Below are 57,402 nucleotides of genomic sequence, written 5' to 3' on the forward strand. Positions count from 1 at the left end.
TTGGCTTCGTCCCCGACCTTGACCCAGAGCGCCGACTTGCCTCGCCGGTCGTACGTCTCGTCGTCGTTGATCGGTCCGGGAATGTCGAACGACACCTTGTAGCACCACCCGGCGTCGACTCGGAACGCGTCCCAGTCCTGGCTCCACGGGGTGTGTTCGCCCGGACTGAGCCACTCCGTCTTCTGCGGGACGTCGTCGCTCTTACAGGTCGGCTCGGTGGTCGTCGTGGCGCCGGTGAGATCCCAGCCCCTGCACCAGTTGAAGTAGGCCGTGGCTCCGACGCTGCTGTCATTCACGGTCGATGAACATCCGAGATTCCCGCACTTGGGGCCCGCGTACGCTGCGGGCGCGGGTCCTGCCACAGCGAAGGCGAGGGCGGTCGCACCCACCACGGCCACCGCCTTGGACCGCTTGCTGAACAACAGCTCGTGCAGCGGCATGTCTTCTCCTCTTGTCTGTCGTCCTGTGCGTGGTCGGCCCTCCACCGGGCGCCCGCTTTCGCCGCGGATGTCATCCGTAGGAGACGTAGCAGTTGACGCCGTCGGACTCGCGGTAGCAGTGCGCGTTCTCGTGGTCCTGGATCTTGGTGTAGACGTTCGCGTTGACGCGGCGCCAGGAACCGTGCATGTTCAGCCAGTACGCCTCGTACTGCAGCGTGAAGGCGTCGGTGTCGTTCCACACGGTCCAGCTGTATGTGCGGCCGTTCATGCTGGAGGTCCGGCAGTTGCCGCCGCCCTGGACCCAGTTCCAGGTGTTCCCGCCACCCCAGTTCCAGATCGAGCAGTTCGATCCGTAGCCCGCGTTGTAGTTCCGGATGTCCTTGGCGATGACGAGGTTCTGGATGCTGTCGTGACGGATGACGTCCCCTCCGGTCACGGCGTGGGCCGGGCCTGCGTCGGCCATGAGCATCGCCGCTCCTGCGGCGAGTACCGCGGTGATACCCCGGACTGCTGAATGCATGATCATTCCCCCTCTTCTGGTCGGTGCGATGCTGCCGATGCTTCGGGCCGCCGAAGCAGGCGGTCCTGCCACGGCCCGACCGGCGATCAGATCGTGGGCCACGGGCCGGCGCCCAGCAAGGCTCGAGCCCGAAGATGGAACGGCTGGAACGCCGCCCACGTCTCTAGCTGGAGGGTTCAGGCGTCCCGGAACGCCGAGATCCCGTCGAGCGGGCCGGCGCCGTGCCCCACAAAGGGAGGCGGCGGTTGGGCGGCCGGCCCCGGACACCGCCGTCCTTCGCCGGACAGCAACGTGAGGGGGGCCCATGGCCAAAGCACCGGATGACAACGAGCTGGCCGCTGCTCTGGAGGAGCTCAAGCAGCGCAGCGGGCGCAGTTACCAGTCGATCGGACAGCAGATCAACGCCAGCAAATCCACGGTCTACCGGTACTGCGCCGGGCACAGCCTCCCCAAGGACTTCGCCACCGTCGAGCGCTTTGCCAAGGCGTGTCAGGCAGACAGGGCCGAGACGACAACGCTGTACAGACTGTGGGTGCGCGCCCTGGAGACGTCCGAGGCGCCCGGCCGCCCCGCGCGGAAGCAGAAGCAGACGCACATCCTGCCTGACGCCGACTCCATCGACCGACCGGCGGACGTACCCGTCCTCCTGCCGCCGACCCTGCCGAAGAGAGGAAACGGCCGCAGACGCAGACGCGACTTCACCTATCTGCTCGCCGCCGTGATGTCCGTCCTGCTGCTGGGCACGACCGCGGCCAGCGCGGGTCCGCCGCGCCTGCGTCAGCCGCAGTCACGGCACGCGGCGCAGTGGATATCCGGACCGGGCTGGGTCAGCTTCCCCACACCGGTTCCACCGACCCACTTCGGCGTCACGATCAACAGCACCACGGGCACCATGCCGTCCTTCCGGACCGGCGCTGTGCGGCTGTGGGACAGCGGCACACTCTGGGCCGACCTCGAACCGGAGCGCGGAGAATTCGACTGGTCCGTCCTCGACAGGCTCGTCGGCGGAGCCCGACGGGCGGGTCTGCCCGCCCTCTTCGTCATGGGAGGCACACCGGCGTGGGCCAGTCCGAACGGCCCGGTCGGGCCCTACGACGACGACTCCCGAGCCGCACCACCGGACCGACTGGCCGACTGGGACGCCTTCGTGCACGCCCTGGTCCACAGGTACCGCGGGCGCATCGAGGCCTACGAACTGTGGGTGCTGGCCAACGACTCCCGCTTCTACAACGGCAGCGTCGAAACGCTCACGGAGTTGACGCGCAGGGCGGCCCGGATCATCCGTGCCGCGGACCCGGAAGCCACCGTCGTATGTCCCGGCATGGGCCGCCTGTGGAACACCGACGGGATCGACGTCCTGCGCCGTTTCGCCGAGCTCGGCGGGTACCGCCACTGCGACGTCGCCGGCATCAAGCTCTACCAACGCACCGCCTCCGACCCGCCCGAGACGATGCTCGACCTCACCTACAAGGTGGACGAGATCCTGCACGACGCCGGCGTTCACCCGCCCGTCTGGAACACCGGAACCATGTACGAGATCCCGCTGCAGGACTCACTGGACAGCCGTCGTGCCACCAACTACGCCGTGCGCTTCTATCTCGTGGGCCTGTACGCGCGCGATGTCAACCTCGAGCGTATGTACTTCTACAACTGGGGCGGGACCAGGATCCCCGTCGTCCTGCAGGCCGAGGGCGGTTCCCCCACCCGGGCGGCACTGGCCGTCGAGCAACTGCAGCGCTGGCTCGGCCATGCGCGGATCCATTCCTGCGGCCACGGTCTTCCCGCCGGCCTCCCGAGCAATGTCTGGGAGTGCGAGTTCACCGTCACCGGGTCCCAGCGCGATCACCAGGCCACCATCCGTTGGACCGACACCGGTACCGCCACCACCGACGCGGGGCCGGACGTCCGGGCGGTACACCGGCTGAACGGCGACAAGGACGCGGTCCGGCCCGGCGATCCCCTCACGATCACCGAGGAACCGGTCCTCATCGAACACTGATCGCCGCCCACCGGTCAGCTCCCCCGTCGCGGTTGAGCGTCGAAACAGATTCATAAGTACGCCAGAGGCCGGACCCGTTCGAGACTGTTCCCGCCGTGAGGGGCGGATCACTGATACAGGCCATTTCGTCGATCAAAGCGGCCGGAACGTGCGTTGAGGACCACACCCGAGGCCTCTAGCCTCCGTTGGAAATGGAACGGAGGCATTTCAATGGCGCGAGCACTGAATCTGTTGTCGGCGGTGGTTCTGGCGTCCAGCGCCCTGCTGGGTGTCGGCACGCCGGCCAACGCGGCCGACCCGGCACCCGAGATCATCCCCATCGACCTTCTGCTGGCCGGCTCCTACACGGACGCGGCCCGCGAGGCGATCGGGATATGGAACACCTCTGTCCCGTCGATCAAATTCGTTGAGCAGGACACTCCGGCGGCGCTGCGGGTCATGGAGTACAAGACGGCCAAGGGAGTTCAGTCCCATGTCAACATCAAGGGCGCGGGCCGGGGTTGGGTGTACCTGGAGGTCGGTGACGCCCAGCTGTACAAGCCTTCTCGTATCGTCGTCCACGAGTTGGGGCATATTCTGTCGCTTCCCGACCTGGGCCCGGGCAGTCCGTGCTCCAAGGTGATGTCGGGTGCCTGGGGAGGATCGGACTGCCTCAACGTTCAGCCTGACGCCGCCGAGAGGGCCGCTGTCAGGGACTTTTTTGCGGTCAATGACGTCGGCGACCGGGTCCCGTGGTGGGGGTCAGGGCTCGCCGCACGGTAGAGCCTGTCGCGAGTCGCCTCGCACGAACACGAACACGGACGCGGTGCGTTCGCTGAAGCAGAAGACGTCGGGGGCCAGGCGCCACACGCCTGGCCCCACTGTTGGTTCAGGGGACGCCAACGTGGCTGTCTCGGCCGGATGGCCGGTTGTGACGGCCGGGCCGCGGCCGTTCGGCCGAGGCCGCTGGGAACCCCGCTTCCGTATCCTGCCGCGTGTGTACTCCGAATCTTCGCTGTTCCGTCGGGCGCTGATCTCCGTCGGTTGTCTTTCCCTTGCCGGCGTGTGGTTGCTGGATCTGGCCTCGGGAGGGTCGAGTCGGAGGCAGAGGGAAGCAGCCCGCGAGAGCGGCGAGAGCGGCGAGAACGCGCACGCGCAGTACCGAGGATTCGCTCGGTTCGGGCGGACCGAACCATGGGACGGGGCCACCGAGCGGTGATGCGGACGCTGACTCCGTAAGACCGTTCCGCGCCACCTACGGCCAACCGGCCGCGGGCGTCCGACGGTGGTGATCAGCGGCATCGTCGCAAGGCGGTTCCACGAGCCGACCGGTAGTCGGGCGTTCGGCCGCGCGGTGGCTGCCTCGCCCGTGGCGGGTGAGGCGCCGACACTGCTTCTGAGCTGCGATGGAGATGGTGAAGCGGTCGTCGTCCGGGTGGCGGCAGTGGCGTTCCTGGCCTACTCGACGAGGTGGACGCGGTGAAGCACTGGCGAGCTCTGATAGTCCTCGGGACGGCCCAGTTCCTGATGGTTCTGGACACGTCCGTCATGAACGTCTCCATCAGTCAACTGGTCGAGGACTTCGACACCGAGGTCACCGCCATCCAGGCCGTCATCACGCTGTACGCGCTGGTCATGGCAGCGTTCATGATCATCGGTGGGCGGTTCGGGGACATCCTCGGCCGCCGACGGCTCTTCTTCCTCGGTCTCATGGTTTACGGCACCGGGTCCGCCCTCACCGCCGTGGCGCCCACCCTGTGGGTCCTCGCCGTGGGCTGGTCGGTCATCGAGGGCCTCGGGGCCGCGATGGTGCTCCCCGCCATGGCAGCCCTCGTCGCCGAGTCCTACCGGGGCCGGGACCGGGCCGTCGCCTACGGCGTCATCGGAGGACTCGCCGGTGCGGGCATCGCCGTCGGCCCGCTGCTGGGCGGCTGGGTGACGACGTACCTCACGTGGAGGCTGGTCTTCGCCGGTGAGGTCGTGGTGGTCGTCGCCGTGCTCTTCTTCCGCCGGGCGATCACCGAGGCGCCCCGGACCGGCCCGCGTCCCTCGATGGACGGCGTCGGCGCCGTGCTCTCGGCGGCGGGTCTCGGACTTGGCGTGCTCGGTGTGCTGCAGAGCAGCACCTGGGGCTGGGTGCAGCCCCGCAACCCGCCCTTCACCGTCATGGGCTTCGCGCCGACCCTGTTCGTCGTCGGCGCCGGAGCCCTCGTACTCGCCACCTTCGCCCACTGGGAGCGCCGCAGGGCCGCCCACCACGTCGACGCCCTGGTGCACCTGTCCCTGCTGCGGCGACCGGCACTGCGCTCCGGCCTGGCGGCGCTGCTCAGCCAGAATCTCATCCTGCTCGGTCTGTTCTTCACCATCCCGCTCTACCTGCAGGTGGTGCAGGGCTTCGACGCCTTCGAGACGGGACTGCGGCTGCTGCCCGTCTCCCTCACCATGCTCGCCTCCTCCCTGGTCGCCGCCCGCCTGGGCCGGCTCGCGGGACCGCGCCGGGTGGTGCGGCTGGCCCTGGCGACCCTGGCCGGGGCCATCGTGTGGCTGCTGGCCACGATCGACCCCGTCATCGACGACACCCAGTTCGCCCTGGCCATGGCCCTGCTCGGCGTGGGCATGGGGCTGCTCGCCTCGCAACTGGGCAACGTCGTCCAGTCCAGCGCGGGCGAGGAGGAACGCAGCGAGGTCGGCGGCCTGCAGTTCACGGCCCAGAACCTGGGTTCCGCCCTCGGTACCGCGCTCATCGGCTCGCTGCTCATCGGCTCCCTCGCCCATGCCTTCACCACCCAGGTGGACGACGACCCGCGGCTGTCGCAGGAGGCCCGGCAGCAGGTCGGCGTGGCCCTCCAGGCGGGGATCAGCTTCGTCCCGACCGAACAGGTGCGTACGGCGGCGGAGCGGGCCGGGCTGCCTCCCTCCGAGGTCGACGCCGTCACCGACTCCTACGCGTCGGCGCAGCTCGACGGTCTGAAGGCGGCGATCCTGGCCACGGGCGGCGTCACCCTCGCCGCCTTCCTGGTCACCCCACGGCTGCCCGGCGGGCGGACCCAGCGTACGGAGCCGCCGGCCACGGGAGCCCCGACCGCGGCCCGCGGCGTTACGCCGTGACGCCGAGGCGGCCCGCCACCGCGCTCGCCCCGGTCCGAGGCGGGCTCCATCCCATGGGGGACCGGCCTCTTGCAATCCGGCTCGGTCGGATCGGAACCGGGACCGGCTTCACACGATCAGGGGTCGGCCCGATCGGAACCGCGACCGGCCGCCCCTCCCGATCCGGCGTCGGGGCGACCAGAACTGGGCCGACCTCACCGGAACCGGGACCAGCTCACCGGACCGAGCCGACCCCAGGGCAGCGAAGTCCGACCCAGCGAAGTCCGACCCAGCGAAGTCCGACCCAGCGAAGTCCGACCCAGCGAAATCCGACCCACCGACCGGTCGGAGTGAGGAGGTCGAGCGGATGTCAGCGACCCGGTGCCCCCGGGGCCGTGCGGAGCCCGATGTCGAGCGTCGGGCCCGTGCCGACTACACCGGCGGCGTCTACGGTTCGATGCTCGCCGCTTCGGTGATCATCGGCCTCGGCAGCCTCGGCGCCCATCCCCGTCTGGAGGTCGTCCTTCTGCTGCTCCTGACCGGCCTGGTGTTCTGGATCGCGCATGTGCACGCCCAGTTGTTCGGTGCGCGCCTGGCACAGCGCGGTCCGGCCCGGCGGATCGTGCTGCAGGTCTGCCGCGACGAGTGGCCCATCGTCAAGGCCGCCGTGCCCCCCGCCGCCGCCGTGGCCGTCAGCCCTCTCGTCGGCCTCGATCTGACGGGCGCCCTCTGGCTGGCGCTTGCGATGGCCGTGGCGGGGCAGGTGGGCTGGTCGGTGGCCGCGGCACGGCAGGCCGACGCCTCATGGCGCCTCGTGGCCGTCACGGCCGCGGTCAACCTGCTGCTGGGACTCGTGATCATCGCGCTCAAGCTGTATCTGACCCACTGAAGGTCGTCTCACCTGCCCGGGGTGAGGCGGGGCGGTCCTTCGGGGACGGACGATCGCGGAGAAGGGACGCAGCCCGCCCGGCATTCAGCCCGCTCGATACCAGCCAGCCCGATGCCAGCCAGGGGGTGAAGACTGGCCATGCGCTACGAGATCCGCGTCGACGGACAACTGTCGGACACGCTGACCGGCGCCTTCCCGGAGCTGGACCACGTGGTGATGTCCGGCCACACCGTTCTGTTCGGGCAGATCGTCGACGAGGCCCAGTTGTACGGCCTGCTCGCCCGATGCCAGTCCCTGGGGCTGCGAGTGCTGGAGATGCGCCAGCTCCCCGAGTGAGCCCCTGAAAACCCCAAGGGAATCGACGGGATTCAGAGGCTCTCCGCGCGGACCCGGCCCGTACGGGCGGCGACTCCCAGCGCCTCGAAGTCACGTTCGTTCTGGTCGGCGTAGGACTGGGCGAACTCGGCGAGGGCACGGTCGAAGCGGTCGCTGCCGCCCAGGTACGCGGCGATGGCGACGGGATCGCCGGAGCGGGCGTGGGCGCGCGCCAGACTCGCACCGCAGAGGCGGGCGAACAGCCGCAGCAGGCCCGGATCCATGGTCTCGGGCCGCGCGATGCCCTTCCAGTCGCGCAACTGCCGTACGTAGAAGTCCCGGTGGCGCCCGTCCAGGCCGACGACATGGGTCCAGCCCAGGAAGATGTCACTCGTCGTCTGCATCAGCCGTTGCCCGGACACCACACGGCGGCCCTGGTTGTCGTAGCGATCGCCGCCGAGCTGGGCGGAGAGCACCGACTCCTGCGCCTCCTTGGCCTGCAGCAACAGGGGATCGGTGTCGTCGCGGCCGAGCAGGAGCACGATCCAGCAGCGCGTTCCGACGCTGCCTACGCCGACCACCTTCCTGGCCATGTCGACCACGTGGTAGCGGCGCAGCAGTTGCCGGCGCTCGGACGACAGGGTCCGTACGTACTGGTCCAGGACATGCCGCAGCTCCATCTCCTGCCCCTCGGCGGAGGCGTTCCCGAGCAGGTCACGGAGCGGGGTGATCAGCGGCGGATCCGGTGTGATCAGCCGGCCCCCGGCCGTGACCCGGGTGAGTTTCTCGAAGGCCTGGAGATGGGTGCGCGTACGGGCCTTCGCCGTAGCCTCCGCCGTACGGCGTCGGTGCTCCCTGTCCATCGACGAGGCCATCAGCTCCCGCAGCCGGTCGGCGTCGTCCTGTGCGTACCAGATGTCAAGGGTGCGCATACCGGCGAACTCCCGCATCCGCTGCCGATACGCCTTCAGGCAGGTCAGCACGGCGCCGTTCTGCTCCTCGGCCGAGAAACCGTTGGCCCGGCCCGCGATCACGAAGCTGGCCGCCAGCCGTTTCGCATCCCACTCGAACGGACCGGGCAGCGTCTCGTCGAAGTCGTTGATGTCGAACACCAGATGGCGCTCGGGCGAGGCCAGCAGCCGGAAGTTGAGCAGATGGGCGTCACCGCAGAGCTGCACCGTCAGACCGGTGTTGGGGAGACGCCCGAGGTCCGATGCCATGATCGCGGCAGCGCCCCGGTAGAAGCGGAACGGGGATTCGAGCATGCGGCCGTAGCGGATCGGCACCAACTCCGGGAGACGGGTGATCGACTGCCGCTCTATCACCTCGACCGGATCGACCCTCTCCCTGTCCGTGTCCGCCTCGAACCAGCCGTGGCAGGACCGCGAGGCACGCGTGCGCGCCTCCTTGCCGTACGCCGCTCTCTCGGCCACCGACAGGGACGCCGTGAACGCGCTCGCTGTGGTCATGCTCCCGCACCTCCTGAACTCCGCCCCCGGCGCCCGGAGGCGTCGCTTCGCCGGTTCCGCCCGTACGCCCGTAGGTCAGGGCTTCCGTCCGTAGGTCCACGCCGCCCGCCCGCCTCTCCGCCCGTCCGCGCGTGCCGGAGGTGTCCCAGCCCCTCCCACCTCACCGCCACGGCGCCGCACGGGGATCACCCGCCGAGGGTGATCCGGCGGGCCCCGGGCGGCGTGACGCTGGCCCGTGAGCTGACCGCACACCACCGCGCGAGCCGGGTGTGCGCGAGCCGGAGGCGGCCCGGTCGGCCGCGCGAGGAGGAGCCATGACCGTGCCAGGTGGGCAGGCACCACGTACCGGAGCGGACCACACGCCGCACCGAGGGGACGATCCGCCTGGAACGGCGGGCGCCGTGCCCCACGGAGCGGCTTCCCGGGCGACGGGCGACCCGGCACAGACGCTGGCGAGGATCGGCCGGTCCTGGAAATGGATGCTGGGCTCGGCGCTGGCCACCCTGGTGCCCGGCGTCATCGTGCTGGTCTGGCCGGACGAGACCCTGCATGTCCTCGCCATCCTGATCGGCCTGTACCTGCTCGCGATCGGTGCGTTCCGGTTCGTCGACGTCTTCGCCCGGGACGAGCCCGGTGAACGGCTGCCGGGGCTGCTCATGGCGCTGCTGTACGTTCTGGCCGGCGTCCTGTGCCTGCGGCACCCGTTGCAGACCATCGCCGCGCTCTCGCTGATCGTCGGCATTGTCTGGTTGGCGACCGGCATGCTCACCCTCTACACGGCTCTCGCCGCCAAGGACCTGCCCCACCGCGGCTTCGTCCTCGGCGCCGCGGTGCTCGGCGTCGTCGCGGGGGTCGTGGTACTGGCCGTGCCGACCGAGTCGGCCACGGCACTGACCCGCCTGCTCGGCCTGTGGCTCGTCCTGCTCGGGTTGGCCGAGGCGGCGGTCGCCCTCGCCTGGCGGGCCGCCCTCCACCGGGCGGGCCTCACCGGTTCGCACGGCCCGACCCCCGGGGACGTCTGACCACCCCGCTCGACCGAGGAGGAGTCATGGTCTCGGACAAGGACCCTATGACGTCCGGCTCCGGATCGGACGGCGGTACCGGATCGGACGGCGGCGCTCGACCGGACGGCGGCCTCGGCTCGGGCGCCGGCACCGGTCACGCCCTGACCGCCGAGGAACGTGCCGAGTACGACCGGCTGCGCCGGCACGCGAGCGTGCGTCACCGGCGGCTGCGCAAGGCGGGCGCCTCCGTTCTGCTGCTGGTGACCCTCCTGCTCGCCCCGCTCGCCGTCGCGGCGGCCTGGGTGCAGGACACCGTCACCGATACCGACCGGTACGTCGAGACGGTCGCGCCGCTGGCGTCAGATCCCGCAGTCCAGCAGGTCGTGATCGACCGGCTGACCGATGAGGTGGTGCGGAACGTGGACGTCGAGGCGGTCACGGACGCCCTCACCAAGGTGCTCGCGGACGCCGGCGCGCCGCCTGCCGTCGTGGCGGGGGCCGGGGCCCTCGACGGCCCGCTGCGCTCCGTGGTCAGGACAGTCGTGGACCGCAATGTCACGCGCGTCATCACCAGCGATGTCTTCCAGGAGGTCTGGGAGGGCTCGAACCGGCGGGCGCACTCCGCCGTGGTGCACATGCTCACCGGAGAACGGGAGGGCGCTCTCCGCGCCACCGGCGACACGATCCAGCTCGATGTCGGCTCCGTGGTCGACGAGGTACGGCAGCGCCTCGTCGACGCGGGCTTCGACAAGGCCGCCGCGATCCCCGACAGCGACCGGACGGTCACCCTGTTCCACACCGACGAACTGGGCAAGGCGCAGGACGCCCTGCGTCTGCTGGACATCCTCGGCACCTGGTTGCCCGTCATCACCGTCGCACTCGCCGCCCTGGCCGTGTGGACCGCGCCGGGCCACCGGGTGATGCTGCTGATCACGTCCCTCGGCATCAGCCTGATGATGGCGGTGCTGCTCGTCGCGCTGGCAGTCGTCCGCCGCGTCTACCTGGACGCCGTACCCCCCGGGACGCTGCCCCCCGACGCCGCCGCGGCCATCTTCGACACGTTCCTGCGCTTCCTGCGCGACAGCACCCGCACCCTCCTCGTCGTCTTCCTGGCGACGGCGCTCGCCGCCTACCTCTACGGCCCGGGTCGGGTCGCCCGCCGGGTGCGAGCCCTGGCCCGGCGCGGCACCACCGAGGCGGGGAGCGCGCTGCGGAGCGCTGGAATGGACACCGGACGGCCCGGACGCCGGCTGGCCGCCCACCCCCGGTGGACGTCCGGCGTCGTCCTCGGGGCGGGTGCCCTGGCCCTCGTCCTCTGGAACCGCCCCACGGTCGGCGCCGTCGTGCTCGTCGCCGTCCTGGTCATCGCGGCCCTGGCGATCGTGGCCGTCGTCGCCGCCGCGGGTGGTCCCGCCCCCGACGAGGGCGGGATCACCCGTCCCGGGTGAGGCCCCGTCGTCCTCGCCGCGGGCACGATGAGGACGACGCCGTGGGCTTGCCGAGGACGGCGGGGAGCACCTGTCGGGCGGAGGCCCGGAACGGAGGAGGAGATGGACGGTCAGACATACCTGGCGTACGACTATCCGCTGCTGAGCGTCTTCTGGTCGATGCTGTGGCTCTTCCTGTGGATCATGTGGTTCGTACTGCTCTTCCGGATCGTCGTCGACATCTTCCGCGACGACGACCTGAGCGGCTGGGCCAAGGCGGGATGGCTGGTCTTCACGATCCTGCTGCCGTTCCTGGGTGTGTTCGTGTACGTGATCGCCCGTGGCAGGAACATGGGCCGTCGCGAGGTCGCACAGGCACGTGCGCAGCAGGCCGCCTTCGACTCCTACATCCGGGAGACCGCCCACGGTGCCGGCGCACGCCCCAGCAGCGTCGACGAACTCGCCAGGCTCTCCGAGATCCGCTCGCGCGGCGACATCACGGACGAGGAGTTCCGCCGAGCGAAGGAACTGGTTCTGAGTGGCCAGGGCCCCTCGTCGGGTACGGGCGCCGGCTCGTCCGCCGGGCGCTGAGGGCACCGCACGACACCGAGCTGAGGGCACCGCACGACACCGAATCGAGGAGCAACCATGACCGCCACACACTCCGGGCACATGCGTCCGACCCATCGGTCACGGCCCTTCGCTGAAGGGCTGACCGTCTTCGCCGCCGTCATGCTCATGATCGCCGGCGCCCTCGACATCTGCCGGGGCATCATGGCCATCGCCGAGGACGACGTCTTCGTCACGACCCGCGACTACGTCTTCGAGTTCGACCTCACCGGGTGGGGCTGGATCCACCTCGCCCTGGGCGCTGTTGCCGTCCTCGTGAGCCTCGGCCTCTTCACGGCGTCCCTGTGGGCCCGTGTCGCCGGCGTCGCCATCGCGGGCCTCATCATCGTCGCCAACTTCCTCTCCCTGCCGTACTACCCTGTCTGGTCGATCGTGATGATCGCCTTCTCGGCCTTCATCATCTGGGCGCTGTGTGTGGTCAGGCAGGACGACACCTAAGGCTCGCTCTGATGCGCCGGCGCAGCCACGACCCCGGCGGGCCGTCCCCTCGGCGACTCGCCTTCTACGATCCTGGAGAGATCTGGTCGGGGCGGCGGACGGAGACAGGGCGTGACGGACCGGCGGCGTCCTCGGCGGCGGGGGAACGGGGAGCTGGAGGCACTCGTACTGTCCGCGCTGCGTGAAGGGGACGGCCCCGAGAGCGCCGGGTGGGTGCGGGAGCGGCTGGGCGGGGACCTGGCCTACACGACGGTGATCACGATCCTGACCCGGCTGCTGGCCAAGGGCGCGGTGACCCGGGAGCGCGCCGGGCGGGCCTTCGTGTGGACCCCCGCCTCGGACCCCGCGGGCCTGGCCGCGCACCGGATGCGCAGGGTGCTCGACGGAGAGAGCGACCGCGAGGCGGTGCTGGCCCGTTTCGTCACCTCGCTCGAACCGGCCGACGAGCTGTTGCTGCGTGAGCTGCTGGGCCGGTCGAAGGGTGAAACGGGCGACGCGAGCAGTACGACCGAGTCGGTAAGACCGAATCGGTAAGACCGAGTCAAAACGACTGAGTCACGACTGAGCCAATACGACTGATTCACAAGGGCGTTCGTCCTTCCGGTGCGGTCAGGTCGGCGGCGACGACGATGAACCCGGACCCGGCCGTGACCGTCTTTCTCGTCGCGGCGATGTCACTGTGACGGGTCGTGCGGGCGGGGCGTGGTGAGACGAGTGTGCCGCTCGTCCGTATATCTACAGGCATGTAGAGTCCTGCGGGTCCGGTGATCACAACTACCGGGCGTTCAGGGGGTAGTCGACCGGCCGGATGCGGCCGAGGTGGGGGAAGGCCGGTGAGTGGTACGGGAAGGCGGCGCGCGGGTGCCGGGCGCGGGGGGATGCGGCTGACGCGCCGCGGCCGGACGGTGAGCTGGGTCGCGGGCGGCGCGGCCGTGCTCGTCCTCGGCGTCGGAGGTGTCGGTGCCTGGGTCTACAAGGACCTGGACAACAACATCACGGGCGCCGACGTGGACGCCAAACTCGGCGGGGACCGCCCGGTCAACCTCAGTCCCGGATCCAAGAACATCATGGTCGTCGGCTCGGACAGTCGTGACGGGGCCAACGCCAAGTACGGCAGGGACCTGACCACCATGCAGTCGGACACGCTGATGGTGCTGCACATCCCCGCGAACCGGGAGTGGGCGACCGTGGTGTCCTTCCCGCGTGACTCATGGGTCGAGATAGCGGCGTGCGACAAGGGCGACGGCAGCACCTCCAGCCCCCACCAGGCGAAGATCAACGAGGCGTTCGCCATCGGCGGGACGAGCGGTGAAGTGGCCGGCGCGGCCGCCTGCTCGATCAAGACGGTGGAGGCCAACACGGGGCTGCGCATCGACAGCTTCATGTCCGTCGACTTCCAGGGTTTCAAGGGGATGGTCGACGCCTTGGAGGGCATCGAGGTCTGCCCCGAGCAGGCCATCAAGGACAAGGACGCCCTCCTTGACATGAAGGCGGGCTGCCAGACCGTCATGGGTGAGACGGCGCTCGGCTATGTGCGCACCCGCTACGCGGTGGGCGACGGCTCCGACATCGGACGCATCGGACGACAGCAGGAGTTCATGGAGGCCCTGGCCGCCAAGGCCAAGTCCAAGCTGACCAGTCCCACTTCGCTCTACGACTTCCTGCAGTCCGCCACCAAGTCCCTCACCACGGACGAGGACCTCGCCGGCATCGACCCGCTCTACGACCTCGCCTCCGAGCTCAAGGGCATCCCGAGCGACCGGCTGACCTTCCTGACCGTCCCCAACTACCCCCGTGAGGCCGACGTCCCCGCCGACAAGGCCAACGTCGTCTGGCAGTACCCGCAGGCGGCCGACCTGTTCACCTCCCTCGCGGGCGACAAGGAGGTCGACAAGAAGCAGTTGCAGGCCCGGACCAGGAAGGACCTCGTCTACGCGTCCACCGTGCGCGTCCAGGTCCTCAACGGCACCGGCGTGACGGGGCGCGCCGCCGCCGTCGCCGAGAAGCTGCGCAAGGCCGGCTTCACCGTCGTAGGCACGGGCAACGCGCCCGAGAACAGTGACAGGACCACGGTCATGTACCCGGCCGACCTCACCCAGCACGCGAAGGTCCTCGCCTCGCGGCTGCCCGACACCAAGGCCGCGCGGAGCGCGGACGCGACGGCGGGCGTGGTGACCCTGGTCGTCGGCTCGGACCTGGACCTCGCGAAGTTGCGGTGATCGACGGGGCCGCGGGCTTTCGCCCGCGCTGCGCCGCGGCCCGTCGGTGCCCGGGCCGCGGCGGGGATGTGGTCGGTCGCGCGGGGATCAGGTGCCGGTGAGGGAGATGGCCAGGTCCGTGATGTTCAGGGGGAACTGGCCGATGGAGGTGGCCTGGCCCGTGAAGACGTTGACGCTGTAGAGGGACGGGGTGCTCGCGCCGTACGGGGTGAGGGTGGCGAAGGCGGCGTTGTCGACCGTCCTGCCGCCCGACAGGGTGCTGTAGATGTCCATGCCGGCGTTGATCCCGGCGTCGATGCCCAGGCTGCCCGTCGGGGCGAGCGTGCCGTTGTTGGCCGGGGACTGCAGGACGACCTGGTCGCTGGTGGTGTTGATGTCGACCAGGGTGGTCGCGGTGGTCCCGTCGAGGTCGTTGTTCGTGTAGGCGGCGGCGGAGACGCCCTTGGTCGTACCCTCGATCGGCGGGGTGGTGAGGTTCAGGTCCTGGACGGTCGTGTTGTCGTTGAGGTTGTGCCGCAGGTTCTGGCCGTTGTCGCTGATCACTCGCAGCCGGTCGGCCGCCGGGTTGAAGTCGACGCCGAAGTTCGTGCCGTGCAGCGCGTACTGGAGCTGGGACACCTTGGTGACGACGACGTCCGCGGTGGCCGGCGGGGTCTTGATCGTGTAGATGCCGCCCCTGTTGCCGACGCCGTACATCAGACCGTTCTGCACGCGGAAGTCGATGCCGATCAGGGCCGTGTCGCCGCTGAGACCGGTGATGGCCCTGACCCAGTCGAGCACCTGCGGCCGGTCGGTCTTGAACATGGCCATCAGGGTGCCGTCACCGCTGATCCCGAACGCACGCAGACTGGGGGTGGCGGCGGGGGCGGCCGAGCCGGTGCCCGGCGTACCGAGCATCAGCGCCGTCGAGGCGACCGCGACCGCGACCGCCGCCATGACTCTCTTTCTCGTGCCTGCTTTCATCGGAGTTTCCCTCCCGTTGGGCGAGCGCCATTGCGAGGCGCGTTGCTGAGGAATTCCCGTACCCAGCCCGTACTGCTTACCGGAGTAGTGCCGGAGTCGCGGCGAGATGAGGGCCGCGGTTTTCCCCTCGGGTGTGTACGCGGTTCTCATTAAGGCCGTTTCACAGCTCCTCCACAAGCGGAAGCGGTGACGGGAACGCCCCGGTCCGGGAATTTTGCGCACTGTGACAAAAGCCCGGTCGATATACTTGCCGCCGTTTTATGCGCAGTGATGAACGCCGTCCGGATCTCGTCTGTCGGCGCCTTCGCTCCCACTGACATGCTCGCGTCCATGGGGAGCCTTTTCGCCGAACTGGCCCGGCAGGCGTCGGCCAACGCCCGCCGTGAGGTCGAGATCTACGCGCGTGAGATCCCGGAGTTCGGGTTTCTGGACAAGGACCCCCGAGCACGGGCCGAGACACTGGAACACGCTTTGTGGCTGCGGCACCGGACCGTCGAACTATCTCCGGACAACAGTGGGTTGAGCGACGACGACCTCGACCACATCGCCTCGATGGGGGAGGCGCGGGCCGCGGCCGGAATGTCGCTCGACGCTCGGCAGCGGGTGCTGGCCGTGCACACCGCGCTCATGCTGCGCGAAATCAACGAGGCGACCGAGGCCCAGCGCGGCGGCGGTGTCGACGAACTCATGCGGATGATGAGCTGGTTCGCCCCGCAGGGAGAACGCGGCATCAGCGCCTACCGTCAGGGATTCGTGCGCGTACTGCGCCGCAGGATGCCCTATGTCGAACAGGTCGCCCTGCTGACCCGCTCCCTGCTGAACGGGGATCCGATATCGGCGGAACTCGCCGCGGCCGTCGACCTGGAACTTCCCGATCGCTGTGCGGTGACGGTGTTCCGGCTGCCCGAGCGCCCCGCCGTCGACCAAATCCTGGAAACCGAGATCGAGACACTGGTGAAGAGCCGCCAGGTGCCGGTCATGTGGGGTCCGGACGAGGGCGACGGAAGCGGTGAGCTGATCGCTCTGATTCCCCTGGGCGACGGCGCCCCGCCGACCCGGAGCGAGCCGCCGCACACCGCTCCCGACCTCTTGCCCGAGCTCACCCCCGCCCACGTGCCGGATCTCGTACGGGACCTCACCCGGGCCCTCGGCCGGCCCTGCGCCGTCGGCACCGCCACCGCCCCGCTGTCCGGGCTCGCCGACGCCCTCGACCGGGCCAGGCGGATCAGCCGGGCAGCCCCACTGCGCCGGGCGTCCGCCTGGTCCCGGCCCCACACCCTGGCGGACGTGTTCGTCGAACTCGCCCTCGCCGACGTGCCGTTCGTCGACGCATGGCTGCGCACACTGGCCCGCGACCTGGAGACCGGCCCCGACCTCCTCCTCACCCTCGACGCCTACTACCGCCACGACATGCACCGCGGCGCCACGGCGACCGCCCTCAACGTCCACACCCGCACCCTGGACTACCGCCTGCGCCGGGTACGGGAGCTCACCGGCATGGACCCGGGCTCCACGCGCGGCGTGCGCACCCTCAGCGCGGTCGTCGCCCGGCACCTCTCGGGAGCGTGGCGCTGAACGCGGGGGACGCGGGGGACGCGCCGGACCGGGTGGCCGCCCTCCCCTCGCCGTCGCCGATACGGCAGGCTGGGGCGGTGAGCAACTCCAGTGACTCCCTCTTCATCAAGATCTGCGGTCTGAAGACCGAGCAGGACGTCGACACCGCCGTGGAGGCGGGCGCCGACGCCATCGGCTTCGTCTTCTCGGCCAGCCCGCGCCGGGTCGACGCCGCCACGGCCGCCCGGCTGAGCCGTCGTGTGCCGGAGCACGTCCTGACGGTCGGCGTCTTCCGCGACGAACCCCTGGACGACGTGCGGTCCCTGGCCACCGACTCGGGCATCCGGGCGGTCCAGTTGCACGGCCCCGAGGACCGCGCCTACTACGACGACCTGGCGGGCGGCGGCTGGACCCTGATCCGCGCCGCCGCGTTCGGTGGCTCCGTGCCGCGCTGCGGGGAGTACGGCGAGGACATGCTCCTGCTCGACTCCCCGGTCCCCGGCTCGGGCATCGCCTGGGACTGGGCCGGCAAGCCGCTGGCACCCGCCGGCGAGAGGTGGCTCCTCGCCGGCGGCCTCACCCCGGAGAACGTGCGCGCCGCCGTCGCCGCGACCGACCCCTGGGGCGTCGACGTCTCCAGCGGCGTGGAACAGAGCCGGGGCGTCAAGGACCACGCCCTCATCACGGACTTCATCGAGGCGGCCCGCGCCGGTAACTGACGTTCCGCCAGTTCACCGCGGTGTGCGGCCCGGGAGTGTCCCCGGAGGGCCGCCGCCCGCGCGGGGCCCGGGACCGTTCCGAGGTTCCTCGTAGCGGCGGTGAGTCATGGGGCTGGAGCTGAGCGTGGTGATCCCCGGCGTTCCCCTGGGAGTTGCCCTGAGGTAGGGTCCCCAGCGTTTCCGGCTACCGACTGAAGGTGGGCCGGTACGGGGAGTGTCGGAGGGGCGGCGGCGTGGTGAGGGAAACCCGGTCGGGTGAGGGCGTGTCCGTGGAGTCGGACGACACGGGGCTGGAGGCGCTGTCTCCTGAACCGCTGCTGACCCGCGACTACGAGACGCGTCCCTCGCTGGTATACGAGCGGTTGCGGCAACGGCACGGCGCCGTGGCCCCCGTCGATCTGCTGGGTGTGCCCGCCTGGCTGGTCCTGGGCTACCGCGAGGCGCTGCAGGTGCTCCAGGACGACGCCGGGTGGCCCAAGGGCCTGGAGAACTGGCGGGCCCGCACGGAGGGCCGGGTCCCGGCCGACTGGCCGCTCGGTCCGTCCCTGGAGGTCAACCACGTACTGATCCAGGGCGGCCCCGGCTACCGCACGCTGCGCACCGCCTGGGACCAGGCGCTCAAGCCGTTCCAGGACCCGCGCAACCCCCAGACGAAGCGGCTGAAGACGGCCGTGACCGCGTACGCCGACGAACTGATCACCCTGATGGGCCAGGCCGGTGGTACGGGGCTGGCGGACCTGTCCGCCCAGTTCTCCCGGCCGCTGCCGCTGATGGTGGCCAGCCATCTGCTCGGCTTCCCCGGATCCCAGGGCGACGACGCCCTGATGGACATGTGGCGGGTGCTGGACGCGGGCCCGGACGCCGGGCCCGCCCTGGAACGGCTGCTCGGCGCGCTCGCGGAACTGGCGGAGCTGAAGCTGAAGCAGCCCGGTGAGGACTTCCCCTCGTACCTGCTGGCCGCCCACCCCGACCTCTCGCTCGACGAGCTGGCCCGTGAACTGTTCATGCTGCTCGGCATGACGTCCGACCACGTCGGGATCCTGATCTCCAACACGGTGGTCGAGGTCCTCTCGGGTGAGGACAGTGTGCGCGCCAGCCTCTCGGCCGGCATGGTCAGGGAGGCCATGAACCGGGTCGTGATGCGCAAGCCGCCACTGGTGAACTTCGTGCCGAGGTTCGCCGCCGAGGACACCCCGCTCGGCGACTACCTGATCCGCGCGGGCGACCCGGTCTGGGTCTCCTCCGCGGCGGCGCACGCCGACCCGCTCTTCGCCGCCCACGTGGCGCCGAGCACCACGGTCAGCACCCGGGCCCATCTGTCCTGGGGCGCGGGCCCGCGCCAGTGCCCGGCACGCGAACTGGCCTCGACGGTCGCGGCCGTCGGAGTGGGCCGCCTGTTCGAACGGTTCGCCCACCTCGACCTCGCCCTGCCCATCGACCAACTACCGTGGCGATCCTCGCCGTTCATGCGGGGACTGCGCTCACTGCCCGTACGGTACGAACTCGCGGCGACGCCGGAGCGGCCCGCGGTCGGCGGCCCGGTGACGGATGCCACGCCGGCGGGGGAGCCGACCGGAGCGGCGGAGACCGAGGACGTGGTGACACCGGACCGGGCGGCCCGGCAGCGCTCCTCGCTGTGGCGCTATCTGACCGGCTTGATCCGCCCCGGTCGCTGACACCGTCACATCCCGCGTGCGCACCGTGTGGCGCGGCGCGGCCGACAGCTGTCGTGCTTTCCGGGACGGTGCCGGTTCACCCGTCCTTCCCGGTGAGCAGCCGTCGGGGATTGGTGATGCGGAAGGCGTAGGCCGCGGCTCCGCCCAGTCCGAAGCCGGGCTGTCGTGGGGGCGCGGCGTAGGGCCGGTCGGAGCCCTGGACAACGGCGTCGACGCCGAGCGCGTGGACGACGGCCTCGACGGCGGTGGGGCCGTAGGAGGAGGTCTCCACGAACACGTCCGGGTCCGGCCCGGCGTCGCGCGCGTCGCCCCGCGCGGCGAAGCGCTCCCCGTGCAGCGGGGCGAGCCCGGCGAGCAGGGCGAAGCACACCCGCAGGCGCGGGTGGCGGGGCCTGCCGAACGCGCGGAAGGCGAACCAGGCGGAGTGCATCTGCTGGACGTAGGGGACCATCGCGGGCCACCAGCCGGGCCCTTCGGCCCCGCCCGGTGCGGGTCCCGGGTGGACGAAGAGGGGGAGGCCGCGTTCTTCGAGCAGATCCAGCAGCGGCGCGCAGCGTGTGTAGCCGGCCGCGTCGGCGAGGGCGTCGGCCGGGAGTTGGAGGCCGACGAAGCCCCGGTCGAGGTCCTGGGCGGTCGCCTTCGCGTCGACGTCCCGTACGCAGGCGGCGGCCCAGGCGCCGAACGGCTCGGGGAGCGCGGCGGCACCCTCGTGGTAGGCGTCGAGCAGGGGTCGCGCCTCGGCCGCGGGCAGCCACTCCACGCCGATGGGGGAGGAGAGCGAGACCAGTGCCCGGCCGAGACCGTCGGTCGTGGCGAGTTCCGTACGCCGGGCGACGTCGTGGTCGGCGGGTGGGATCTCGTAGGGCGGCTCGCCGTCGAGGAAGAGGGTCCATCCGTCCAGGAACGGGGGTTCGCGGCGCGACCGCAGGGCCGTCACCAGCGAGGGGGTCCACAGATGCTGGTGCACGTCGCAGTTGGTCATGCCGCTCCTCCCACCAAGGCCGACGCTTCCCCGGACAGGGCGCGCGGTGTGCTCCGGACAGAACTGCCCGCATCGCACGCCGCGGGAAACTGAGCGATCCGGACGCACTCGGTCCGGCCCGTTGTGAACGTAACGTGCCGTTCAGGTAATTCCATTGACTGTCATTCAGCCACCGACAACTCTGCATGACCATATGCAGCCGGGTAAGGGGCGGTCTTGATCAGATTTGACGCAGTGAGTAAAAAATATCCCAACGGTACGACAGCGGTGGACGAGTTGTCGCTGGAGCTGGCCGAGGGGGGCATCACCGTCCTGGTCGGTCCTTCCGGCTGCGGCAAGACCACCACTCTGCGCATGATCAACCGCATGGTGGAGCCGACCGCCGGCACGGTGAGCCTGCGCGGCAGGGACATCCGGGAGGTCAACGGTCCCGAACTGCGCCGGGGCATCGGCTACGTGATCCAGCATGCCGGGCTGTTCCCGCACCGCACTGTCCTGGACAACATCGCGACCGTTCCGCTGCTGCTCGGCTGGGGGAGGAAGAAGGCGCGGGCCAGGGCGGCGGAGCTGCTGGAGCTGGTGGGCCTGCCCGCCGATATGGCCAAGCGTTACCCGAACCAGCTCTCCGGCGGACAGCAGCAGCGCGTGGGGGTGGCCAGGGCGCTGGGCGCCGACCCGCCGGTGCTGCTGATGGACGAGCCGTTCAGCGCGGTCGACCCGATCGTGCGGGCGGAGCTGCAGTCCGAGTTCCTACGGCTGCAGAAGGAACTGCACAAGACGATCGTGTTCGTCACCCACGACATCGACGAGGCGATCAGACTCGGTGACAGCATCGCCGTGTTCCGCACGGGGGGCGAACTCGCCCAGTTCGACACCCCCGAGCGGCTGCTGGCCCGGCCCGCCGACGACTTCGTGGCCGACTTCGTCGGGCACGACCGGGGCATTCGACGGCTCTCCTTCGTCAACGCGGCCGAACTGCCGCTGCGCGACGGGCCGGTGCTGCCCGCCACCACACCGGTCACCGAGGCCCGGCGGTCGGACGAGCCCTGGGTGCTCGTCGTCGACGACGGCCGACGCCCGCTCGGCTGGGCCCGGGTCGCCGAACTGCCGGAGACCGGCGCACTCGCGGACGCGCCGCTGGCCTCCCTCGGCAACACCTTCAGCCTCGTCGGCGACTCGGCGCGGGCCGCCCTCGACTCGGCCCTCCTGTCGCCCGCCCGTCTCGCCGTCGGCGTCGACGCCTCGGGCGCGGTCGTCGGAGTCGCGGACGCCCACGAGCTGTCCACCGGGGCGGCCGTGCGGACTTCGACCGGGGGAGCACCGGCCACGCGGGCGGCGGCCGAGGCAGCACCGACACCAGGGGCAGCGGCCGGTCAAGCACCGGCCCTGGACAAGGCGACCGCCGACACCCCGGGCGGCGGTGACCGGTGAGCGACGACGAACCGCTGATCCGGTGGCAGTGGATAGCCGACCACACCGCCGAACTCGCCGACCACACCGCCATCCACCTCAGACTCGGCGTGCTGCCCGTCCTGTTCGGGCTGCTCATCTCCGTGCCGCTGGGCATCCTGTGCCACCACCGTCGCCGGCTCTACCCGGCGGTGCTGACGGTGGCCAACGTCCTCTACTCGATCCCGTCCCTCGCCCTGTTCATGATCTTCGTCCGCTACACCGGGCTGACCGAGCGGACGGTGATGATCCCGCTGACGCTCTACACCCTGTCGGTACTGGTGCCCAACGTCGTGGACGGCCTGGCTTCGGTGCCCGAACCGGTCCGCCTGGCGGCCACCGCGATGGGCTTCGGCGCCGTACGCCGGGTCGTGCAGGTCGAGTTGCCGATCGCCGTCCCCGTGGTCATCGCCGGCGTGCGCGTCGCCGCCGTCTCGTCCATCAGCCTCGTCGCCGTGGGCCAGCTCATCGGGCAGGGCGGCCTCGGCTACTACATCACCCGCGGTCTCCAGCTCGACTTCCCCACCCCGATCGTCACCGCGATCGCGCTGATCATGCTGCTCGCGCTCACCACCGACGCGCTGCTGGTCCTCGCACAGCGGCTGCTCACGCCGTGGTCCCGGAACAAGGTGACGGCGGCATGAACGACTTCCTGAACCAGATCCGGCTCGTCGGTGACTGGCTGACGTCCTCGACGCAGTGGCACGGCGACGAGGGCATCCCCCAGCGCCTCCTGGAGCACCTCACCTACAGCGGGCTCTCCCTGCTGTTCGCCGCCCTGCTCGGGCTGACGTTCGGCCTCCTCGTCGGACACACCGGGCGGGGCGCCTTCGCGGTGGCCGGCGTGGCGAACCTGGCCCGCGCCATCCCCACCTTCGGCCTGGTCGTCCTCGTCGTCACCCTCGCCGGGCTCGGCACCGGACCCGTACTGGTCGCGCTGGTCGCGCTCGCCGTCCCGCCGATCCTCATCAACACCTTCGAGGGAGTACGCGGCGTGGACCCCGCGACCAGGGACGCCGCACGCGGGGTCGGCATGACCGAGTGGGAGGTCCTGACCCGGGTGGAGGTGCCGATGGCACTGCCGCTGATCCTTCTCGGACTGCGGGTCGCCGCGATCCAGGTCGTGGCCACCGCGACCGTCGCCGCCTACCCGGGCCTCGGGGGCCTGGGCCGCTACATCGTCGACGGGCTCGCCCGCAACGACTACGAGCTGGTCATCGGCGGCTCCACCGTGGTCGTCGCCCTCGCGCTCGTCGTCCAGCTCGTGTTCACCGCGCTGCGGCGCGTCATCGTCTCGCCGGGCCTCAGCGTCACGGCTTCGAAGACCTAGAGAGAGGAACAACCATGCGAGGCATGTACCGAGGCGCCGCGTTCGGCCTGATCACCGCGCTCGTACTGACCGCCTGCGGCGGTGGCGGTGACACCGACGACAATCCGCTGACGGGCGACAGCGGTGGCGGCGACGGCAAGACCGTCGTCGTCGGCTCCGCGAACTTCCCCGAGAACCAACTGCTCGCCGAGATCTACGCGCAGGCTCTGGAGGACAAGGGCCTGAAGGTGACCCGGAAGTTCGACATCGGGGCCCGCGAGGTCTACTACGACCAGGTGGTGAAAGGCGGCATCGACGTCTTCCCGGAGTACAACGGCGCCCTGCTGTCGGTGGCCGTGGACAAGAACAGCACCGCGACCGGCACCGAGGACATCAACGCCGAACTGAAGGAGAAACTCCCCTCCTCGGTGGAGATACTCGACTCCGCCGCGGCCGAGGACAAGGACTCCGTCACCGTCACCGCCGAGACCGCCGCCAAGTACGAGCTCAAGACCCTCGCCGACCTCAAGCCGGTCGCGAAGAACATGACCCTCGGCGCCGGATCGGAGTTCAAGACCCGCACCCAGGGCGGCGTCGGCCTGAAGAAGGTCTACGGCGTGGAGTTCGGGAAGTTCCAGCCGCTCGACGCGGGGGCCCAGACCACCCTGGTGAAGCTGCTGAAGGACGACAAGGTGCAGGCGGCCAACCTCTACACGACCGACCCCGCCATCGTCGCGGACAAGCTGGTGGTCCTGGAGGACCCGAAGAACCTCTTCTCCTCACAGAACGTCACGCCCCTCGTCCACAAGGACGCGGTGGACGACACGGCCAGGGCGGCGCTCAACGGCGTCTCCGCCAAGCTCACCACCGAGGACCTGCTGGAGATGATGAAGAAGCTCGTCAACGACAAGGAGGACACCGACACCGTCGCCAAGGACTGGCTGACCTCCACCGGCCTCGTGAACTGACCCGCTCGCCCGCCCGAACCGTCCGCCCCCATGCCTGCCCGGCACCGCGCACGCCGCCGGGCAGGGAGGCGGACACCGATCCGAGGCTCCGGACGACCGAGGGGGCCGACCGCGAGGAATCCGTGGCCGATGTGCGACGCGCTCGCGGACCGGTCTCGAACGGGGCGGCCGCATCGCGAGTCGCTCACCTCACGACGCTCACCTCACGACGCATGCCTCGCGCACCGCGCACGCGTCGGACGCCAAGCCGCCGACGGCGTCCCGCCGCCGGTACCGCGGCGACTCCTCGCGCCGCACGTAGCCCTCCTCGTTCCTCACTCGGTGGAGCGCAACGCCTTCCACACGCGCGGTCGTACGACGCCGTCGGTGGCCAGGAGCCCCTTGTCCTGCTGGAAGCTCCGCACCGCCGCCTCCGTCCCGGCGTCGAACTCGCCGTCCACGTCGCCTCCGAGGCTGTAGCCGCGCTTGGACAGCATGCACTGCGCCTGTCGGACGCGTTTGCCGCTGTCCCCCAGGCGGGTGCGTCCGTTGCCGTAGTAGTACGTGCAGTCCGTGAGCCAGGCAGGGGTCGCGGGATCGGTGGACGTGTCGGCCGGGGGCGGTGAGGGCTTGGTGGGCGAGCTGTTCCCGGGCGCCGGTGCGGAGGGACCGGTGTGCGGATCGTCGTCGGTTTCGGAGCCGGAGCCGGAGCCGGAGTCGGATGAAGCGGAAGCGTCGGGGCGCGGTGTGTCGTCGTCGGCCGAGTCCCGCTCGTCCTTGCCGGACACCTCCGGGACCTCCGATCCGCCGTCCGGGGCGGCGTTCGCACCGTCCGAAACCGCGGTCGCCGACATGGAGACGGTGTCGCCGGGCGTGGCGTCGGTCGAAGCCGTCGCCCCGCTTCTCGGTGAGGCCTCGGTGGTGGACGGGTTCAGCAGAGTCAGCACGGCGCCCCCGGCGGCCGCCACGCACAGCGCCAGCGCGGCGGCGCCGATCAGCACCCGCTTTCGGCGGGATCGGCCGCGCCGCGCCGCCGGGGCCGACGGCTGGGCCGAGGCGTCGGCGGACGGACCCGCCGCCTCGTCGGCCGCGACCGGCGCCTTCGCCCCCTGCACGGGGCCGGCCTGTTCCAGGGGAACCCGGCGCAGCGTCTCGCACGCCCGCTGCCGGGCCAGCACCCTGCCGGCCAGCGGTTCGGGCCAGTCGAACGACCGGGACGGCGCGGCCGTCCCGGAAAGCGAGGAACTCGACGCGGCCATACCGGCGCCCGGTAGGTCGGACGTGGCCGCTTCGATCAGCTGCGCCGGTGTCGGCCGCTGCCCGGGCTCCTTGGACAGACAGGCCGAGAGCAGTCCGGCGAGGTCGGCGTCGGCCGTCGCGATCTCGGTGAGCACCTCCGGGTTGGGTTCCTCGAACGCCACCCGGTGCATGACGTCGACGCCGGTGCCGTCGCCGAAGGGGGCCTTGCCGGTCGCCGCGAAGACCAGGGTGCAGGCCAGGGAGAACACGTCCGAGGCAGTGTCGCACTCGCCGGTCCGCAGGTACTCCGGCGACATGTAGGCCGGGGTGCCCACCCGGTTGCCGGTGCCGGTGATCGCGCTCGCGTCCGCCGCCTTCGCGATGCCGAAGTCGATGACGTGCGCGCCTTGGGCGGACAGCAGGACGTTGGACGGCTTCAGGTCCCGGTGCACGATCCCGGCAGCGGACAGGTGCGCGAGAGCCTGCCCCAGCTCCGCCGACAGCCGCCGCACGGCGGCGACCGGTAGGGGCCCGTCCTCGTCCACGGCGGCCGACAGATCGAGCCCCGGCAGATACTCGGTGGCCATCCACAGCAGTTCGTCCCGGAAGCCCGTCCCCGCCAGGCGTGGCATGCGCGGTGTGCGCACCCGGCTGTGCACCGCCGCCTCCTGCTCGAAGCGGCGCCGGAACCGGATGTCCTCCGCGTACTCGGGCCTGATCACCTTCACCGCGACGAGGTCGGGCCCGCCGTCCGTGGGGCGCGCCAGGTAGACGCGCCCCATTCCGCCACTGCCGAGCAGCCCCAGCGACACATAGGGACCGATACGGTCCGGGTCGCCGGGGCGCAGCGGCAGAGCACCCGCCTGTCGCAGTGCCGGAGCCCTGTCCGCCGTCGATGATGGCGGCACCGGCCGCTGCTCTGACACAACACCCCCGAAATGACTTTTGGCGTACGCCAGTTCGCCCCCAATGATGCTGAGGCTAGCTCAGCGACGGCTCGCGTTCCGGGTTATCGGTCACATCCGCCCCACGAAGGGCTCAGGAGGGTCCCCTTCGCACCTGGGTCGTACCCGAGCCGATCGGGCCGATCCGCAGCACGGTGCCCGTGAGATCCGTGAACGGCTCGACCTTCACCCGTCCCTTCCCTCCCGGCACCACTGCCTCGACCCGGTACGTCCTCGGGTCGGCGTCGCCGATCTCCACCTCCAGCACGGCGCGGGAGTTCGGCGGCACGGTCACCCGGGTCGTGTGCGTGTCCCCGGAGCGAGTCACCCGGACCGACACCGGCCCGCGCACCGAGGGCACCCTCCCCTCGACCTCGGTCAGCGCGCCGGTCCGGGGCCGGATCCGGAACTCCGCCGCGCCGGGCGCGCTGACCTGGACACCGAGGACGTGCCGGGCCACCGCGTTGGCAGGCGCGGACGCCCATGCGTGGGAGAGCGTCATGTTGGACTTCAGCGCCGGGTCCCACGCCTCCGTGACGATGGTGGCCTTCAACGCGTCCAGCATGTGCAGCCACGAGTTGGTCGCCGTGGAGGTGAGCAGGGCGAGGGCGGCGTCGGAGCGGCCCAGCCGGAACAGCGCGTCCAGCAGGAACTGGGAGCCGTACACGCTGACCTTCATGCCCCCGGCCGCCAGGGTGTCGCCCAGCCTGGCCAGTACCTCCGCGTCCAGGGCGTCCGCGACCCCGAGGGCCACCGGGAAGGCGGTGGCGTGCTGGGCGCTGTGCGTGGTGCCCACGCCGTCGAGGAACCGTCCGCCCGCACGGTCGAGGAGGGTGGCGCGCATCGCGGTGGCGAGCATGTCGGCCCGGTCGCGCAGGGCGGTCGCGTCGTCGTCCTCGCCGAGGGCCGCCGCGCACTTCGCGAGTGCCTCGAAGGCGGCGTACTGGAAGGCGTTGACGACCGTGTTGACCTGGGTGAAGACATAGCCGTCACGGCTGGCGGCGGGCCAGTCGACGAGGTCGCCGAGGTTCTGGCTGGTGTTGCCGGGCGCCTTGCGGACCAGACCCTCGGAGTCCAGGTACGAGGTGAGGTTCTTGGCGGTGAGCAGGTCGTAGTCCTTGGCGAGCTGCCGGTCGTCGCCCGTGGCCAGATAGTCCTCCCACGCGGAGATCGCGCACATCAGCCGGTACTCGGTGGGCCAGGTGCCCTTGCGGACCAGATAGTCGTTCGACCAGCGGGCCAGGGCGTACGAGCGCTGCACGCCGTACTCGGAGAGCTGGTTGATGAGCGCGTCGCCCTCGTACGGGCCGCGTTCACGGGTGGGCGTGTCCGTGTAGAGGTCGCCGCGCGTGGCCTCGATGGAGTAGCGGCACAGCTCCCAGACCCGGTCCAGGTCGGCGTCGGAGCTGCGGAAGGAGGCGTCCGAGTCGGCCCAGTCGAGTTTCCAGGCGCGGCCGGTCACGACCGCCTTCGACAGGTCGAGCGTGGTGCGCAGTTCAGCCCAGCGGAAGCCCCGGTAGCCCCAGTGTTCGAAGCGTTGTTCGCCGTCCCGCAGCGTCCACACCTCGCGATAGGTGTTGGTTGCGCGCAACTGGTACTTGACGGTGCCGTCGGGGTTCAGCTCCTCACCGAGCCGCACCTCGACCGTGTCGCCCGCGTCGCCCGTGACCTCCAGGGCCAGACCGCCGACGATCTCCCGGCCGAGGTCGACCAGCCAGCGCCCGTCGGCGACCCGGGTGACGGAGGCGGGGGTGACGTCGTGCGGCCGTACCGCCTCGATCAGCGCGGGAACGAGGCCGTCGATCGCCGTGCGCACGGCCGGCTCCAGCCAGTCGCCGTCGTCGAAGCCGGGCTCCGTCCAGCCCACCGGCTCACGGCGCAGGTCCCAGTACTCCTGTGGAACGGTGAAGTAGCTGCTGCCCGCACTGCCCTTCGACGGCAGCAAACCGGCCTGACGGCGCGCCTTCCAGCGGGTCCCGGAGGCGACGGTCGACCGGCTGCCGTCGGCGTAGGTGATCTCGAGCTGGGCCAGGAACTTCTGCTGCGAGGTGGTCCAGCACAGCGCGGCGAGCGCGTTGGCCTTCCCGTCCGCCCGCAGCGTGGAGGTCACGTCGAAGGCCTGGTAGGCGGTTCCGTCGCCGGAGCGGACGGAGGCGTAGCCGACGGTGGTGCCGTTGCTCCACACCTTCGCGACGTACTGCCGGGACGGATCGGGGGAGGTCGCGGCGACATAGAGGATCGCTGCGGCTATCTCCTTGCCCGCTGCCGTCTCGTACTCGTGGCGGAGCAGCGCCCAGGTGTCGTCGGCCCCGTAGGAGGAGAGCGAGGAGGCGCCGGCCGGGAAGGTGAGGACGCCCCCGGAGACCGTTCCGGTGGCGAAGGTGCCCTTGTCGGATGCGAAGTCGTCGTCGAGGAGGACGGTGCCGTCGGCGGCGGTGAAGGTGATCCGGTCGTAGGTCTGGGACTCGGTGAGGCCGTTGCGCAGACCGATGTTCCCGGACGCGTAGCGGCTGTCGGTGGTGGTGTCCACGACGGTGCCGTTCACGGTGGTGGTGAAGGTCGAGCCGGTCATGGTGACGCTCAGGTCCACCCACTCCCCGGCGGTGACCGCGAGCGGCAGCCGCACCTCGCCGAGCACGGTGTACGTGCCGTTCACACAGACGTGCTTGCGCAGCACACCGGTGGTGCCCGCGCGTAGCTGCCACATGTAGTTGTTGGCGGTGTTCGCGGCCCGGAACCACAGCCCGGCCGCCACGGCGGTGATCTTCACCCGGACGGTGACGGTGCCGTCGGTCATCACCGGCCCGGCCGGCACCCAGATCGGCTCAGCCTCCCACTCGTCCTCGACCGACGTGGCCAGCAGAGCCGGCTGCGACCAGGCCGAACGCTTCTCGCCCCAGCTGCTGACCCGCCACCAGTAGGCCGTACGGGGCTTCAGCGCCGGGCCGCCGTAGGGGACGGCCGTGGAGTCCGCGGACTTCCGCTTGCCGGAGTCCCACACCAACTCGTCGTCCTCGAAACCGCCGGGGGTGGCCGCCAGCTGCAACTGGTAGGCCCGCTGCACGGTGCCGGCGCAGAAGTCGGGCACCTGCCAGCTGAAGCGGGGGCCCTGCCCGGCGCTCGTGCCGAGGGCCCGCGGCAGCAGATCGGTGAGCGTTCCGGTGGGCGCGGGCGGCTTCCCGGCGGCCGTGGCCACGGCTCCCGGGCCGGGGGCCGCGAAGGCCCGGGGCCCGGACAGAACGACGGAGGCGGTCACGGTGCCGCCGAGCTGGAGAAGTCTTCGCCGTGAGAGGTCCCGTGCCATGTGCACCTTCGGTTCGCTGGGGCCGGTGGGATGAATGGTTTCAATGCGATTGCCCGGAGGTTATGGTTCCGCGTCGAATCCGGTCAATGGTTCGGACCCGATCGTGCCCCCCCCGGAAATGAAACGATTTAACTCGGGCTGCCCCCGATGTGCCCGGGCTCGGCTGGAGGTCGACGGCGGAACGCTGTGACGGGTGAAGCGGTGGCGGCTCGCATGGCACTGAGGGTCAGGGTGGGGCGGCCAGTCGTGGGGTATGGGTGTTCACGGACGTGCCGAGCGGGTGGAATATCCGATTGGCGTACAGCCTGGCCCGGGAAGTGACTGGGCTCACATGGCACTGAGTGACACGATTCCTGTGGTGCGACTGCATCATTGCCGGAACCATGGTGTCCTCATGGCAGCTCGAAGGGATCAGGGATGCTCCGCAAGGTACTGGTCGCCAACCGTGGCGAGATCGCGATCCGCGCGTTCCGCGCCGGCTATGAAGTGGGCGCGCGGACGGTCGCCGTCTTCCCGCACGAGGACCGCAACTCGCTGCACCGGCTCAAGGCCGACGAGGCCTACGAGATCGGCGAACCGGGGCACCCCGTGCGCGCGTACCTCTCCGTCGAGGAGATCATGCGCGCCGCCCGGCTGGCGGGCGCCGACGCCGTCTACCCGGGCTACGGGTTCCTGTCCGAGAACCCCGAGCTGGCCCGCGCGTGCGAGGAGGCCGGCATCACCTTCGTCGGCCCGAGCGCGCACATCCTGGAGCTGACCGGCAACAAGGCGCGCGCGGTGGCCGCCGCCCGCGCCGCCGGCGTGCCCGTCCTCGGCTCCTCCGAGCCCTCCACCGACGTGGACGAACTGGTCCGCGCCGCCGACGAGATCGGCTTTCCCGTCTTCGTCAAGGCCGTCGCCGGTGGCGGCGGCCGCGGGATGCGCCGCGTCGAGGACCCCGCCGCGCTGCGGGAGTCCATCGAGGCCGCGTCCCGCGAGGCGGCCTCCGCGTTCGGCGACCCCACCGTCTTCCTGGAGAAGGCCGTCGTCGAGCCCCGCCACATCGAGGTGCAGATCCTCGCCGACGGCCACGGCAACGTCATCCACCTCTTCGAACGCGACTGTTCGGTGCAACGCCGCCACCAGAAGGTCATCGAGCTGGCGCCCGCGCCCAACCTCGACCCGGCCCTGCGCGACCGCATCTGCGCCGACGCCGTCCGCTTCGCCCGGGAGATCGGCTACCGCAACGCGGGCACCGTCGAGTTCCTCCTCGACCGCGACGGCAACCACGTCTTCATCGAGATGAACCCCCGCATCCAGGTCGAGCACACGGTCACCGAGGAGGTCACCGACGTCGACCTCGTGCAGTCCCAGCTCCGTATCGCCGCCGGGGCCACCCTCGCCGACCTCGGGCTCTCCCAGGAGACCGTCACCCTGCGTGGCGCGGCCCTCCAGTGCCGTATCACCACCGAGGACCCGGCGAACGGCTTCCGCCCCGACACCGGCCGCATCAGCGCCTACCGTTCGCCCGGCGGCTCCGGCATCCGCCTCGACGGCGGCACCACCCACGCCGGTACGGAGATCAGCGCACACTTCGACTCCATGCTGGTCAAACTGACCTGCCGGGGCCGGGACTTCACCACCGCCGTCAACCGGGCCCGGCGCGCGGTCGCCGAGTTCCGCATCCGGGGCGTCGCCACGAACATCCCGTTCCTGCAGGCCGTCCTCGACGACCCGGACTTCCAGGCGGGCGACGTCACCACCTCGTTCATCGAGCAGCGCCCGCACCTGCTCACCTCCCGGCACTCCGCCGACCGGGGCACCAAGCTGCTCACCTATCTGGCCGACGTGACGGTCAACAAGCCGCACGGCCCGCGCCCCGACCTGATCGACCCGTCCTCCAAGCTGCCGAGGCCCACCACCACCGAACCCCCGGCCGGCTCCAAGCAGAAGCTCGTCGAACTCGGCCCCGAGGGCTTCGCCCGCTGGCTGCGCGAGTCGCCCACCATCGGCGTCACCGACACCACCTTCCGCGACGCCCACCAGTCGCTGCTCGCCACCCGCGTCCGGACCAAGGACATGCTGGCCGTCGCCCCCGTGGTGGCGCGGACCCTGCCGCAGTTGCTCTCCCTGGAGTGCTGGGGCGGCGCCACCTACGACGTCGCCCTGCGCTTCCTCGCCGAGGACCCCTGGGAGCGGCTGGCCGCGTTCCGTGCCGCCGCGCCGAACATCTGCCTCCAGATGCTCCTGCGCGGCCGCAACACCGTCGGCTACACGCCCTACCCGACCGAGGTCACCGACGCCTTCGTGCGGGAGGCCACCGAGACCGGCATCGACATCTTCCGGATCTTCGACGCGCTCAACGACGTGGACCAGATGCGGCCCGCCATCGAGGCCGTACGAGCCACCGGAACGGCCGTCGCCGAGGTCGCCCTCTGCTACACCTCCGACCTGTCCGACCCCGCCGAGCGGCTCTACACCCTCGACTACTACCTCCGTCTCGCCGAGCGCATCGTCGAGGCGGGCGCCCATGTCCTGGCCGTCAAGGACATGGCGGGACTGCTGCGCGCCCCGGCCGCCACAAAGCTCGTCTCCGCCCTGCGCCGCGAGTTCGACCTGCCGGTGCACATCCACACCCACGACACGGCGGGCGGCCAGCTCGCCACCTACCTCGCCGCGATCCAGGCCGGCGCCGACGCCGTCGACGGGGCCGTGGCCTCCATGGCGGGCACGACCTCGCAGCCGTCGCTGTCCGCCATCGTGGCCGCGACCGACTACTCCGACCGCCCCACCGGCCTCGACCTGCGGGCCGTCGGCGATCTGGAGCCCTACTGGGAGAGCGTCCGCCGCATCTACGCCCCCTTCGAGGCGGGCCTCGCCTCCCCGACCGGCCGGGTCTACGACCACGAGATCCCCGGCGGCCAGCTGTCCAACCTGCGCACCCAGGCCGTCGCGCTCGGACTCGGTGACCGGTTCGAGGACATCGAGGCGATGTACACCGCCGCCGACCGCATCCTCGGCCACCTGGTGAAGGTCACCCCCTCCTCCAAGGTGGTCGGCGACCTCGCGCTGCACCTCGTCGGCGCCGGGGTGTCTCCCGCCGACTTCGAGGCCACGCCCGACCGGTTCGACATCCCCGACTCCGTCATCGGCTTCCTGCGCGGCGAGTTGGGTACCCCGCCCGGCGGCTGGCCCGAGCCGTTCCGCAGCAAGGCCCTCCAGGGCCGTGCCGACGCCAAGCCCGTCCAGGACCTCACCGCCGAGGACCGCGACGGACTGGACAAGGACCGCCGCGCCACCCTCAACCGGCTGCTGTTCCCCGGCCCGACCCGTGAGTTCGAGACCCACCGGCAGACCTACGGCGACACCAGCGTCCTCGACAGCAAGGACTTCTTCTACGGCCTCGGGCCCGGCAAGGAGTACGCCGTCGACCTGGAGCCCGGTGTGCGGCTCCTCATCGGTCTGGAGGCCGTCGGCGAGGCGGACGAACGCGGTATGCGTACGGTGATGTCGACCCTGAACGGCCAGCTTCGGCCGATCCAGATCCGCGACAAGGCCGTCTCCTCCGACATCCCCGTCACCGAGAAGGCCGACCGCTCCAACCCCGGCCATGTGGCCGCCCCGTTCGCAGGCGTGGTCACCCTCGCGGTCGCCGAGGGTGACGAGGTGGCGGCCGGCGCCACGGTCGCCACGATCGAGGCGATGAAGATGGAGGCCACGATCACGGTTCCCAAGGCCGGGCGGGTCTCCCGTCTTGCCATCAACAAGATCCAGCAGGTGGAGGGCGGCGATCTGCTCGTAGAGATCGTCTGACGCTTCGTGGGCGGCACCGCGGCCGGCGGATCAGGCGCGGGGGAAGAACTCCAGCACCGCCGTGCCGCCTTCGAGGGACTTCACCCGGAAGCCGAGGCCGTTCAGACCGCCGGTGCCGCCCTCGCCGAGCGTGGTGCTGAGGAACGTACCGGCGCCGGAGGACCGGAGTACGACGGTGTCGTCGGTGACCTTCGTGACGCGGAGGTCGCCGACGCCGAACCGGTCGTCGACCTCGATGGACACGGGCTCGGGCACCGCCAGTTCGCAGCGCCCGTCGTAGCAGGCGTCGACATCGGTGCTGTCGTCGGTGCTGTCGTCGGTTCCTTCGGCGGTGGAGTCAGCGGTCGCGGAGGACGTGGGTGAGGTCGGCCGCTCAGCCTTGGACGGCGATGTGCCCGGGGCCTCGCTCGGGCTCGCTGCCGAAGGCGTGCGGGTGGGGGACGACGGCTTCGTCCCCGCCCCGGAACCGTCGTCCTGACCGCTGCCTCCGCCGCCTCCGCCGCAGCCGGTGAGCACCAGCATCAGCGCCGCGCCCACCGAGACACCGAACCGGCTCCTGCCCGTGCTCATAGGTCGACCCTTCAACTCTGGCTTCCACGAATGCCGTTGCTCCCCGTGGCGGGGCGCGCGTCCCTTTATACGGGCCCCGGATCCGGATCACGACCAGCGGGCTCAGGGCCCGCTCGCCGCGCGCCGAGAATGCGGACGCCGAGCCGTGCCTGGGCGTCGGCGGCCTGAGGGTGAGCCGACGCCACGGCGAGTTGACCTGCCTCTCCGGGACCTCACGAAGGAGTACGGGACGCCTGCGGAGCGAGCCCCGCGGAGGCCGCCATGAGCGAGGCCGTGAACGGGTGGTGCGGGGCGGCGAGAACCTGTCGGGTGAGGCCCTGTTCGACGAGGTGTCCGGCGTCCATGACCGCGATGCGGTGGGCCGTGGCCGCGATGTCGAGGTCGTGGGTGATGAGGAGGAGGGCCGGGGCTCCGGCGTGGCCCTCCTCGTGGGCCGGCAGGCCCGTCAGGACGTCGAGAATCTCGCGCCGGGTGACCGTGTCGAGCCCGGAGGTGATCTCGTCGCAGATGAGGACGCGGGGGCGGGCGAGGAGGGCACGGGCCAGGGCGGCGCGTTGGAGTTCACCGCCGGAGAGCCGATCGGGCCGCCGGCGCACCAGGTCCTGGGGGAGACCCAGTCGCGTCAGGGTGGCCAACGCCTCGCTCTCGGCGGTGCGGTCGTCGGCGCCCCGCAGCCGCACCGCCGTACGGGCGACCTGGTTCAGGACGGGGCGGTGCTCGTCGAAGGCGGCGCGGGCGTCCTGGAAGACGTACTGGATGGCGGCCAACTGCCCCCGGTCGCGGTCGCGCAGACTGCGCGGCAGCGGGGTGCCGTCGAGGAGGACCGTGCCGTCGTGGTCGCGGTGGAGCCCGGCGAGGCAGCGGGCGAGGGTGGTCTTGCCGCTGCCCGAGCGCCCGACCAGGGCCAGCGACTCCCCGGTGTGCAGGGCGAGTTCGGGCGCGCGTACGGCCAGGGTCGTGCGGCGTGAGCCGTCACGGTGGCAGGCGGTGAGATCGCGTACGCGCAGCACGGGTTGCCTGGGTCGCACGGGCGGCACGGCCACGGAGCCACCACGGACAGCGGCGCCTGGCCCGGCTTCCGGTCCGGTTCCCCATCGCGGTCCCGTCTCCGTTCCCGGCCCCGGCGCGGTGGCCGCTTCCGTCTCCGTCCTCGTGTCCGTCCTCGACCTCGCATCCACCCCCGTCACCGCGAAAGAGGGCTGTGCGTCGAGGAGTCGGCGGGTCCACTCGTGTCGCGGCGTGAGCCACAGGTGCCGTGTCGGGGCCGACTCCACGACGCGTCCCGCCCGCAGGACGTGGACCTCGTCGGCGAGGGCGCGTACGACATCGAGGTCGTGGCTGAGCAGGACGACCGCGATGCCGCGCGCCGCGACCGCCGCCAACTGCTCCACGACGAGGCTCTTGGTCAGGGCGTCCTGGCCGGTGGTGGGCTCGTCGGCGACGATGATCCGGGCGCCCAGCAGCAGGGCCTGGGCGAGGACGACGCGTTGCTGCTGGCCACCGGAGAGCTGGTGTGGATAGCGACGCAACAGACGTTCGGCATCCGGGAGTTGGGCGTCGGCCAGGGCCTGGAGGACGCGTCCGCGGGCGGCTGTACGGCGTTCGCCACGCGGCAGACGGTCCACCTGCGTACGGGCGATGTCGGTCAGGAGGGCGCTGATGCGGCGGGCCGGGTTGAGGACCGCCGCCGGATGCTGGGGCACGTACCCGACGAGGCCGTCGGCCGCCAGACGGACGTCACCGGTGACGTGCGCGTCCTCCGGGAACTCGCCGAGCAGGGCCAGCCCTGTGGTGGTCTTCCCACTGCCCGAGGCACCCACCAGCGCGGTGATCCTGCCGGGCGGAATCCGCAGGCTCACCCCGTCGACGATCGCCCGGCCGCCCACCTCGACGCGCAGATCGGTGATCTCGGCCAGGGGATCCTTGGCGCCCCGGCTGTCCTCGTCGTCGTACCGCTTCACACCCGTTGTTCCTTCCGTACCCGGCGCCCACCGCGCCGGTCGTTCCTCTCGCGCCCGCCCGGCTTCTCCAGAGCCGCGTCGAAGAGGAGGTTGGTGCCCGTGGTCAGCGCGACGATCAGCAGCGCGGGCACGACCACGGCCCATGGCTGCACGAACAGGCCCGTGCGGTTGCGGTCGACCATCACCGCCCAGTCGGCGGCGTCCGGCGCCACCCCGACGCCGAGGAACGCGGCTGTGGCGACCAGGTACAGCACACCCGTCAGCCGGGTGCCGGCGTCGGCGCCGAGGGTCCGCAGGATGGTGCGGCCGACATAGCCGACGGCCGTGCGCCACCAGCTCTCGCCCTGAAGGCGAAGCGCCTCCACGACCGGTCGTGCGGCGGCCTCGGTGGCGGCGGCCCTGACGAGACGGGCGGCGTCCGGCACGTTGACCAGCGCCACGAGCAGGGCGAGGCCGACGGTCCCAGGGGTGAACACCGAGGCCACCAGCAGGATCAGCAGCAGCGAGGGGACGGCGATCAGCACGTCGAGGGGCCGCATCAGCAGCTCCTCCAGCCAACGCCGGTGCGTCATCGCGGCGATCAGACCGACCGGCAGGGCGACGAGATAGGCCAGCGCTCCCGCGCCGAGCGCGGTCAGCACGACCGGCCGACCGCCGTGCAGCACCTGCCGCCACACGTCCCGGCCCACGAAGTCCGTGCCGAGCCAGTGCCCGTCGCCGAGCGTGAAGGACGCAGACCGCGCGCCCGGCTCACCCGCGAACACCGGTCCCAGCAGCGCGAGGACGAGGGGTACGGCGATGATGGCGACCCCTAGCGCGAAACGGCCCGTACGCCGCCGGGGCCGGGGAACGACGCCCGTGCCCGCCGCACCGAAATTCACGTCCTTCCTCACGCCGCCACCCCCGCCCGGGGCGCCAGCCGCCTGGCGACGACGTCGGCGCTTAGATTGAGCACGACGGTCAGGACGCCGAAGACCACGGCCAGACCCTGGACCACGGGCACATCGCGTTCGGCGACGGCGTTGAGGAGGACCGTGCCCAGTCCGGGGATCACGTAGAGGGCCTCCACGACGATGACGCCGCACAGCAGCCAGTCGATGGTGCGGGCGAGTTGCTGGGCGGCGGGAGCGAGGGCGTTGGGGAGGGCATGGCCGTAGCGGACGCGGGCGCCCGGGACGCCGTACCGGCGGGCGTGGGCGACGTACGGGGAGGCGAGCGCGTCGACCATGCCGGCGCGGACCAGGCGGACGAGGGAGCAGACCGGCCGGGAGAGCAGGACCACCACCGGCAGGACGAGGGCGGCGGGGTGGGCCAGCAGATCGGTGCCGTAACCCACGGCGGTCGGCGGCAGCCAGCCCAGCCTCAGCGCGAAGACGGTCACCAGGAGCACTCCGAGGGCGAACTCGGGGACCGCGTACACGGCGAGCGTGAGGGAGCTGACCAGCCGGTCGAGGAGACCGCCCTCGTGCCGGGCGGCCAGCACACCGAGTCCGAAGGCGATCGGCACGAGCAGGACCACGGTGAGCGTGGCCAGCAGCAGGGTCGGTCCGAAGCCGTCGGCGATGTACTGGGCGACCGGGCGGCCCGAGGCCAGCGAGGTGCCGAAGTCACCGTGCGGCAGGCCCAGCGCCCAGTCGGCCAGCCGCTCGTGCACCGGCCGGTCCAGCCGCATCGCCTCGCGGATGGCGGCGATGCGGGCCGGGTCCGGCTGGTCCCCGGCCAGGGCGACCGCGGCGTCGCCCGGCAGCGCCTCGGTGAGCGCGAAGACCAGCAGCACCACGGCCACGGTCTGCAGGGCGCCGAGGAGCAGCCGCCGGGCGACGAAGGAGCCCAGGCCGGATCCGTTCACGCGAGCCACACCTTGTCGAAGCGTGCCCAGTCGAGCGTGTTGGCAGGAGCCTTGGCCTCGACTCCCCTCACATTGCGTGCCGTTCCGAGAATCCAGTCGGCGAACCCCCAGATCAGGAAGCCGCCCTCGGTGTACAGCCGGCGCTGCATCCGCTCGTAGACGGCGGCCCGCTCTGTCTTGTCGCGGGTGGACTGCGCCTGTTGGTACAGGGCGTCGAAGTCCTTGTGCTTCCACTTTGTGGCGTTGGTGGTGGAGTCGATGAGGAGCCGCTGCGAGATGTGCGCCTCGATGGGCATGGCGCCGGAGCGGTAGCAGGCGAGGGTGCCGCCGTCGAGGATGTCGGCCCAGTACGAGTCCTTGCTGCCCATCTTGACGTCGACCGTGACGCCGGCCTTCGCGGCCTGGTCCCGGAAGATGCTGGCCGCCTCGGTGAACCCGGCGGCGACGTCCGAGGTGTCCAGCGTGACCTTCAGCTTCTCGGCACCGGCCTGCTTGAGCAGGGCACGGGCGCGGTCGAGGTCCTGCTCGCGCTGCGGGAGGTCGGCGGCGTAGTACTCGTACCCCTTGCCGAACAGGTCGTTGCCGACCACGCCTGCCCCGGAAAGGGCGCCGTCGACGAGTTCCTGCCGGTCGGCGATGAGGAAGAACGCCTCCCGCACCCGCTTGTCGTCGAAGGGTGCCCGGTCGGTCTTCATACAGAACGCCTGCATGGCGCTGCCCCGCAGCCGGACGATCTCGATCTGCCCCTTGCCCTCATGGGCGCGCGCGGTGGTCGGGTTGAGCTCGTGGGCGTACTCGACCTGGCCGCCGAGGAGAGCGTTGACGCGGGCGGACTCCTCGTTGGCGACGACGAACTCCAGCTCGTCGAGGTGCGGGGCGCCGTCCCAGTGATCGTCGTAGCGGCGGAAGACGGCCGAGCGGCCGGGGGAGAAGGACACGAAGCGGAAGGGGCCGGAGCCGACGGGCTTCTTGTCGAACTCCCCGGCCTTGTCACCCGCGTTCTCCGGCACGATGTACGCCCCGAACGCGGCCAGCACATTGGGGAACTCGGCCGTCGGCCGCTTCAGCACGAACTCGATGCTCCGCTCCCCGGTGGCCCGGCTCGCGTCGAGGTCGATGGGCTCCAGGGACGCCTTGGCGCGGAACGCCTTCTCCGGGTCGGCGATCCGGCGGTAGCTGTACAGCACGTCCTGCGCGGTGACCGGCTTGCCGTCGTGGAAGGTGGCCTCGCGCAGGGTGACCTGCCAGCGGTCCAGGGTCTTGTTCGACTCCCACTTGGCGGCGAGGCGCGGCCGGGCGGACAGGTCGGCCCCGTAGTCGGCGAGCTTGTCGTACAGTGCCTTGGCTCTGGCGACGTCGGCGAACAGGTTGGCCAGGTGAGGGTCGAGGGTCTCGCTGGCGCCGCCGCCCGCGAACGCGGCACGCAGCCGACCACCGCGCTTCGGCTTGTCGTCGCCGCCGCTCGCCTCGGAGTCGGCCCCGCCTCCGCCGCACCCGGTCAGGGCGAGCGTGCCGAGCGTGACGGCGCCCGTGGCGGCGAGGAAACCGCGTCGGCGCAGGGTGGGGAAACGTTCGTCGTGCATGAGGGTTCCTTGGGTGTGATGGGGATGAGCGATCGGCGGGCGTCTGGACACGAGATCCGCGGGCGTGCTGGGGGAGATCGGCGGGCGTGTCGGTGGGAGAGCGATCGGCGGGCGTCTGGATGAGAGGCGCGCCGCCGCACAGTCAGTGGGTGGAGGCACGTCGCGCGAGGAGATGGAGTCGGTCCGCTTCCGTGGCCCGGCCCGGCAACTGTCCTTCCCTCCAAACCGGTTCGGTGCGCGGGCCCGGCCCGTCGTGCAGTTCCAGCACCTCGAAACCGTGGGCGGCCAGCACGTGGCGCAGCTCCTGGGGGAACAGCAGCCTCCAGGCGGACCGCTGTTCGACGGGCGGCGCTCCGTCGTCCGAGGACCAGACGCGGGTACGGCGGAGCAGTTGCGCGGTGCGGTCCACGGTCAGGGTGGTGGTGGACCGGTAGGCGGTGCCCTGCCAGGTGAAGGCGTTGGCGGTGGGGGTGTCCAGCAGGTCGGTACGGCCCAGGAAGTAGGCGCCGTTGCGCATCTCGGCGACCAGCAGTCCGCCGGGCGCGAGCGCCCGACGGCAGGAGGTGAGGAAGCCGTCGAGCTGGGCGTTGGTGTGGCAGTACAGCAGGGAACTGTCCAGGCAGACCACCGCGTCGAAGGCCGCCCCGCCCAGGTCGAAGCCGTGCAGGTCCGCCCGCACGTACGACGGACCGGGGTGCCGGGCCCGTGCGTGGGCGAGCATCGCCTCGGAGAGGTCGGCGCCGGTCACCGTACGACCGACGTCGTGCAGATGGGCGGCGTCGCGCCCGGTGCCGCAGCCCATGTCCAGGACCCGCGGCCCGGCCCCGTGACGCCGCAGACAGTCCTCCGCCCAGCGTCCGGCCAGCCGCTCGGGATCGGGGAAACGGGCCTCGTACAGCTCGGGGTTGTCGGTGAGGAGGTTGCGGGTGACGACGGGGGCGGTCACGCGCCACTCCTCTCGCTGACGGGTGCGGCCGTGGCCGGGGCCGGTGTCGCGGGCACCGCACCACGCCGGTGCAGCCAGGCGACCGCGCTCGCCGATGCCAGCCCGAACAGCGCGCAGCACACCCAGGGCAGCCATGCGTGTCCGCCGCGCTCCCCGGTGTCCATGGCCCATCCGACGACGGTGTTGCCGACGGCCGCCGCGATCCCGGAGACCACGTAGAAGATGCCGAAGTACGTTCCGGTCAGCTCGGGTCGCCCGAAGCGTGGGATGAGCTCCATCACGAACGGTGAGGCGACCATGAGCCCGAGATAGAGGAGCAGTGCGCCGAGCAGGACGAGCGCGGCGGCAGACCATCCGGAGGCCGCCAGTCCTGCCCCCAGGGCCGGCGGCAGGAACGCCAGCCCCGTCACGGCGAGTCCCGCACTGATCCAACGCGGCCGGCTTCCCCGGGACTTGAGGGCCTTGGTGATGCGCAACTGGAGCGCGAGGTTGCCGAGTGTGCCGACGAGGAAGACGAGCCCGGCGGCGCCGTCCCAGCCGGTGGCCTCCCGGGCCCCGGCGGGCAGCAGCAGGTAGAGCTGGTTCTCCAGGGTGAACATGCCGACCATGGCGAGCGCGAACGCCAGGAAGGCACGGTTCCCCAGCACCTCACGCCAGTCCCCGAGGACACCGCCGCCGCTCGGCTCGACCGTCCGCGCGGGCAGGACGAGGGCCTGCGCCACCGTGAGGACCGCGAAGATCCCGGCGGCGGTCAGCGCGGACGTACGGAAGTCCACGAGCAGCAGCACACTTCCCAGCAGCGGCCCGATCAGCGCACCCGTCGTGGCGAACACATTGAACAGCGCGAACGCCTCCGCCTTGCGTTCCCCGGCCTCCTGCGCCAGATAGGCGCGCACCGCCGGGTTGAACAGCGCCCCGGCGAGCCCGCTGAGCACGGACGCGGCCAGCAGGACCGTCAGCCCGTCGCCCAGCGCGAACAACCCGAACCCGACGGTCCGCAGCGCGCACCCGGCGATGATGACGCCCCGTGCGCCGAGCCGGTCCGAGGCGGAGCCGCCGATGATGAACAGGCCCTGCTGGCTGAGGTTCCGGACACCCAGGACGATGCCGACGACGGCCGCCGACATGCCCAGGTTCTCGGTGAGATGGGTGGCGAGGTAGGGGATCAGGAGGTAGAAGCCGATGTTGACGCCGAGCTGGTTGACCAGGAGGAGTCGGACGGCGAACGGGAAGCGGCGTATCTCATGCCACGTCTGCACGGCCCACCTCCCCCGTCCGGTCCGACCGCGCGGCCTGCCCCGGCTGCCGGGACTGCCGGGTCTCCTCCGTCTCCCGACGCCGAACTCCCAGACCGGGAAGGTGACTTGTCCGTACGAACCCGTCGGCTCCGCCGATGCCGGTCCACGGGTCGGCGGCGAGCAGGAGGTGCCCGTCGAGGTCCACCCAGCGGGCGCGGTCGGCGAGCTGGACGGCGGGTGCGAGCCCGAGGCTGCTGGCGGTGAGGCACCCGAGCATCAGCTCGGTGCCGCTGCCCTCGATCAGCTCGGCGATCCGCAGGGCGGCGTGGACGCCTCCGCACTTGGCGAGTTTCACGTTGACCCCGTGCACACGTCCCGCCAGCCGTCGTACGTCGTCCAGGCTCACGGCGTCCTCGTCGGCGATGACGGGCAGCGGCGAACGCTCCGCGAGGGCCGCCAACGCGTCCGGGGTGCCGGGCGCGAGGGGCTGCTCGACAGCCTCCACACCGAGTTCCGCGAAGCGCGGCAGCAGGGCATCGGCCTGCGTCGGCGTCCAGGCGCCGTTGGGGTCCAGGAGGAGACGGGCCCGGGGCGCGGCCTCCCGGACGACCCGTACGCGCTCGATGTCCTCCTCGGGATCGGGCGATCCGGCCTTGATCTTGACGACCTCGAAGCCGCTCGCGGTGAGCCGGCGCGCCTCGGCCGCCGCGTGCGCCGGTGCGGTGATGCCGATGGTCCGGGCGGTCGCGGCCACGGGCGCGGCGGGCGCGCCGAGGAGCCGGTGGACGGGGCTGCCCGCCCGTTTCCCGACGAGGTCGAGCAGCGCGGATTCGACGGCGGCGGTGACAGCCGGGGGGAGGGCCGACGAACGACCGGCAGGCGCAGCACCGCCATTCCCGGCACCGGCAGTCGTGGATGCGGCCGTCGCGGCACGGCCAATGGTCGAACCGACGGGTACGGCGGACGCCGGACCGGCCGGCTCGCCGGTGCGCAGCGCCTCCAGGGCGCTCTCCGGGTCGCGGAAGTGGACGAGATCCCTGGCGACGGCCGCGAAGTGCCGCCCGAGGGTGTCCGCGTCCAGGCCGTAGTACACGCTGGTGACGGCCTCTCCGTGACCGGCCAGGCCGTCGTGCTCGACGGTCAGCCACACCGCGTCGCGGGCGGCCATGGTGGAGCGGGAGATACGCAACGGCTCGGCGAGTTCGAGGCGTACGGTGCGCTGGGTGACCTTCACAGACTCTCTTCCGGAGAGGGTGGGGCGGCGGCCGGGACCACGGGGACGGCCAGTGGGTCGGTGACCCTCGAACATCGGGCCCAGCCGACGGCCTCGGCCGCGCCCGGGTGGGGGATCTCGACGGGGCGGGCGGCGGCGGTGGACGGGTCGAGGCCGTGGGCGGCGGCGAAGTCGTCGTCGTAGACGCTGCCGAGGTAGCGGTGCGGCCCGTCGGGGAAGACGGTGGCGACTACTGCGCCGGGGTGGACGCGGGCCGCCCAGGCGGCGACCAGCGCGACCGCGCCCGTGCTCCAGCCACCGCTGACGAAGCTGCCACGGGCCAGCCGTCGACAACTGTCGACGGCCTCCGCCGGGCCGACCCAATGCACCTCGTCGAAGGCGTCGTAGGCGACGTTGCGGGGGTGGATGCTGCTGCCCAGGCCGCGCATCAGCCGCGGCCGGGCGGGCTGGCCGAAGATCGTGGAGCCGGTGGAGTCGACACCGATGAGGCGCAGAGCCGGCCAGTGCCTCCGCAGTGGGCCGATGATGCCCGCGCTGTGGCCACCGGTGCCGACACTGCACACCAGGATGTCCAAGTGGTCCAGCTGCACGGCGAGTTCGGCGGCGAGCGAGGCGTAACCGGCGGTGTTGTCGGGGTTGTTGTACTGGTCGGGCCAGTACGCCCCCGGCAGCACGGCCAGCAGTTCCCGCAGCCGGGTGAGGCGCGCCGCCTGCCAGCCACCCCGGGCCGCCGGGCGGTCCACCAGCTCCAGCCGCACGCCGTGTGAGCGCAGCAACTGTCGCATGGACGGCTCCAGTTCACTGTCGCCGACCAGCACGACCGGATGGCCGAGTGCCTGACCCGCGAAGGCCAGCCCGACACCCAGCGTCCCGGACGTGGACTCCACCACCGGTGCACCGGGCAGCAGTTCACCGCGCTCCCGGGCACCCAGCAGCATGGACACGGCGGCCCGAGCCTTCATACCGCCCGCCGCGAGCCCTTCCAGCTTGGCCCAGAAACCGGGCTGGGGGCCGGGCAGTTCGGCGGTGATCCGCGCCAGCGGCGTACGCCCCACCAGGGACAGCAGCTCCGGGCGGGCAACGGAGCGCAGGACGGTCGACGAGGTCACCGGCTGCCTCCGGAAACCGTGTCCGAGCCCGGCACCGGAGTCGTCGGCGGGCCCGGTCGATCGTCCAGCCGGTAGCGGTGCAGCGTGCCGGGCCCCGCGTCCAGCCAGAAGAAGGGGTACGGCTCGGCGCACACCGCGCTCACTCCCTGGCCGAGGAACCGGGGGAGCACCGCACTGCCGGTCTGCGCGAACATCACCAACTGCTTGCCGTGCGCCAGCGCGTGCCGCCGCAACGGCTCGAAGGTGCTGTTGCCCAGCGTCATCCCGGAGACGAGCAGCGCGTCGCAGCGGTCGACCGCCCCCAGCGCGTCGGCGACCACCTCCTCACCCCACTCCGTGACCCCGCCCTTGAGATCGCACGCCACATAGCCGAGCCCTCGTGAACGCAACGCCTCCAACAGCGAGTTGACGACACCGACCACGAGCACCGTCGCCCCCGCCGGCAGATCGATCAGCTCGACCACGGCCCGCGCCCGCGCCCGTGACTTCTCAAGCGACGTACCGGCCGGCAAGGGGAAGGGAAGCGCCCCGTTGGCCGGCATGTGCGGGGTGACGTGCATCAGGTAGGCGTCGAGCGCGGCCACCCGAACCGGGAGGAGCGGGTGATCCAGGAGCCGGGCGACATCGGCGCCCGCACAGTCGTCGACGGCCGCCTCCGGAAGACCGCCGGGCTCGACCGCGCAGGACCCCACGGCCCCGGCGAGTCGCAGGCTCAGGACCTCGTTCCGATAGCCGGTGCCCCGCCCGTCGTGCCGCACGGCCTGACGGGTCACGAACGCCACCGCGATCCGCAACCCCCGTGGATCAGGACCCAGTTCACCCGCGCGGGCACCCTGCAACAGTTCCTCGTACGTGGCCGCGCGGGTTATCGGCACGACGGCGGTCACCGGATCACCAGCCCAGCGCGCACCTCGTCCAGCAGGGCCTCGACGCGCCCCCGCGCCCCCAGCCCCTCCGGGTCGCCCACCATGACGTGACCGAGGTACTCGTTGTTGCTGCCCGCCGCCTTGACCTGTCTCCCCGGCTCGGCGAGCTGCGCCTCCAGCACCCCTGCCAGGTCGGCGAGTCGGGTTCCGCCGAGCGCTTCGAGGGTGCCCGAGGCCTCCGGCACGAGGAAGCCGACGGCCGCGCTGCGCAGCCCGGTCTCCCGGCGCCGCAGATCGGGCTCGCGGCCGAGGGCGACCTCGACGGCGGCCGCCGCGAGGTCGATGCCGGTGACATGGCGGACCAGCTCGGTGATGCGGTTCCCGGCGGGCCGGGGGTTCACCTCGACCACGCGCGGTCCGTCCGGGGTCAGTTTGACCTCGGTGTGCGCCACGACGCCGTCGGTCAGCCCGAGCGCCTTCAGCGCGCTCAGCGCGGTCTGCTCGGCGGCCTCCGCGTCGGCGCCGGAGAGCGCGGCCGGGAACATGTGGCCGGTCTCGATGAACGCGGGCGCCCCGCCGATGCTCTTGTCGGTCACCCCGACGACGTGCACCGCCCCGGCGTACGACACGGTCTCGACGCTCACCTCGGGCCCGGTCAGCAGCTCTTCCAGCAGAACGGCGGGCACCCGCCGCTGCCCGCGAGCGTTCAGTGGGAAGTCGGCCAACGACCGCACTGCCTCGGCGAGTTCGGCCTCGTCGTCCACCCGCCGCACATACATGCCGGCGCACAGGTCGACCGGCTTCACGACCAGTGGATAGCCGATCTCCCGCGCGGCCCGGGCGATGTCGGCCCACTCCTCGTGGAGGGCGAAACGCGGTCCGGGCACGTCCGCGTCGGCGAGGACGCGACGGGTGGCGTCCTTGCGGCAGGCGTTCGCCACGGCCTCCGGGCGCGGCCCGGGGAGGCCGAGACGGCCGGCGATCCGGGCCACCGTGGGCAGGTAGTAGTCGCAGGACGAGATCACCCCGTCGAAGCCGAACACCGCATGCAGACGGGCGACCTCCGGCAGGAGGGTGTCGAGGTCGTTGGTGTCGGCCGTGACCACGTTCCGCGCCCCGAGCAGCGGATGGGCCGTGCCCTCATGGGCGGAGCGGAGGTAGTGGTGCAGATCGCGGGTGAGGAACGTGAACTCGTGCCCGCCCTCCCGAATGGCCCGTGGCAGCAGCCTGCTCATCGATCCGACCCAGCTCTCGACCACCAACAGATGAGCCACAGCTCCCCTTTTCGTGCGGTGCGTTCAGGCGTCAGGGCAGCCCGACGACACCTCCACAGGGAGGCGCCAGGCTTGACATGCGCACCTTATCGATAATCGTTTTCATTGTCATGGGGATTCGGTGTACGCAATGAGGAAGCGGGGGACCGGGCCCGCGCCTACCCGATCTCCACCACCCGAGCCCAGTCGGGCGGTGCGGCCGGTACGTAGTCGGGGTCGTCCTCGATCCAGGTGGTGCCGGAGTGGTGCCGGGAGAACAGGCCGACCACCGTCCGGCACGGTGGCCGTGAACTGGGCCAGGGGGTCTGTCCGTCGGTGAGGACCACGATGACGTCGGGACCGGGACGGCGCCGGAGCGCCGTCCCGAACCCGGTGCGCAGATCCGTACCGCCCCCGCCCACCAGGGAGATGCCCTCGGCCCGGCACAGCGGGTGGGCGACATTCGCGGCCGCGTCGCACGACACGACGGTGACGAGGTCGCGTCGGCCGCCCACGGCGCGGGAGATCGCGGCGACCTCCAGGAGTGCGCTCCCGAGTTCGGCGTCGCTGACCGATCCGGAGGTGTCGATGATCACGGAGACACGAGGGGGTCTGCGCCGCAGGCTCGGCAGCACGGTGCCCGGCACACCGGCCGACCGCCGCGACGGCCGACCGTAGGAGTAGTCCTCGCCCGCGCCGGGAGCGGAGGCCGCCGACCGGACCGCCGCCCCCAGCAACTCCCGCCACGGCTGCGGCGGATGGAACGCCTCCTCCGCCCACCGCCGCCAGCCCTCGGGCGCGCTCCCCGGCCGGCCCTTGATGCCCTGCGCCACCCGGAAACGGACCGCGTCCCGTTCCTGCTCGCTCAGGCCGTGCGCCCCATCCGGCCCCAGCTCCCACTCCCGCTCCAGACCGTCGGCGCCACTGCCACAGTCCAGCCAGGCCAACTCCTGTGTGAGAGGCCCCAGTTGAAACTGGCGCAGATAGTCCTCCATCAGCTGCCCCTCGGGCAGTCTCAGGAACGCCGGATCGACCACGCCCTCCGGCTTCACCAGCCCGTCGCCGAACACGTCGTCGTTGATCTCGCAGTCCGCGGCGATGTTCATCCGCAGCCGCTCGCCGGGCCCGGTCAGCCCCCGCTCCCTGGCGACCCGGTCGCTGCGCCCGTGATGGTCGCGCAGCAGATGCGACACCTCGTGCACCCATACGCCGGCCAGCTCCTCCACCGGCGTGCGGTCCACGAAGCCCGGGGACACATAGCAGCGCCAGTGCCGGTCCACGGCCATCGTGGGCACCCGGCGGGACTCCACGGTGTGCAGCGCGAACAACGCGGTGGCCAGATAGGGCCGGGCCCGAGCCGCCTGCAGCCGGGCGGCGAAGAGCTTGTCGAGGTCGAGTTCCCGCGTCGTCATCGGCGTCCCCGCGTCGTCGTCCTGGCGCGGGTCGCCGCCTCGTCCGCACGCCGGGACAGCGTCACCACTCCGGCGAGGTTCTCGATCACCGCAGGAACGTCCCAGTCGTCGCGGCGCAGTGCCGCGAGGGTGGTCGCGGGGACCACCACCAGATCCGGGGCCCCCGTCTCCACCGCCCGGACGAGCAGCGTCCACGCCGCGTCCCAGCGGGACCTCTCCGGACGGGCCCGGACCGCCGCCACCACACCATCGAGCACGGCCTGCCTCAGATCCCCCCGCTCGGGCAGGACCGCCCGCGCCGGGTCGGCGAGCAGATCTTCGGGGTCGGGGAGGTCCAGCCGGTCCAGACTGGCGAGCAGCTCCAGCCCGGGACCGTCCCCCACGGTGCCCCTCACCAGCAGGGAGAGCACATCACGGTCGACTCCGGAGGCGGTCGCGAACGCGATGAGGTGCAGGGTCATCTCCCAGCTCCGGGGTGACGGCCAGGCCCCGCCCCGGCGGCTCTCGCTGCTGGGCAGTTGGTGCACGAGTTTGGGACGCGCGGCCAGCAGCGCGCACACCGCGCGACGGGCGAAGTCCACGGCCTGGGACAGCCGCTCCGGCGCGAGCCGGGGCAGGGTGGCCCGGGGCCAGGTCCCCCCGAGGCCCCGTACGACGACCTCGTGGTCGTGTGTCCACTGCAGATGGACGAAGCGGTTGGCCAGCGGCGGGCTCAGCTCCCAGCCGTCGGCCGCCGAGGAGCGTGGATTGGCGGCGGCCACGATCCGTACGCCGGGCGGCAGTTGCAGCGCGCCGATCCTGCGCTCCAGCACCAGCCGGAGCAGCGCCGCCTGCACGGCCGGCGGCGCGGTCGACAGCTCGTCCAGGAACAGCAGCCCCCGGCCCGCCCGCACCAGCCGCACCGCCCAGTCCGGCGGGGCCATCGGCACACCCTGTTCGGCCGGGTCGTCGCCCACGATCGGCAGTCCCGAGAAGTCGGACGGCTCGTGCACGCTGGCGATCACCGTGGTCAGGGGGAGATCCAGGGCGGCCGCGAGCTGGGTCAGTGCCGCGGTCTTGCCGATCCCCGGCTCACCCCACAGCAGGACCGGCAGGTCAGCGGCGACGGCCAGGGTCAGAGCCTCCAGTTGGGTGTCGGGGCGTGGTTCGGTGGTCGTGGTGCGCAGCAGGGTCAACAGGTCACCGGCCACGTCGAGTTGGGAGACAGGGCCGGTATCGGCTTCGGTAGCGGTGTCGGTAGCGGAGAAAGCGGTGGACAGGGTGAACGGGGTGGCAGTGGGCATGTGTGATCACCTGTGGTGTGTGGAGGGCCGGGGGAGTACGGGAACGAGGAGGGTCCCCGTGATGACGCGAGTGAGCGGATGCGAGTGCGGGGGCGGTGCGGGTGCGAGGCCACTGGCCCGGGGCCCGGGCCAGTGGGTCGAGGGCAGGGGCCCCGGTCAGTAGAAGGTGGCGACGCGCCGGCGGCGGTGACGGGACGGGCGGCGGCCGGCATTGCTGCGGACCCGGCCGGCCCCGGGATCGGCGAGACCTGCCCGGTACAGGCCGTAGGCGATCCGGCCTCGCGCGGCCGTCTCCAGCGCGTCCCGCAGCGCACCGTCGCGCAGCACCGCCTCGGGGCCGAGGAGCCCCTCGACCACGGCCAGCGCACCGGCCACGTCACCGTGGTCCAGGCGTTCACGTACGCCGGTCAGGCAGTCCGGGCGGCGGTGTGCCTCGTCGATGGCCCGCAGACAGGGCAGGGGAGTGCCGGTCAGCTCGACCAGCAGTTCCTCCCGCCGGATCTCTACGGGATCGTGGTCCAGTGGGACCAACACCCCGTCGACCAGGCCGATCCGGTGCCGCTCTCCCCGGCACTGAACGATCCGTGGTCCCGTACCGTCCGGTGCTTCCGCCGGACCCGACGGCGGGTGGCCCGGTACCAGCGCCGACGCGACCAGCGGATGCAGCCGGCCGACGTCGATCGCCCCGGCCCGGAGCAGTGCCAGGTCGGGCAGGACCCAGGTCGCGGCGTCGGGCAGGACCGGCAACGAGGTGGAGGCACCGTCCTCGCCGGACGCGGCCGTGATCCGCAGGGCGGGGGGCCGACCGCCGTCGCCGATCCGGTCGTAGGGGCCGCCGTCCGGGGGCGGGCCGGGTGCCGGGGCCACGTTCAGGAGCAGCCGGCGTCGAGCGCCGCACCGGACGAGTACGGCACCGCCGTCCCGCCCCTCGGCCCGCAGCACGATCGCCGCCTCATCGGCCCACCGCCCGACGGCACAGCCGGACACATCCGGATCCCGTAACTCCCGGCCCGGCACTTCGGGTCGACGCGGTTCCGGGCCCGGCGAAGGCGAACGCTCGCGGGTGTCGGGTGACAGCGGGCCGTCGACGGAGCCGGAGCGAAGCGGATGGTCGGCTGAGCCCGAGGGAAGCCGATGGTCGGCGGAGCCCGGTGATAGCGCACCGTCCAGGGCCTCATGATCCGCTCCTGTGCGCGTCCGTAGCTCACTCGTCCTTCGTGCATCCCATAGATGGCGGTGCAGATCGAGACGGTAGCGGCGGCTGGGACGCGGATGCGGATGGCCGCGGGCGTCGGCCTCGGAGCGGGACGCGTCCCACAACGCGAGGCCGATCCGCTGTCCGGCGTCCGCCCAGGCGGGCGGCGTCCGCGCCACGAGGTGCAGCGCACCGGGGCGGGCCCGCCCCGGCACGTCGTACCGGGCCAGCGTGATGGTCAGGCCGGGGCGCAGTAGCCCGTCGGGAGCGATCCTCGGCATGTGCCAGCGCAACAGGTCCGGCGCCACATGTCTGAGGTCGCCCCGTACTTGGGCTGCCAGATCCTGCCCGTGAACACGGGCCAGGGAACGCGGATCGAAGTCGATGTCGATGCCTGCGGCGGCACACGCACCGGCCCAGTCGCCGACAGCACGACGGGCGGTCGCAGTCTCGATCATGGAGGGTGGCACGGCGAACTCGCGCACGCGCGACCAGAAGGAAAGCCGGGAATCCCCGTTCGCGAGAGAAGTGAGCATCAGCACTCACCTTGCGCGGACGGGACCCCCATTCTGCCAATGGAGTGAGTAGTCATCGCGGTGATCGTAACGCCGCCCACGCCGATTCCGCACCCGTTTTCCGGCAGTCCGCCCAAGTGGTGGCCCTCATGGCACCGGCGTACGGTCGAACAGTGAACGCAGCGGTGGACGGAGCCGTTCACTGACCTCTGCCGAGCGAATACGCCATGAGCAGCAGTCCGCATCCCACTTCCCCAGCACAGGCCACCACCCGGGAAACAGGTGGTGGTGGGAGTGCGATGGCGTTGCTGGTGATCGCCTCGTGTCAACTGATGGTGGTGCTGGACATCACCATCGTGAACATCGCGTTGCCGGACATCCAGCGGTCCCTGGACTTCTCCACGACCAGTCTGGCGTGGGTGGTGAACGCGTACACGCTGACCTTCGGCGGTCTGTTGCTGCTCGGCGGCCGGGCCGGGGACATCCTCGGGCGGCGGCGCGTGTTCGTCTTCGGGGTGCTGCTGTTCGTGCTGGCCTCGCTCCTCGGCGGCCTCGCCCAGAACTCGGGTCAACTCCTGGCCGCCCGCGCCCTCCAGGGTGTCGGCGGCGCGATCGCGTCCCCGACGTCGCTGGCTCTGATCAGCACGACCTTCCGTGAAGGACCGGAGCGCAACCGGGCGTTCGGGGTGTTCGCCGCGGTCTCGGCGGGCGGTGGCGCCATCGGGCTGCTCGCGGGCGGCGTTCTCGTGGAGTGGCTGAACTGGCGGTGGGTGCTGTTCGTCAACGTGCCGATCGGGCTGCTGATCGTGCTGGCGACGCCGCGCTGGATCAGGGAGTCCGAACGACACCCGGGCCGCTTCGACATCACCGGCGCTCTGACGTCCACAGCGGGCATGGTGCTCCTGGTGTACGGGTTCATCCGGGCCGCTCAGGAAGGCTGGCGGGACGGACTGACGCTCGCCTCGTTCGCCGGAGCCGTCGTCCTCCTCGCCGTGTTCATCCTGGTGGAGAAGCGCTCCCGGCAGCCGATCACCCCGCTGCACATGTTCGCCGACCGCAACCGCGCGGGCACGTACGGCATCATGCTGTGCCTGGCCGCCGCCATCTTCGGGATGTTCTTCTTCCTGACGCTCTTCACCCAGAACGTGCTGGACTTCAGCCCTCTCGCCACCGGCCTGGCGTTTCTGCCGGTCAGCGCGGTCATCGCGATCGGTGCCGGGCTGGCCTCGCGGTTCCTGCCCGTGTACGGGCCCAAGCCGTTCATGGTGGTGGGCGCGATCCTCGCGGCCGTCGGCCTGGGCTGGCTGACCCTGACCGACGTCCACTCGACGTACGCCGGCAGCGTTCTCGGGCCGATGCTCGTCTTCAGCCTCGGCATGGGCATGGAGTTCGTGTCGCTGACGCTGATGGCGCTCTCCAATGTGTCCACCGAGGAGACCGGAGCGGCCTCCGGCCTCCTCAACGCCACCCAGCAGGTCGGCGGTTCACTAGGACTGTCCATCCTCGTCACGATGTTCGGCACGGCCAGCGCCAACGAGGCGGAGAAACAGATCCCGGACTTCCTGTCCCAGGCGACCCCGGCCGAGCGCCTGCGCTTCGAACAGAGCGGGCAACTGCCGCCTCCCTGGAGCGACGAGGTCCTGACCGCCGGCGTCTCCTCCGCCTTCGTGATGGCGGCGATCTTCACCGTCGTCGCGGCGCTGATCGCGGTCCTGGCCATCCAGGTCCGCCCCTCCGACCTGGAGCGGCTGAAAGGTGGGATGGGGCCGGGCCCCGGTTGAGGGACGGGGGGTGGAGGGACGGGCCGAGGGATCAGGTCTAGGTGCGGGCGGCCCCGTCATCAACACGTCAAGGTGGCTGCGTGGGGCAAGGCCCATCGCGTGGGGCAAGGCCCATGACGACCACCTGAGTATCCGTGACGGAGCGACTGAGTATGTGGTCCGATACGCCGCACCCCGGACCGCTGCTGGACTGTCCTCATGAACACGCAACCGTCGCGCCCGCGCCCGCTCCGGAACGTCACCGCCACGGCCACCGCCACCGGTTCGGCCCTCGCGGTGACGCTGATCCCGCTGGTCGTCGGGGCGTTGGTGGCGCGGTCGGTCGGCGGTGACCCGATGGCGTCGGTCAACGCCCTGATCGCAGGTGGCGGCGAGCGGGCCAGGCTGGCGCCGAGTGAGCTGCCCATCCTGCGGGACATCCGCACGGCACCCCGCAGGATGGGCGGGCGCCTGGCCCGGCGACGGCTGCTCGACCGCCGCCCGGCGGGGCGACGGCTACTGGCCTGCGGCGAGGACGTACGTGTTGAGGTCGGCCACCGTGGTGAGCGGTGACGGTGAGCCGAGGTCGTAGCGGTCCACCGCCAGGTAGTTGGGTTTCTTGCGGGCGGCCGGCGTGCAGAAGTTCCGCGCGCGGTTGAGCAGCTTGGCGTTGTCCGTCTCGGCCGTGCCGGCGATCGTGTAGTCGCGGAAGTGGTTCATGACGAACAGCGGACGGAAGGCGGTCGAGTCCGTGGTGAGCGGTCTGCCCGTGCCCCACCGGCTGTAGCAGGACCAGTCGGAGCCGCCGAGCCCGCCGCCCATGGACCAGTGGTTCTCGACGGTCCACTCGCGCTGGTACATCACGCCGAAGCTGTCCCGCGTGGCGTGACCGGCGGAGACGTCGCTCGCTCGCGTGCGGTCACTGAAGATCAGCAGCTGCTTGCCCCGGGCGGCGAGATCCGCCATCGTCGGCCATCCGTTCGTCGCCACGCCCTCCTGGTCGGGCCGGTACAGCACGTCGGACAGTCCGCTGACGGACGCCAGGGACGACTTCAACACGTCGGAGGCGGTGTAGTCCTCCAGGAAGACGGTGACGACCTCACCCGGACGGGCTTTGAGGAAGTCGACCATGTGCTGCAGTCCGGTGGCGAGTGTGACCGGACCGCTGACCCCGTCACAGCTGTTGTGGCAGAGCGCGGCACGGCCCGCCACGGTGTAGGTGTCCAGCATGAACCCCCGTACACCATCGGTGAGTTGCCGACTCACGCCCCGTGACTGGTTGGGGAAGAGGCTGACGGGGAACGAGGCGAAGTTCCCGTCGACGCCGTTGGCGTAGGCGTTGTGCGAGGTGAGGAACGTGACCTGGTCGAGGGTGCGGGTGTCGGTGGACGGCATGGCCGTCGTGGCGTAGGTGACCGGTGTGAGGTACCAGCGGGAGTAGGTGCCGCTCGGCCCGACCCGCACGGCCGAGGAGTCCGAGGAGTTGCCCGTCAGATACTGCGAGGTTCCCGGCACGCCGACGGTGTAGGTGCCTCCCCCGGCCTCCGTGATCGTCCACGTCGTGCCGTCCGCGCCACAGGTCGCGGTCACCGCCGAGGTGGCGCTGCGCCCGAGACAGCTCCCCGACCCGTCGACGTTCCGCAACTGGTGCCCGCCGCTGACGGCGATCGGCGTCCACTGCTGGTGGTCCTCGTCGCCCTTGGGGTTGTGCGCGGCGACCGTACCGCCGCTGTCCGCCGCGTTGAGCCCGGTCACGGCGTTCTGCAGATAGACCGAGTACGACGGGACGGCCGCGACGGCGGGGCCGGAGAACGCGACGGGCACTCCCAGGGCGAGCGCGGCGACCGCGCTCAGGGAACGGGCACGGGCACGGGCACGGGCTCGGCCACGGACGCCTGGGCGCGAACGGAGGTGGGGACGGTGATGGGGATGCGGGCGGGACAGGCTCACGGGGTTCCTTCCACTCCGGGCACTCCGGACTCCGGGTTGATGTCAGAGGCATGACACACCGAGCGCCGGGTCACGCGCCAGACCCCTCGTATGAAGACCTGATGGGCGCGAACTCGCCTTCTTCGGATCGCACTTGAGCCAGCCTGATCATTCTCGTTCGACATTCAAGCAAGTTTTGAGGATTCCGTGTAGAAGATCTGTCTAAACTCTGAAGCCCGCCCGAAGAGAGAACACGCGTGAGTGAACCGACAGGCCCTGTCTGCCCGCAGTGCGGTACGCCCCGGGCGGCCGACGGGACCCCGGCCTGTCCCTGCGGGCGTCTGGCGTCGGACGCCCACCGCGACACCCGTACGGCGCTGGCGGACGCCGCGGAGGACTTCGACCCGGTGCGCATCCGGCCGTTCGTCCAGGGCGGCGAGGACACCGGGCCGGCCGACCTCTCGCAGGGCACCGAGAACGCACCACGGCCGAGCCCCGTGGCCGGGGAGGGCGACGCCCCCACGAGCGGAACCGGTGGGCCCGGCCTGGCAGGGGAGACCGGCCCTAGCGGCCAGACCGGCCCGAGCGGCCAGGCCGAGGAGCCGCCCGTCGACGCCGCGCGGGACGCTGGGCGACGGCGCGTTCGGCACCGGATGGCGCTGACCGCAGGGGTGGGAGTCGCCGTGGTCGCCGTACTGGTGACGGGAGGCGTCGTCGGCGGACTCTTCTCGTACGAGGCCCCCTCGCGCGACGGTTCGGGCCCAGACGACATCCGGGCGGGCCTTCCGGAGGCGGTCGCCGGCGGCGACCCGTCGTCCTCGGCGGCTCCCTCCCGTACGCCCCCCTCGCCCTCGCCCTCCGAGACCTCCTCCCCCTCGGCGAGCCCGTCCCCCTCCGAGGGCCGGGCCACCCCCACCGACTCGACCGGGCCGACCAGACCCCCCTCCGACAGCGACGCCGCAGTGACGGCCGTCCCCGCGCCGACCCGGTCGGACGCAGAGGCCCCCGTCCTCGCCCTCGGTGACACCGGACCGGAAGTCACCGAACTCCAACTGCGCCTGCGTCGGACGGGCCTCTACAACGGAGACGTCGACGGCGACTACGACCGCGAGGTCGAGAGCGCGGTCCGGGGCTACCAGTTGACCCGTGTCGTCCTGGAGGACGAGTCGGGCGTCTACGGCAGGGCCACGCGCACCTCACTCGAATCCGAGACCCCGGAGCCATGACCCGAGCGCGGCGTCCGGTGGCCAGTTCGTGGTGCCGGTGGCGTCCCCCGGCGAGGCGGCCGCGAAACGACTTCGTCGGCGAACGCCCATGGGCACATTCCGTTGTCCTTCCGGGCTGTCCGCCCGGGAGTAGTTCATAAGTAGTTCATATACGTGAACTCATTTCACGGATCTAAATAATCGGCCAAGTTACGGATCGATTCGTTCGCATGTCAAGACATGGGTAGGAGATTTCACCGGCACCACGCGGGGCCCGTACGGGATCCTGGGGACGCCCTGAGCGGATGAGAAAGGGAGGCGGTTCGCCGTGGCCGATCGCACGGCACCCGGTGCCCTGGCGGCCCGGCTCACCGGCCGCCCGGCGACCGGGGAACGCAGGCTGTCCGGCGCGCTCGCCGAAGTCACCCTCGACGACGGTCGGGTGGTGCTGGTCAAGCTCGGCGACGGCCCCGGCGCGGCCCGGGCCGAGGCGGCCGGACTGTGCTGGCTCACCGAGACCGGCACGGTTCGCGTACCCACGGTGTACGGCCACGACGGGGGCCGGCTGGTGATCGACCGGGTGGCGCAGGGGGCACCGAGTGCCGAGGCGGCGGCACGATTCGGCGCTGACCTGGCCGCCCTGCACGCCGCCGGCGCGCCCGCCTTCGGCGCACCGCCGCCCGGCGGCCCGCGGGAGGCCTACATCGGCCGCGCGCCCATGCGGAACATCACCGGCGACGACTGGCCCGCCTGGTACGCCGAGCACCGCGTGCTGCCGTATCTGGGCCGCGCGGTCGACGACGGCACGATCCGCCCGGCCGAGGCGTATTCGATCGAGGAGGTCTGCGCACGCCTGCCCGATCTGGCGGGTCCCGCCGAGCCGCCCGCACGGCTGCACGGCGACCTGTGGAACGGCAACGTCCTGTGGGGAGCGGACGGCGACGCCTGGCTCATCGACCCGGCCGCCCACGGCGGCCACCGCGAGAGCGACCTGGCGATGCTCGCCCTTTTCGGCTGCCCCCATCTGGACGAGGTGCTCCGGGGCTACGAGCAGGCCGCACCCCTCGCCGACGGCTGGGCCGACCGCGTCGGACTCCACCAGCTCTTCCCGCTGCTGGTCCACGCCGTGCTCTTCGGCCGCGGTTACGCGGAACAGGCACTGGACGCGGCGCGGGCGGCACTCGCGCGGTGAGCACCCCTCGCGCGCACATACGGAAACCGGGAGGCGCCGTGGTGGGCGCCTCCCGGTTCGAAGTCGGCGGCGAGGAAAGCGAAGGAACTTGTTTCAGGAAAGGAATGAGAAGGAAGCCCCTTCATGGCCTCGCCGCGGGCAACGCTAGCACTCAGCCCGGGATCACGTCGCGCAGATTTTCGAGGGTGATGATCCGGGAGTCCGGATGCAGCCCCTCGGGGCGTTCGAGACCGATGTACGTCACGGGCTCCTCCGGGACCGACGTGCCGTCCCACAGGTCCATGGTCGTCGTGTCGCCGGACATCAGGTCGATCAGGTACCCCACCGTCAACTGCTCGCGCTCCACAAGGGCGCGCACCACCTTCGACACCGACACCTGGTTCTCCTCGACCCGGTTGGCCGACGAGATGCCCTTCAGATACAGGTGCAGCCACTTCGCACGCCAGCGCCCGTCGTCCCCGCGCCGGAACGCCAGCGGCAACGCCACCTTGCCCGGCCCGCGCAGCTCCGACTTCATCCGCACCGTACGCGGCTCGAACGGACGGCCCTTCTGCTCGGCGTCGCGCACCATGAAGCCGAAGAAGGACTCCTCGACCTCCTCGAAGCCCTCACCGGCGAAGATGTTCACCTGGGGGACGATGAACCTGGCGCGCACCCGGTCCAGGGACAGTTCGATGAACTCCGAGGCCCCGTCGGGCGCCTCGGTGACATCGCCCGAGTGCCGGCCCCCGACGGTGGTGAGGGACGTGTAGGAGAGCCAGGCGTCGGTGCTGTAGTCGCCGCGCAGCAGCAGCGCCGACAGGTCGTAGTCGGTCCGGTTCTCGGTCTCCTTCCAGTACACGAAGAAGCGCAGCCGGTCGCCGTCGACCTCCGAGACCGAACCCCGTGGCAGTACGCCGAGCCCGGCCGCGGTGGCCCATGCCCCGGGCCCCCGGGGCCCCACCAGCCGCTGGGGGTCGACCAACACCCCGGCCCGCGCGGGGTGGCGACCACCCGGCGCGGCGTGCA

47 protein-coding genes (1 of these 47 only partly in view) are annotated in these 57,402 nt (G+C 71.3%); 23 read left to right on the forward strand and 24 right to left on the reverse strand.

What is annotated here, in order from left to right:
- Together ACFY9I_RS20135 and ACFY9I_RS20140 are read right to left on the reverse strand one after the other, a co-directional pair.
- Nucleotides 1-440, reverse strand: partial view of a hypothetical protein gene (locus ACFY9I_RS20135; RefSeq protein WP_391003380.1) — the 5' portion only. It extends 37 nt beyond the left edge of the window; only the first 440 of its 477 coding nucleotides appear in the window; it begins with the start codon at nt 438-440; its stop codon lies beyond the left edge, outside the window.
- A gap of 70 nt (nt 441-510) precedes the next feature.
- Nucleotides 511-960 (reverse strand): hypothetical protein, encoded by a 450-nt coding sequence (locus ACFY9I_RS20140; protein WP_391003382.1) that lies wholly within the window; start codon nt 958-960, stop codon nt 511-513.
- Nucleotides 961-1,264: 304 nt separating this feature from the next.
- Here ACFY9I_RS20140 and ACFY9I_RS20145 point away from each other — a divergent pair, with 304 nt between their 5' ends.
- The 3 genes from ACFY9I_RS20145 to ACFY9I_RS20155 all read left to right on the forward strand — a co-directional run bounded on the left by ACFY9I_RS20145 (nt 1,265) and on the right by ACFY9I_RS20155 (nt 6,046).
- Nucleotides 1,265-2,959, forward strand: coding sequence for a helix-turn-helix domain-containing protein (locus ACFY9I_RS20145; RefSeq protein WP_391003384.1), 1,695 nt, complete (start codon nt 1,265-1,267; stop codon nt 2,957-2,959).
- Between the two features lie 210 nt (nt 2,960-3,169).
- Nucleotides 3,170-3,721 carry a snapalysin family zinc-dependent metalloprotease gene (locus ACFY9I_RS20150; protein WP_391003386.1) on the forward strand — a complete coding sequence of 184 codons (552 nt, stop codon included), beginning with the start codon at nt 3,170-3,172 and terminating at the stop codon, nt 3,719-3,721.
- 696 nt (nt 3,722-4,417) lie between these two features.
- A complete protein-coding gene (locus ACFY9I_RS20155; protein ID WP_391003388.1) occupies nt 4,418-6,046 on the forward strand; it encodes an MFS transporter in 1,629 nt (542 codons plus the stop codon).
- Between the two features lie 108 nt (nt 6,047-6,154).
- Here the strand turns inward: ACFY9I_RS20155 and ACFY9I_RS20160 are convergent, their stop codons facing one another.
- Nucleotides 6,155-6,394: a pentapeptide repeat-containing protein gene (locus ACFY9I_RS20160; protein WP_391003708.1), complete on the reverse strand. Its 240-nt coding sequence runs from the start codon at nt 6,392-6,394 to the stop codon at nt 6,155-6,157.
- On the opposite strand from ACFY9I_RS20160, the gene ACFY9I_RS20165 reads away from it, so the two are divergent.
- Nucleotides 6,393-6,914: a hypothetical protein gene (locus ACFY9I_RS20165; protein WP_391003390.1), complete on the forward strand. Its 522-nt coding sequence runs from the start codon at nt 6,393-6,395 to the stop codon at nt 6,912-6,914. The two genes, ACFY9I_RS20160 and ACFY9I_RS20165, sit on opposite strands and share 2 nt — an antisense overlap.
- 138 nt (nt 6,915-7,052) lie before the next feature.
- Entirely contained in the window at nt 7,053-7,250 is a 198-nt protein-coding gene (locus ACFY9I_RS20170; RefSeq protein ID WP_391003392.1) for a hypothetical protein, read from the forward strand.
- A 32-nt stretch (nt 7,251-7,282) separates the two neighbouring features.
- Here the strand turns inward: ACFY9I_RS20170 and ACFY9I_RS20175 are convergent, their stop codons facing one another.
- A complete protein-coding gene (locus tag ACFY9I_RS20175) occupies nt 7,283-8,698 on the reverse strand; it encodes a DUF2252 family protein (protein WP_391003393.1) in 1,416 nt (471 codons plus the stop codon).
- Between the two features lie 314 nt (nt 8,699-9,012).
- Here ACFY9I_RS20175 and ACFY9I_RS20180 point away from each other — a divergent pair, with 314 nt between their 5' ends.
- The 6 genes from ACFY9I_RS20180 (at nt 9,013) to ACFY9I_RS20205 (ending at nt 14,416) form a co-directional block, all read left to right on the forward strand.
- Nucleotides 9,013-9,720, forward strand: coding sequence for a DUF308 domain-containing protein (locus ACFY9I_RS20180; RefSeq protein WP_391003394.1), 708 nt, complete (start codon nt 9,013-9,015; stop codon nt 9,718-9,720).
- Between the two features lie 26 nt (nt 9,721-9,746).
- Entirely contained in the window at nt 9,747-11,150 is a 1,404-nt protein-coding gene (locus tag ACFY9I_RS20185; protein WP_391003395.1) for a hypothetical protein, read from the forward strand.
- Between the two features lie 102 nt (nt 11,151-11,252).
- A complete protein-coding gene (locus ACFY9I_RS20190; protein ID WP_391003396.1) occupies nt 11,253-11,720 on the forward strand; it encodes an SHOCT domain-containing protein in 468 nt (155 codons plus the stop codon).
- A gap of 57 nt (nt 11,721-11,777) precedes the next feature.
- Nucleotides 11,778-12,197 (forward strand): hypothetical protein, encoded by a 420-nt coding sequence (locus tag ACFY9I_RS20195; RefSeq protein WP_391003397.1) that lies wholly within the window; start codon nt 11,778-11,780, stop codon nt 12,195-12,197.
- Between the two features lie 111 nt (nt 12,198-12,308).
- Complete coding sequence (locus ACFY9I_RS20200) at nt 12,309-12,731, forward strand: BlaI/MecI/CopY family transcriptional regulator (protein ID WP_391003399.1); 423 nt, start codon at nt 12,309-12,311, stop codon at nt 12,729-12,731.
- Between the two features lie 344 nt (nt 12,732-13,075).
- Complete coding sequence (locus tag ACFY9I_RS20205; protein ID WP_391003401.1) at nt 13,076-14,416, forward strand: LCP family protein; 1,341 nt, start codon at nt 13,076-13,078, stop codon at nt 14,414-14,416.
- An 87-nt stretch (nt 14,417-14,503) separates the two neighbouring features.
- On the opposite strand, the gene ACFY9I_RS20210 is transcribed toward ACFY9I_RS20205, so the two are convergent.
- Nucleotides 14,504-15,379, reverse strand: a complete 876-nt coding sequence (locus tag ACFY9I_RS20210) for a DUF4394 domain-containing protein (RefSeq protein WP_391003403.1) — start codon at nt 15,377-15,379, stop codon at nt 14,504-14,506.
- Between the two features lie 330 nt (nt 15,380-15,709).
- On the opposite strand from ACFY9I_RS20210, the gene ACFY9I_RS20215 reads away from it, so the two are divergent.
- From ACFY9I_RS20215 to ACFY9I_RS20225, 3 genes are all read left to right on the forward strand, one after another.
- A complete protein-coding gene (locus ACFY9I_RS20215) occupies nt 15,710-16,954 on the forward strand; it encodes a helix-turn-helix domain-containing protein (RefSeq protein ID WP_391003404.1) in 1,245 nt (414 codons plus the stop codon).
- Nucleotides 16,955-17,031: 77 nt separating this feature from the next.
- The gene (locus ACFY9I_RS20220) at nt 17,032-17,652 is read left to right on the forward strand and encodes a phosphoribosylanthranilate isomerase (protein ID WP_391003406.1); all 621 of its coding nucleotides are present in this window, start codon (nt 17,032-17,034) and stop codon (nt 17,650-17,652) included.
- A gap of 233 nt (nt 17,653-17,885) precedes the next feature.
- Nucleotides 17,886-19,328, forward strand: a complete 1,443-nt coding sequence (locus ACFY9I_RS20225) for a cytochrome P450 (RefSeq protein ID WP_391003408.1) — start codon at nt 17,886-17,888, stop codon at nt 19,326-19,328.
- 76 nt (nt 19,329-19,404) lie between these two features.
- Here the strand turns inward: ACFY9I_RS20225 and ACFY9I_RS20230 are convergent, their stop codons facing one another.
- Nucleotides 19,405-20,310: an amidohydrolase family protein gene (locus ACFY9I_RS20230; protein ID WP_391003409.1), complete on the reverse strand. Its 906-nt coding sequence runs from the start codon at nt 20,308-20,310 to the stop codon at nt 19,405-19,407.
- Nucleotides 20,311-20,526: 216 nt separating this feature from the next.
- Here ACFY9I_RS20230 and ACFY9I_RS20235 point away from each other — a divergent pair, with 216 nt between their 5' ends.
- Genes ACFY9I_RS20235 through ACFY9I_RS20250 form a run of 4 tightly spaced genes read left to right on the forward strand, consistent with a single transcriptional unit; the run spans nt 20,527 to nt 24,036 of the window.
- Complete coding sequence (locus ACFY9I_RS20235) at nt 20,527-21,741, forward strand: ATP-binding cassette domain-containing protein (RefSeq protein ID WP_391003411.1); 1,215 nt, start codon at nt 20,527-20,529, stop codon at nt 21,739-21,741.
- Complete coding sequence (locus tag ACFY9I_RS20240) at nt 21,738-22,403, forward strand: ABC transporter permease subunit (protein ID WP_391003413.1); 666 nt, start codon at nt 21,738-21,740, stop codon at nt 22,401-22,403. Before ACFY9I_RS20235 ends, ACFY9I_RS20240 begins: the two co-directional genes overlap by 4 nt.
- On the forward strand, nt 22,400-23,089 hold the full coding sequence (locus tag ACFY9I_RS20245) for an ABC transporter permease subunit (RefSeq protein ID WP_391003415.1): 690 nt from the start codon (nt 22,400-22,402) through the stop codon (nt 23,087-23,089). Before ACFY9I_RS20240 ends, ACFY9I_RS20245 begins: the two co-directional genes overlap by 4 nt.
- A gap of 23 nt (nt 23,090-23,112) precedes the next feature.
- Nucleotides 23,113-24,036, forward strand: a complete 924-nt coding sequence (locus ACFY9I_RS20250; RefSeq protein WP_391003710.1) for a glycine betaine ABC transporter substrate-binding protein — start codon at nt 23,113-23,115, stop codon at nt 24,034-24,036.
- A gap of 314 nt (nt 24,037-24,350) precedes the next feature.
- Here ACFY9I_RS20250 and ACFY9I_RS20255 read toward each other — a convergent pair whose 3' ends face one another.
- Entirely contained in the window at nt 24,351-26,180 is a 1,830-nt protein-coding gene (locus tag ACFY9I_RS20255) for a protein kinase (RefSeq protein WP_391003417.1), read from the reverse strand.
- A 112-nt stretch (nt 26,181-26,292) separates the two neighbouring features.
- Entirely contained in the window at nt 26,293-29,502 is a 3,210-nt protein-coding gene (locus ACFY9I_RS20260; RefSeq protein ID WP_391003419.1) for a family 78 glycoside hydrolase catalytic domain, read from the reverse strand.
- Nucleotides 29,503-29,919: 417 nt separating this feature from the next.
- Between ACFY9I_RS20260 and ACFY9I_RS20265 the strand changes: the two genes are divergently transcribed.
- Entirely contained in the window at nt 29,920-33,294 is a 3,375-nt protein-coding gene (locus ACFY9I_RS20265) for a pyruvate carboxylase (RefSeq protein WP_391003421.1), read from the forward strand.
- Nucleotides 33,295-33,324: 30 nt separating this feature from the next.
- Here ACFY9I_RS20265 and ACFY9I_RS20270 read toward each other — a convergent pair whose 3' ends face one another.
- The 14 genes from ACFY9I_RS20270 to ACFY9I_RS20335 form a co-directional block, all read right to left on the reverse strand.
- Nucleotides 33,325-33,864, reverse strand: coding sequence for a hypothetical protein (locus tag ACFY9I_RS20270; RefSeq protein ID WP_391003422.1), 540 nt, complete (start codon nt 33,862-33,864; stop codon nt 33,325-33,327).
- A 212-nt stretch (nt 33,865-34,076) separates the two neighbouring features.
- Nucleotides 34,077-35,825: an ATP-binding cassette domain-containing protein gene (locus tag ACFY9I_RS20275; RefSeq protein WP_391003424.1), complete on the reverse strand. Its 1,749-nt coding sequence runs from the start codon at nt 35,823-35,825 to the stop codon at nt 34,077-34,079.
- Nucleotides 35,822-36,706 carry an ABC transporter permease subunit gene (locus tag ACFY9I_RS20280; RefSeq protein ID WP_391003712.1) on the reverse strand — a complete coding sequence of 295 codons (885 nt, stop codon included), beginning with the start codon at nt 36,704-36,706 and terminating at the stop codon, nt 35,822-35,824. The genes ACFY9I_RS20275 and ACFY9I_RS20280 overlap by 4 nt, the downstream gene beginning before the upstream one ends.
- Nucleotides 36,707-36,714: 8 nt before the next feature.
- Entirely contained in the window at nt 36,715-37,674 is a 960-nt protein-coding gene (locus tag ACFY9I_RS20285) for an ABC transporter permease subunit (RefSeq protein ID WP_391003426.1), read from the reverse strand.
- On the reverse strand, nt 37,671-39,257 hold the full coding sequence (locus ACFY9I_RS20290) for an ABC transporter substrate-binding protein (protein WP_391003428.1): 1,587 nt from the start codon (nt 39,255-39,257) through the stop codon (nt 37,671-37,673). Before ACFY9I_RS20290 ends, ACFY9I_RS20285 begins: the two co-directional genes overlap by 4 nt.
- Nucleotides 39,258-39,399: 142 nt before the next feature.
- Nucleotides 39,400-40,203, reverse strand: coding sequence for a methyltransferase domain-containing protein (locus tag ACFY9I_RS20295; RefSeq protein ID WP_391003430.1), 804 nt, complete (start codon nt 40,201-40,203; stop codon nt 39,400-39,402).
- Nucleotides 40,200-41,462, reverse strand: a complete 1,263-nt coding sequence (locus tag ACFY9I_RS20300; RefSeq protein WP_391003432.1) for an MFS transporter — start codon at nt 41,460-41,462, stop codon at nt 40,200-40,202. The genes ACFY9I_RS20295 and ACFY9I_RS20300 overlap by 4 nt, the downstream gene beginning before the upstream one ends.
- Nucleotides 41,446-42,675 carry an enolase C-terminal domain-like protein gene (locus tag ACFY9I_RS20305; RefSeq protein ID WP_391003434.1) on the reverse strand — a complete coding sequence of 410 codons (1,230 nt, stop codon included), beginning with the start codon at nt 42,673-42,675 and terminating at the stop codon, nt 41,446-41,448. Before ACFY9I_RS20305 ends, ACFY9I_RS20300 begins: the two co-directional genes overlap by 17 nt.
- Nucleotides 42,672-43,784 (reverse strand): pyridoxal-phosphate dependent enzyme, encoded by a 1,113-nt coding sequence (locus ACFY9I_RS20310; protein WP_391003436.1) that lies wholly within the window; start codon nt 43,782-43,784, stop codon nt 42,672-42,674. The genes ACFY9I_RS20305 and ACFY9I_RS20310 overlap by 4 nt, the downstream gene beginning before the upstream one ends.
- On the reverse strand, nt 43,781-44,671 hold the full coding sequence (locus ACFY9I_RS20315; protein ID WP_391003438.1) for a Rossmann-like domain-containing protein: 891 nt from the start codon (nt 44,669-44,671) through the stop codon (nt 43,781-43,783). Before ACFY9I_RS20315 ends, ACFY9I_RS20310 begins: the two co-directional genes overlap by 4 nt.
- Complete coding sequence (locus tag ACFY9I_RS20320) at nt 44,668-45,924, reverse strand: ATP-grasp domain-containing protein (RefSeq protein WP_391003440.1); 1,257 nt, start codon at nt 45,922-45,924, stop codon at nt 44,668-44,670. The genes ACFY9I_RS20315 and ACFY9I_RS20320 overlap by 4 nt, the downstream gene beginning before the upstream one ends.
- A gap of 158 nt (nt 45,925-46,082) precedes the next feature.
- Nucleotides 46,083-47,315, reverse strand: a complete 1,233-nt coding sequence (locus ACFY9I_RS20325; protein WP_391003442.1) for a VWA-like domain-containing protein — start codon at nt 47,313-47,315, stop codon at nt 46,083-46,085.
- Nucleotides 47,312-48,598 carry an AAA family ATPase gene (locus tag ACFY9I_RS20330; RefSeq protein WP_391003444.1) on the reverse strand — a complete coding sequence of 429 codons (1,287 nt, stop codon included), beginning with the start codon at nt 48,596-48,598 and terminating at the stop codon, nt 47,312-47,314. The genes ACFY9I_RS20325 and ACFY9I_RS20330 overlap by 4 nt, the downstream gene beginning before the upstream one ends.
- Before the next feature lie 156 nt (nt 48,599-48,754).
- On the reverse strand, nt 48,755-50,329 hold the full coding sequence (locus ACFY9I_RS20335; protein ID WP_391003446.1) for a hypothetical protein: 1,575 nt from the start codon (nt 50,327-50,329) through the stop codon (nt 48,755-48,757).
- Between the two features lie 278 nt (nt 50,330-50,607).
- On the opposite strand from ACFY9I_RS20335, the gene ACFY9I_RS20340 reads away from it, so the two are divergent.
- On the forward strand, nt 50,608-52,089 hold the full coding sequence (locus tag ACFY9I_RS20340; RefSeq protein ID WP_391003448.1) for an MFS transporter: 1,482 nt from the start codon (nt 50,608-50,610) through the stop codon (nt 52,087-52,089).
- Nucleotides 52,090-52,287: 198 nt separating this feature from the next.
- Nucleotides 52,288-52,641: a hypothetical protein gene (locus tag ACFY9I_RS20345; protein WP_391003450.1), complete on the forward strand. Its 354-nt coding sequence runs from the start codon at nt 52,288-52,290 to the stop codon at nt 52,639-52,641.
- Here ACFY9I_RS20345 and ACFY9I_RS20350 read toward each other — a convergent pair.
- The gene (locus tag ACFY9I_RS20350; protein WP_391003452.1) at nt 52,585-54,018 is read right to left on the reverse strand and encodes an RICIN domain-containing protein; all 1,434 of its coding nucleotides are present in this window, start codon (nt 54,016-54,018) and stop codon (nt 52,585-52,587) included. The two genes, ACFY9I_RS20345 and ACFY9I_RS20350, sit on opposite strands and share 57 nt — an antisense overlap.
- A 236-nt stretch (nt 54,019-54,254) precedes the next feature.
- On the opposite strand from ACFY9I_RS20350, the gene ACFY9I_RS20355 reads away from it, so the two are divergent.
- Nucleotides 54,255-55,223 carry a peptidoglycan-binding protein gene (locus tag ACFY9I_RS20355; RefSeq protein ID WP_391003454.1) on the forward strand — a complete coding sequence of 323 codons (969 nt, stop codon included), beginning with the start codon at nt 54,255-54,257 and terminating at the stop codon, nt 55,221-55,223.
- 307 nt (nt 55,224-55,530) lie between these two features.
- Complete coding sequence (locus ACFY9I_RS20360; protein ID WP_391003456.1) at nt 55,531-56,394, forward strand: fructosamine kinase family protein; 864 nt, start codon at nt 55,531-55,533, stop codon at nt 56,392-56,394.
- 151 nt (nt 56,395-56,545) lie between these two features.
- Here ACFY9I_RS20360 and ACFY9I_RS20365 read toward each other — a convergent pair.
- Nucleotides 56,546-57,402 (reverse strand): TerD family protein (locus tag ACFY9I_RS20365; protein WP_391003458.1); only part of this gene is annotated, 857 nt, incomplete at its 5' end.

This window comes from Streptomyces sp. NPDC012510 (assembly GCF_042955065.1).
Taxonomy (GTDB): Bacteria; Actinomycetota; Actinomycetes; order Streptomycetales; family Streptomycetaceae; genus Streptomyces.

Coding starts and splice junctions, on each gene's coding strand:
- ACFY9I_RS20140 (WP_391003382.1), bottom strand. CDS start 960: ATGCATTCAGCAGTCCGGGGTATCACCGCGGTACTCGCCGCAGGAGCG.
- ACFY9I_RS20145 (WP_391003384.1), top strand. CDS start 1,265: ATGGCCAAAGCACCGGATGACAACGAGCTGGCCGCTGCTCTGGAGGAG.
- ACFY9I_RS20150 (WP_391003386.1), top strand. CDS start 3,170: ATGGCGCGAGCACTGAATCTGTTGTCGGCGGTGGTTCTGGCGTCCAGC.
- ACFY9I_RS20165 (WP_391003390.1), top strand. CDS start 6,393: ATGTCAGCGACCCGGTGCCCCCGGGGCCGTGCGGAGCCCGATGTCGAG.
- ACFY9I_RS20170 (WP_391003392.1), top strand. CDS start 7,053: ATGCGCTACGAGATCCGCGTCGACGGACAACTGTCGGACACGCTGACC.
- ACFY9I_RS20175 (WP_391003393.1), bottom strand. CDS start 8,698: ATGACCACAGCGAGCGCGTTCACGGCGTCCCTGTCGGTGGCCGAGAGA.
- ACFY9I_RS20180 (WP_391003394.1), top strand. CDS start 9,013: ATGACCGTGCCAGGTGGGCAGGCACCACGTACCGGAGCGGACCACACG.
- ACFY9I_RS20185 (WP_391003395.1), top strand. CDS start 9,747: ATGGTCTCGGACAAGGACCCTATGACGTCCGGCTCCGGATCGGACGGC.
- ACFY9I_RS20190 (WP_391003396.1), top strand. CDS start 11,253: ATGGACGGTCAGACATACCTGGCGTACGACTATCCGCTGCTGAGCGTC.
- ACFY9I_RS20195 (WP_391003397.1), top strand. CDS start 11,778: ATGACCGCCACACACTCCGGGCACATGCGTCCGACCCATCGGTCACGG.
- ACFY9I_RS20205 (WP_391003401.1), top strand. CDS start 13,076: ATGCGGCTGACGCGCCGCGGCCGGACGGTGAGCTGGGTCGCGGGCGGC.
- ACFY9I_RS20210 (WP_391003403.1), bottom strand. CDS start 15,379: ATGAAAGCAGGCACGAGAAAGAGAGTCATGGCGGCGGTCGCGGTCGCG.
- ACFY9I_RS20215 (WP_391003404.1), top strand. CDS start 15,710: ATGGGGAGCCTTTTCGCCGAACTGGCCCGGCAGGCGTCGGCCAACGCC.
- ACFY9I_RS20230 (WP_391003409.1), bottom strand. CDS start 20,310: ATGACCAACTGCGACGTGCACCAGCATCTGTGGACCCCCTCGCTGGTG.
- ACFY9I_RS20245 (WP_391003415.1), top strand. CDS start 22,400: ATGAACGACTTCCTGAACCAGATCCGGCTCGTCGGTGACTGGCTGACG.
- ACFY9I_RS20250 (WP_391003710.1), top strand. CDS start 23,113: ATGTACCGAGGCGCCGCGTTCGGCCTGATCACCGCGCTCGTACTGACC.
- ACFY9I_RS20260 (WP_391003419.1), bottom strand. CDS start 29,502: ATGGCACGGGACCTCTCACGGCGAAGACTTCTCCAGCTCGGCGGCACC.
- ACFY9I_RS20265 (WP_391003421.1), top strand. CDS start 29,920: ATGCTCCGCAAGGTACTGGTCGCCAACCGTGGCGAGATCGCGATCCGC.
- ACFY9I_RS20270 (WP_391003422.1), bottom strand. CDS start 33,864: ATGAGCACGGGCAGGAGCCGGTTCGGTGTCTCGGTGGGCGCGGCGCTG.
- ACFY9I_RS20290 (WP_391003428.1), bottom strand. CDS start 39,257: ATGCACGACGAACGTTTCCCCACCCTGCGCCGACGCGGTTTCCTCGCC.
- ACFY9I_RS20325 (WP_391003442.1), bottom strand. CDS start 47,315: ATGACGACGCGGGAACTCGACCTCGACAAGCTCTTCGCCGCCCGGCTG.
- ACFY9I_RS20330 (WP_391003444.1), bottom strand. CDS start 48,598: ATGCCCACTGCCACCCCGTTCACCCTGTCCACCGCTTTCTCCGCTACC.
- ACFY9I_RS20335 (WP_391003446.1), bottom strand. CDS start 50,329: ATGCTCACTTCTCTCGCGAACGGGGATTCCCGGCTTTCCTTCTGGTCG.
- ACFY9I_RS20340 (WP_391003448.1), top strand. CDS start 50,608: ATGGCGTTGCTGGTGATCGCCTCGTGTCAACTGATGGTGGTGCTGGAC.
- ACFY9I_RS20345 (WP_391003450.1), top strand. CDS start 52,288: ATGAACACGCAACCGTCGCGCCCGCGCCCGCTCCGGAACGTCACCGCC.